Source organism: Acidiphilium sp. JA12-A1 (assembly GCF_000724705.2).
GTDB lineage: Bacteria > Pseudomonadota > Alphaproteobacteria > Acetobacterales > Acetobacteraceae > Acidiphilium > Acidiphilium multivorum.
The window spans coordinates 1-50,707 of record NZ_JFHO01000059.1; the positions used below are offsets into that span (position 1 = coordinate 1).

At 69.6% G+C, this 50,707-nt stretch carries 61 protein-coding genes, 1 tRNA gene, 1 other RNA gene and 1 pseudogene; 33 read left to right on the plus strand and 31 right to left on the minus strand.

From position 1 onward, the window contains the following. Nucleotides 1–439, minus strand: a 439-nt coding sequence (locus tag RT91_RS11260; RefSeq protein ID WP_240314271.1) for a DUF6444 domain-containing protein, incomplete at its 3' end; no start/stop codon positions are given. 86 nt (nucleotides 440–525) lie between these two features. Here RT91_RS11260 and RT91_RS11265 point away from each other — a divergent pair. After that, nucleotides 526–1,326 carry a response regulator transcription factor gene (locus RT91_RS11265; protein ID WP_035187364.1) on the plus strand — a complete coding sequence of 267 codons (801 nt, stop codon included), beginning with the start codon at nucleotides 526–528 and terminating at the stop codon, nucleotides 1,324–1,326. Nucleotides 1,327–1,341: 15 nt separating this feature from the next. Here RT91_RS11265 and RT91_RS11270 read toward each other — a convergent pair whose 3' ends face one another. Beyond that, nucleotides 1,342–2,043, minus strand: a complete 702-nt coding sequence (locus tag RT91_RS11270; protein WP_035187396.1) for a hypothetical protein — start codon at nucleotides 2,041–2,043, stop codon at nucleotides 1,342–1,344. A 388-nt stretch (nucleotides 2,044–2,431) separates the two neighbouring features. Between RT91_RS11270 and RT91_RS11275 the strand changes: the two genes are divergently transcribed. After that, nucleotides 2,432–3,199: a PEP-CTERM sorting domain-containing protein gene (locus RT91_RS11275; RefSeq protein WP_240314272.1), complete on the plus strand. Its 768-nt coding sequence runs from the start codon at nucleotides 2,432–2,434 to the stop codon at nucleotides 3,197–3,199. A 119-nt stretch (nucleotides 3,200–3,318) separates the two neighbouring features. Here the strand turns inward: RT91_RS11275 and RT91_RS11280 are convergent, their stop codons facing one another. The 5 genes from RT91_RS11280 to RT91_RS11300 all read right to left on the minus strand — a co-directional run bounded on the left by RT91_RS11280 (nucleotide 3,319) and on the right by RT91_RS11300 (nucleotide 7,654). Next, nucleotides 3,319–4,083 carry an SDR family NAD(P)-dependent oxidoreductase gene (locus RT91_RS11280; RefSeq protein ID WP_007422928.1) on the minus strand — a complete coding sequence of 255 codons (765 nt, stop codon included), beginning with the start codon at nucleotides 4,081–4,083 and terminating at the stop codon, nucleotides 3,319–3,321. 41 nt (nucleotides 4,084–4,124) lie between these two features. After that, nucleotides 4,125–5,192 (minus strand): alkene reductase, encoded by a 1,068-nt coding sequence (locus RT91_RS11285; protein ID WP_011942449.1) that lies wholly within the window; start codon nucleotides 5,190–5,192, stop codon nucleotides 4,125–4,127. 30 nt (nucleotides 5,193–5,222) lie between these two features. Next, nucleotides 5,223–5,570 carry a helix-turn-helix transcriptional regulator gene (locus RT91_RS11290; RefSeq protein ID WP_007422929.1) on the minus strand — a complete coding sequence of 116 codons (348 nt, stop codon included), beginning with the start codon at nucleotides 5,568–5,570 and terminating at the stop codon, nucleotides 5,223–5,225. Between the two features lie 102 nt (nucleotides 5,571–5,672). Then, nucleotides 5,673–6,992 (minus strand): citrate synthase, encoded by a 1,320-nt coding sequence (gene gltA, locus RT91_RS11295; RefSeq protein ID WP_007422930.1) that lies wholly within the window; start codon nucleotides 6,990–6,992, stop codon nucleotides 5,673–5,675. Between the two features lie 143 nt (nucleotides 6,993–7,135). Continuing rightward, entirely contained in the window at nucleotides 7,136–7,654 is a 519-nt protein-coding gene (locus tag RT91_RS11300; protein ID WP_011942448.1) for a histidine phosphatase family protein, read from the minus strand. Nucleotides 7,655–7,821: 167 nt separating this feature from the next. Between RT91_RS11300 and RT91_RS11305 the strand changes: the two genes are divergently transcribed. From RT91_RS11305 to RT91_RS11315, 3 genes are read left to right on the plus strand one after another with little or no spacing between them, the layout of a single operon-like run. Then, a complete protein-coding gene (locus tag RT91_RS11305; protein ID WP_035187368.1) occupies nucleotides 7,822–8,460 on the plus strand; it encodes a DUF6134 family protein in 639 nt (212 codons plus the stop codon). Continuing rightward, nucleotides 8,460–10,001, plus strand: a complete 1,542-nt coding sequence (locus RT91_RS11310) for a cryptochrome/photolyase family protein (RefSeq protein WP_035187369.1) — start codon at nucleotides 8,460–8,462, stop codon at nucleotides 9,999–10,001. The genes RT91_RS11305 and RT91_RS11310 overlap by 1 nt, the downstream gene beginning before the upstream one ends. Continuing rightward, complete coding sequence (locus tag RT91_RS11315; RefSeq protein ID WP_035187371.1) at nucleotides 9,998–10,795, plus strand: SDR family oxidoreductase; 798 nt, start codon at nucleotides 9,998–10,000, stop codon at nucleotides 10,793–10,795. Before RT91_RS11310 ends, RT91_RS11315 begins: the two co-directional genes overlap by 4 nt. Here RT91_RS11315 and dut read toward each other — a convergent pair. From dut to RT91_RS11330, 3 genes and pseudogenes are all read right to left on the minus strand, one after another. Then, entirely contained in the window at nucleotides 10,792–11,256 is a 465-nt protein-coding gene (gene dut / locus RT91_RS11320) for a dUTP diphosphatase (RefSeq protein ID WP_035187373.1), read from the minus strand. The genes RT91_RS11315 and dut overlap by 4 nt on opposite strands. Continuing rightward, a pseudogene (coaBC, locus tag RT91_RS11325) lies at nucleotides 11,253–12,462 on the minus strand (bifunctional phosphopantothenoylcysteine decarboxylase/phosphopantothenate--cysteine ligase CoaBC). Before coaBC ends, dut begins: the two are co-directional and overlap by 4 nt. Next, a complete protein-coding gene (locus RT91_RS11330; RefSeq protein ID WP_007422755.1) occupies nucleotides 12,450–13,199 on the minus strand; it encodes a class I SAM-dependent methyltransferase in 750 nt (249 codons plus the stop codon). The pseudogene coaBC and the gene RT91_RS11330 overlap by 13 nt, the downstream one beginning before the upstream one ends. A gap of 28 nt (nucleotides 13,200–13,227) precedes the next feature. Here RT91_RS11330 and mutM point away from each other — a divergent pair, with 28 nt between their 5' ends. Then, nucleotides 13,228–14,055 (plus strand): bifunctional DNA-formamidopyrimidine glycosylase/DNA-(apurinic or apyrimidinic site) lyase, encoded by an 828-nt coding sequence (mutM, locus tag RT91_RS11335; protein ID WP_011942443.1) that lies wholly within the window; start codon nucleotides 13,228–13,230, stop codon nucleotides 14,053–14,055. Nucleotides 14,056–14,083: 28 nt separating this feature from the next. Here the strand turns inward: mutM and RT91_RS11340 are convergent, their stop codons facing one another. The 6 genes from RT91_RS11340 to RT91_RS11365 form a co-directional block, all read right to left on the minus strand. Beyond that, the gene (locus RT91_RS11340) at nucleotides 14,084–14,701 is read right to left on the minus strand and encodes a phosphoribosylanthranilate isomerase (RefSeq protein ID WP_035187374.1); all 618 of its coding nucleotides are present in this window, start codon (nucleotides 14,699–14,701) and stop codon (nucleotides 14,084–14,086) included. After that, a complete protein-coding gene (gene pyrF / locus RT91_RS11345; protein WP_035187376.1) occupies nucleotides 14,701–15,405 on the minus strand; it encodes an orotidine-5'-phosphate decarboxylase in 705 nt (234 codons plus the stop codon). The genes RT91_RS11340 and pyrF overlap by 1 nt, the downstream gene beginning before the upstream one ends. A 1-nt stretch (nucleotide 15,406) precedes the next feature. After that, nucleotides 15,407–15,760: a lipopolysaccharide assembly protein LapA domain-containing protein gene (locus RT91_RS11350; protein WP_081479234.1), complete on the minus strand. Its 354-nt coding sequence runs from the start codon at nucleotides 15,758–15,760 to the stop codon at nucleotides 15,407–15,409. Further along, the gene (locus RT91_RS11355; RefSeq protein ID WP_007423782.1) at nucleotides 15,723–16,064 is read right to left on the minus strand and encodes an integration host factor subunit beta; all 342 of its coding nucleotides are present in this window, start codon (nucleotides 16,062–16,064) and stop codon (nucleotides 15,723–15,725) included. Before RT91_RS11355 ends, RT91_RS11350 begins: the two co-directional genes overlap by 38 nt. A gap of 95 nt (nucleotides 16,065–16,159) precedes the next feature. Continuing rightward, nucleotides 16,160–16,798, minus strand: a complete 639-nt coding sequence (locus tag RT91_RS11360; RefSeq protein WP_007423783.1) for a MarC family protein — start codon at nucleotides 16,796–16,798, stop codon at nucleotides 16,160–16,162. Continuing rightward, on the minus strand, nucleotides 16,792–17,217 hold the full coding sequence (locus RT91_RS11365; protein WP_240314273.1) for a lyase family protein: 426 nt from the start codon (nucleotides 17,215–17,217) through the stop codon (nucleotides 16,792–16,794). The genes RT91_RS11360 and RT91_RS11365 overlap by 7 nt, the downstream gene beginning before the upstream one ends. Before the next feature lie 253 nt (nucleotides 17,218–17,470). Here RT91_RS11365 and RT91_RS11370 point away from each other — a divergent pair, with 253 nt between their 5' ends. Then, nucleotides 17,471–18,865: a cytosine permease gene (locus tag RT91_RS11370; RefSeq protein ID WP_007422770.1), complete on the plus strand. Its 1,395-nt coding sequence runs from the start codon at nucleotides 17,471–17,473 to the stop codon at nucleotides 18,863–18,865. 294 nt (nucleotides 18,866–19,159) lie between these two features. On the opposite strand, the gene RT91_RS22175 is transcribed toward RT91_RS11370, so the two are convergent. Both RT91_RS22175 and RT91_RS11375 read right to left on the minus strand, forming a co-directional pair. Then, a complete protein-coding gene (locus tag RT91_RS22175; RefSeq protein ID WP_013640845.1) occupies nucleotides 19,160–19,300 on the minus strand; it encodes a hypothetical protein in 141 nt (46 codons plus the stop codon). A 345-nt stretch (nucleotides 19,301–19,645) separates the two neighbouring features. Further along, complete coding sequence (locus RT91_RS11375; protein ID WP_007422769.1) at nucleotides 19,646–20,059, minus strand: tetratricopeptide repeat protein; 414 nt, start codon at nucleotides 20,057–20,059, stop codon at nucleotides 19,646–19,648. 165 nt (nucleotides 20,060–20,224) lie between these two features. Between RT91_RS11375 and RT91_RS21980 the strand changes: the two genes are divergently transcribed. Continuing rightward, nucleotides 20,225–20,398 carry a hypothetical protein gene (locus RT91_RS21980; RefSeq protein WP_160321855.1) on the plus strand — a complete coding sequence of 58 codons (174 nt, stop codon included), beginning with the start codon at nucleotides 20,225–20,227 and terminating at the stop codon, nucleotides 20,396–20,398. Nucleotides 20,399–20,413: 15 nt separating this feature from the next. On the opposite strand, the gene RT91_RS11380 is transcribed toward RT91_RS21980, so the two are convergent. The 4 genes from RT91_RS11380 to RT91_RS11395 form a co-directional block, all read right to left on the minus strand. After that, nucleotides 20,414–20,842: a hypothetical protein gene (locus tag RT91_RS11380; protein ID WP_012040092.1), complete on the minus strand. Its 429-nt coding sequence runs from the start codon at nucleotides 20,840–20,842 to the stop codon at nucleotides 20,414–20,416. Between the two features lie 508 nt (nucleotides 20,843–21,350). Then, a complete protein-coding gene (locus tag RT91_RS11385) occupies nucleotides 21,351–21,788 on the minus strand; it encodes a hypothetical protein (protein WP_035187379.1) in 438 nt (145 codons plus the stop codon). Nucleotides 21,789–22,349: 561 nt separating this feature from the next. Further along, a complete protein-coding gene (locus RT91_RS11390) occupies nucleotides 22,350–23,099 on the minus strand; it encodes a PEP-CTERM sorting domain-containing protein (protein WP_035187402.1) in 750 nt (249 codons plus the stop codon). Nucleotides 23,100–23,541: 442 nt separating this feature from the next. Continuing rightward, nucleotides 23,542–23,617, minus strand: a tRNA-Ile gene (locus tag RT91_RS11395). 89 nt (nucleotides 23,618–23,706) lie between these two features. Here RT91_RS11395 and ppa point away from each other — a divergent pair. Further along, nucleotides 23,707–24,231 carry an inorganic diphosphatase gene (ppa, locus tag RT91_RS11400; RefSeq protein ID WP_007422764.1) on the plus strand — a complete coding sequence of 175 codons (525 nt, stop codon included), beginning with the start codon at nucleotides 23,707–23,709 and terminating at the stop codon, nucleotides 24,229–24,231. 49 nt (nucleotides 24,232–24,280) lie between these two features. Here the strand turns inward: ppa and RT91_RS11405 are convergent, their stop codons facing one another. Further along, on the minus strand, nucleotides 24,281–25,141 hold the full coding sequence (locus RT91_RS11405) for a nucleoside-diphosphate sugar epimerase (protein WP_035187381.1): 861 nt from the start codon (nucleotides 25,139–25,141) through the stop codon (nucleotides 24,281–24,283). Further along, nucleotides 25,138–25,794, minus strand: a complete 657-nt coding sequence (locus RT91_RS11410; RefSeq protein WP_012040095.1) for a DedA family protein — start codon at nucleotides 25,792–25,794, stop codon at nucleotides 25,138–25,140. Before RT91_RS11410 ends, RT91_RS11405 begins: the two co-directional genes overlap by 4 nt. Before the next feature lie 76 nt (nucleotides 25,795–25,870). Here RT91_RS11410 and RT91_RS11415 point away from each other — a divergent pair, with 76 nt between their 5' ends. The 6 genes from RT91_RS11415 to RT91_RS11435 all read left to right on the plus strand — a co-directional run bounded on the left by RT91_RS11415 (nucleotide 25,871) and on the right by RT91_RS11435 (nucleotide 28,936). Next, entirely contained in the window at nucleotides 25,871–26,065 is a 195-nt protein-coding gene (locus RT91_RS11415; protein WP_013640850.1) for a hypothetical protein, read from the plus strand. Nucleotide 26,066: 1 nt separating this feature from the next. After that, a complete protein-coding gene (locus RT91_RS11420) occupies nucleotides 26,067–26,387 on the plus strand; it encodes a cell division protein ZapA (protein ID WP_007423531.1) in 321 nt (106 codons plus the stop codon). 9 nt (nucleotides 26,388–26,396) lie between these two features. Then, a non-coding RNA gene (ssrS, locus tag RT91_RS20605) (6S RNA) lies at nucleotides 26,397–26,556 on the plus strand. Between the two features lie 23 nt (nucleotides 26,557–26,579). Further along, a complete protein-coding gene (locus RT91_RS11425; RefSeq protein ID WP_007423532.1) occupies nucleotides 26,580–27,137 on the plus strand; it encodes a 5-formyltetrahydrofolate cyclo-ligase in 558 nt (185 codons plus the stop codon). Nucleotides 27,138–27,158: 21 nt separating this feature from the next. Further along, nucleotides 27,159–28,304, plus strand: a complete 1,146-nt coding sequence (locus tag RT91_RS11430; protein WP_007423533.1) for an aminotransferase class I/II-fold pyridoxal phosphate-dependent enzyme — start codon at nucleotides 27,159–27,161, stop codon at nucleotides 28,302–28,304. Between the two features lie 29 nt (nucleotides 28,305–28,333). Beyond that, complete coding sequence (locus RT91_RS11435) at nucleotides 28,334–28,936, plus strand: hypothetical protein (RefSeq protein ID WP_152982827.1); 603 nt, start codon at nucleotides 28,334–28,336, stop codon at nucleotides 28,934–28,936. Between the two features lie 121 nt (nucleotides 28,937–29,057). On the opposite strand, the gene ftsY is transcribed toward RT91_RS11435, so the two are convergent. The 5 genes from ftsY to nth are packed head-to-tail and all read right to left on the minus strand — an operon-like array spanning nucleotide 29,058 to nucleotide 34,289. Beyond that, nucleotides 29,058–29,993, minus strand: coding sequence for a signal recognition particle-docking protein FtsY (gene ftsY / locus RT91_RS11440; RefSeq protein WP_035187383.1), 936 nt, complete (start codon nucleotides 29,991–29,993; stop codon nucleotides 29,058–29,060). Then, the gene (gene mtaB / locus RT91_RS11445) at nucleotides 29,993–31,228 is read right to left on the minus strand and encodes a tRNA (N(6)-L-threonylcarbamoyladenosine(37)-C(2))-methylthiotransferase MtaB (protein ID WP_007423537.1); all 1,236 of its coding nucleotides are present in this window, start codon (nucleotides 31,226–31,228) and stop codon (nucleotides 29,993–29,995) included. Before mtaB ends, ftsY begins: the two co-directional genes overlap by 1 nt. Next, nucleotides 31,225–32,058, minus strand: coding sequence for a diaminopimelate epimerase (gene dapF / locus RT91_RS11450; RefSeq protein ID WP_013640854.1), 834 nt, complete (start codon nucleotides 32,056–32,058; stop codon nucleotides 31,225–31,227). The genes mtaB and dapF overlap by 4 nt, the downstream gene beginning before the upstream one ends. Before the next feature lie 42 nt (nucleotides 32,059–32,100). Further along, entirely contained in the window at nucleotides 32,101–33,570 is a 1,470-nt protein-coding gene (locus RT91_RS11455; protein WP_012040100.1) for an APC family permease, read from the minus strand. Continuing rightward, a complete protein-coding gene (gene nth / locus RT91_RS11460) occupies nucleotides 33,567–34,289 on the minus strand; it encodes an endonuclease III (protein WP_012040101.1) in 723 nt (240 codons plus the stop codon). Before nth ends, RT91_RS11455 begins: the two co-directional genes overlap by 4 nt. A gap of 79 nt (nucleotides 34,290–34,368) precedes the next feature. Here nth and RT91_RS11465 point away from each other — a divergent pair, with 79 nt between their 5' ends. Beyond that, on the plus strand, nucleotides 34,369–34,887 hold the full coding sequence (locus RT91_RS11465; protein ID WP_231295282.1) for a DUF2244 domain-containing protein: 519 nt from the start codon (nucleotides 34,369–34,371) through the stop codon (nucleotides 34,885–34,887). Nucleotides 34,888–34,959: 72 nt separating this feature from the next. Continuing rightward, nucleotides 34,960–36,108: an MFS transporter gene (locus RT91_RS11470; RefSeq protein ID WP_035187385.1), complete on the plus strand. Its 1,149-nt coding sequence runs from the start codon at nucleotides 34,960–34,962 to the stop codon at nucleotides 36,106–36,108. Nucleotides 36,109–36,203: 95 nt separating this feature from the next. Here the strand turns inward: RT91_RS11470 and groL are convergent, their stop codons facing one another. Both groL and groES read right to left on the minus strand, forming a co-directional pair. Continuing rightward, entirely contained in the window at nucleotides 36,204–37,853 is a 1,650-nt protein-coding gene (gene groL / locus RT91_RS11475) for a chaperonin GroEL (protein WP_007423234.1), read from the minus strand. 44 nt (nucleotides 37,854–37,897) lie between these two features. After that, nucleotides 37,898–38,212 (minus strand): co-chaperone GroES, encoded by a 315-nt coding sequence (gene groES / locus RT91_RS11480; protein ID WP_007423235.1) that lies wholly within the window; start codon nucleotides 38,210–38,212, stop codon nucleotides 37,898–37,900. A gap of 286 nt (nucleotides 38,213–38,498) precedes the next feature. On the opposite strand from groES, the gene RT91_RS11485 reads away from it, so the two are divergent. From RT91_RS11485 to RT91_RS11555, 16 genes are all read left to right on the plus strand, one after another. Continuing rightward, nucleotides 38,499–38,756: an usg protein gene (locus tag RT91_RS11485; RefSeq protein ID WP_007423236.1), complete on the plus strand. Its 258-nt coding sequence runs from the start codon at nucleotides 38,499–38,501 to the stop codon at nucleotides 38,754–38,756. Nucleotides 38,757–38,875: 119 nt separating this feature from the next. After that, nucleotides 38,876–39,706: a hypothetical protein gene (locus tag RT91_RS11490; RefSeq protein WP_007423237.1), complete on the plus strand. Its 831-nt coding sequence runs from the start codon at nucleotides 38,876–38,878 to the stop codon at nucleotides 39,704–39,706. Nucleotides 39,707–39,827: 121 nt separating this feature from the next. Next, the gene (gene terL / locus RT91_RS11495) at nucleotides 39,828–41,216 is read left to right on the plus strand and encodes a phage terminase large subunit (RefSeq protein ID WP_240314274.1); all 1,389 of its coding nucleotides are present in this window, start codon (nucleotides 39,828–39,830) and stop codon (nucleotides 41,214–41,216) included. A 4-nt stretch (nucleotides 41,217–41,220) separates the two neighbouring features. Then, nucleotides 41,221–42,633: a phage portal protein gene (locus tag RT91_RS11500; protein ID WP_035187388.1), complete on the plus strand. Its 1,413-nt coding sequence runs from the start codon at nucleotides 41,221–41,223 to the stop codon at nucleotides 42,631–42,633. Next, nucleotides 42,630–43,055: a hypothetical protein gene (locus RT91_RS11505; RefSeq protein ID WP_007423132.1), complete on the plus strand. Its 426-nt coding sequence runs from the start codon at nucleotides 42,630–42,632 to the stop codon at nucleotides 43,053–43,055. Before RT91_RS11500 ends, RT91_RS11505 begins: the two co-directional genes overlap by 4 nt. A 99-nt stretch (nucleotides 43,056–43,154) precedes the next feature. Then, nucleotides 43,155–44,477, plus strand: coding sequence for a DUF4043 family protein (locus RT91_RS11510; RefSeq protein ID WP_035187390.1), 1,323 nt, complete (start codon nucleotides 43,155–43,157; stop codon nucleotides 44,475–44,477). Nucleotides 44,478–44,490: 13 nt separating this feature from the next. After that, complete coding sequence (locus tag RT91_RS11515) at nucleotides 44,491–44,799, plus strand: hypothetical protein (protein WP_007423130.1); 309 nt, start codon at nucleotides 44,491–44,493, stop codon at nucleotides 44,797–44,799. 1 nt (nucleotide 44,800) lies between these two features. Continuing rightward, entirely contained in the window at nucleotides 44,801–45,208 is a 408-nt protein-coding gene (locus RT91_RS11520; RefSeq protein ID WP_012040108.1) for a hypothetical protein, read from the plus strand. A gap of 7 nt (nucleotides 45,209–45,215) precedes the next feature. Beyond that, a complete protein-coding gene (locus RT91_RS11525) occupies nucleotides 45,216–45,860 on the plus strand; it encodes a hypothetical protein (RefSeq protein ID WP_012040109.1) in 645 nt (214 codons plus the stop codon). Next, complete coding sequence (locus RT91_RS11530) at nucleotides 45,860–46,705, plus strand: hypothetical protein (protein WP_035187392.1); 846 nt, start codon at nucleotides 45,860–45,862, stop codon at nucleotides 46,703–46,705. Before RT91_RS11525 ends, RT91_RS11530 begins: the two co-directional genes overlap by 1 nt. 10 nt (nucleotides 46,706–46,715) lie before the next feature. After that, the gene (locus RT91_RS22180; protein WP_013640860.1) at nucleotides 46,716–46,853 is read left to right on the plus strand and encodes a hypothetical protein; all 138 of its coding nucleotides are present in this window, start codon (nucleotides 46,716–46,718) and stop codon (nucleotides 46,851–46,853) included. Nucleotides 46,854–46,856: 3 nt separating this feature from the next. Next, complete coding sequence (locus RT91_RS11535; RefSeq protein WP_007421564.1) at nucleotides 46,857–48,413, plus strand: tail protein; 1,557 nt, start codon at nucleotides 46,857–46,859, stop codon at nucleotides 48,411–48,413. Nucleotides 48,414–48,421: 8 nt separating this feature from the next. Beyond that, a complete protein-coding gene (locus RT91_RS11540) occupies nucleotides 48,422–48,850 on the plus strand; it encodes a hypothetical protein (protein WP_007421565.1) in 429 nt (142 codons plus the stop codon). Then, on the plus strand, nucleotides 48,847–49,152 hold the full coding sequence (locus tag RT91_RS11545) for a hypothetical protein (RefSeq protein ID WP_007421566.1): 306 nt from the start codon (nucleotides 48,847–48,849) through the stop codon (nucleotides 49,150–49,152). The genes RT91_RS11540 and RT91_RS11545 overlap by 4 nt, the downstream gene beginning before the upstream one ends. 151 nt (nucleotides 49,153–49,303) lie before the next feature. Further along, entirely contained in the window at nucleotides 49,304–50,089 is a 786-nt protein-coding gene (locus RT91_RS11550; protein ID WP_240314275.1) for a hypothetical protein, read from the plus strand. 16 nt (nucleotides 50,090–50,105) lie between these two features. Next, the coding region (locus tag RT91_RS11555) for a hypothetical protein (RefSeq protein ID WP_035187394.1) at nucleotides 50,106–50,707 on the plus strand (602 nt) is incomplete at its 3' end.

Here is a 50,707-nt window from a genome sequence, read left to right on the forward strand (position 1 = left end):
GCCGGGTGACGACCGGCTTGATCGGCGGCAGATCGATCTTGTCGTAGCGCTGCGCGAGGCGCTGATCCGCGTCAGTCAGCCCGGCACGGCAGTGCTGGCAATGCGCCGCCTTCGCGATCACCGTCTGATCGGGGTTCTCGGCAAGCAAGCGACCGCCACCCTCACGGCCGAGACTGCCTTTGCGGGGCCCCTTGCGCGGACTTTTCTCGGGCCGGTTTGGCTTCTGCCCGCGCGATGGCGGCAGGCTCGAATTGTCCGGCCGCTTCGGCGGTTCGTTTAGCCGCGCCTCCAACTCCGCAATCCGGCGTTCCGCATCCGAAAGCCGGATTGCCAGTTCCGCGTTCCTGCGCTCGGATGATTGCAACGCGTCCCATAGCGCGCGGATCAGCGCGTCTTTCTCAGCGTGCGATAGGAGAGACAGGTCAGGAAGCTCGTTCACGCCTCCCGTCGAATCGTATCCGCCGTGGTCACGTCAATTCACAATCGATTCAACTTATCGACGGACCAGGATGAGCAGATACCGAAATGCAGCAGAATAATACCGAAAAAGGGTCGGTCGCGACGCCGTTCGTGCCCTTTCTGGCGCGATCGCTGGAGCGTCCGCGCCTCCCTTATTCATCGCCCGTCCGCGCCGCCGCGGTCGAGGCGGCGGTGCCGGGGCGCACCCGGATCGGCCTCGTCGATTCCTCGCGGCTGACGCGCGAATGCCTTGCCAGCGCCCTCGTCGCCCAGGGCGCCGATTTCGCGGTCCGCAGCTTCGTCACCGCCGAGGACTGCATCGATGCGGCCGGCGAGGGGTTCGATCTCCTGCTCTGCCACGCGCATGAGGACGGGCCGGCGGCGAAGGCCGTCCTCGCCGACATCGCCGCCCTGCGCGAGGCCTTTCCCGGCCTGCCGATCGTCGTCCTGCACGATGCCGCCGAGACGCCCGACACCGGCTTCGTCCGCCTCCTGTTCCAGGAAGGCGCGCAGGGCTTCGTCCCGACCCGCATGGTCGGCATTCCGCTCGCCGTCGCCGCCATCCGCTTCGTCCAGGCGGGCGGCCGGTTCGCCCCGGTCGATCTCCTGCTCGACGACCGTCCGCCGCCCCCCTCCGGCTTCGCGCCGGGCGACGATTTCCTGACGCCGCGCCAGAAGCTCGTCTTCGCCCATCTGCGCCAGGGCAAGGCGAACAAGATCATCGCCTACGAGCTGGGCGTCAGCGAAAGCACGGTGAAGGTCCACATCAAGAACATCATGCGCAAGATCGGCGCCACCAACCGCACCCAGGCGGTCTACAAGGCGCAGTCTGCGCTGCTGCGCGCCTTCGCGCCGGATGCGGGCTGAGGCCGCGCGTCCGGTTCAGTCGGGCAGGTCGAGATCGCCCTCGACGATCCTGGTCCCGCCGCAGACGAAGCCGCCGCTCGCGGTCACCGAGGGCGTGCCGGGCGCGTAGCTGGCCTGGCCCGCCCCATAGGGCGTCCGGTTGGCGATGGTCGGCGGCGCCGGCGAAAATCCGGCCTCGCACTGGCGCGACAGCGCGGTAATCGACAGGCCGCTCGCCGTCACGAAGGCGGGGCTGAACGCGTAGCCGTCGCGGAACTCGGCGCCGCTCGCGCCGATGGCGCCGGAACTGTCCGTGTTCGCCATCATCACCGCGTAGATCGACGCGACCCCCATGCTGGTCTCAAGGATCATCCGCCCGTCGGTGTCCGGGGCGACGCTGAGCGGCCCGGATGGCCCCGTGATCCCGCCGGTCCCGCAGGCATAGATCGGCGCCGTCCACTGCCCCGCGGCACCCGGCCCCGCGGCCGGCGCCTGGCAGAACGCCTTGCCGATCCCGCTCGACTGCATCGTCACCGCGACCGGGGGGATGCTGAGGTCGATCGTGTTGCCGGTCATGCCGGTCAGCTCGGCCAGCGCCCAGAGTGTCGCGAGAACGATGGCGGATGCCGCCGGAATGCCCAGCGAATTCGGCGAATTCCGCAGCTTGCGGCCCACCTGCACGACAACCAGCTGTCCCAGCGCCCGCCATGACAGGATCGTCGGATCGCCAATGCTCACGCGGTCACCGGAGTGTATGATTTCCGAGGCCATTGCCGAAATTTAACACTGGATTTACCTCGGGAACAACCAAAAACTTCGTGACATCGCCGGCGCCACCCGCATTGCGTGCAGGATGTTGCGGCGTCACATGATGTCCGGCGGCCAACTGCCTGACGGGCATGGCTTCCGCCGCCCGCATCCGCGACGCGACGGCGACGGACCGCGCCGGATGGACCAGGGGATGAACCGGAAACCGCGCAAGACGCTCACGAACGCGTGAAATCTGCGTGTCGGAAAATTTTACACACCACCCCGTTCATGCCGACGGTTCGCTGATAAACAATTGAAAAATAATGATAATATTTTCTGGCATCGTTTTTGCTTAAGTCGTTGCCAGAGAGCTAGCATGCAATTCCGAGAGAGGGCTATCGTCATGAATTTGAAGTCCCGGCTTTTCCCAGCGGTGCGAACCGCCGCGATCGCCCTGGCCGGCCTGATCGCCACCGCCACCGCCGCCCAGGCCGGCGCGATCGCGAACCCGATCAGCCAGCTCAGCGCGACCTATTATTCAGTGCCGAACGGTATCGCCGATTTTGGCAATGACCCCATCAAGGCCATACCGAACGACGTCAAGTCCACCCTTGGCCCTGACGGTCTGCCGGTCAACAACGCCAACTACCAGAACGTGAATGGCGCCGGCGAACTGCAATGGTGGCAGAGCCAGTACGAGACCGGCACCGGAACCGTCACGTTGCCGATCAATAACCCTTCCAATTACTTCCCGCCGAACGGCACCGGCCTCAATGATTCGACGCACTTCCTGACCGCGATCTTCCGTGGGACGTTCACGATCGCCAGCGCCGAGAAGCTCAGCTTCACCATGGCGGCCGATGACGATGCCTACCTGTTCATCGACAACAAGCTCGTCGCCGATATCGGCGGCATCCAGGCGCTGTCTCCGCTGAACTACTCATCGGCCATGCTGGGAGCCGGTATGCATACGCTCACCCTCTTCTATGCCGACCGGCATACCGTCCAGGCAGGCCTGACGCTCGCCTTGAACACCCAGGGCGTCACGATCACCGCCGTGCCGGAACCCGGCTCGCTCGCCCTTCTCGGCACCGGCCTGCTCGGCATCGGCCTGGTGGCGCGCCGCCGTCGCCGCCGCGGCTGAACCGCCCGCCGCACGACCGCGTCATGCCTCGCGGCGCCTCCGGGCGGCGCGAGGCTCCTGTTCGACCCGCATCCCGCCCGGCGCGAGACGCTCTGTCCGGTCCGGTCCCCCGGATCGGATCAGAGCATCTGCCCGCCATCGACGACGATGTTCTGCCCCGTCACCCAGCGCGCCGCCGGCGAGCCGAGGAACATCGCCACCTCGGCGATTTCCTCCGCGGTGCCGAACCGCCCGAACGGAATCGAGGCGAGGGTCGCCTCGTAGAGTTTCGGATTGGTCTCCTTGCGCTGCTCCCACAGCCCGCCGGGAAACGCGATCGAGCCGGGCGAGATCGCATTCACCCGGATCCGCTTCGGCGCCAGCGTCGCCGCCTGCGACATCGTGTAGTTGATCACCGCGGCCTTCACCGCCGCGTAGGGCAGGCTGCGGGTCGAGGCGCGCAGGCCGGAAATCGAGGCGATGTTGACGATCGCGGCCCCCTCGGCGGCCTCCAGGAAGGGCAGGGCGGCATGGCTCGCCCGCACCACCGCCATCACGTCCACCCCGATCGAGGCGGCCCATCCCGCCTCGTCATCGGTCATCCCGAAGCCCGAGGCATTGTTCACGAGAATGTCGATGCCGCCCAGCGAAGCGGCCGCCTCCGGCACGAAACGGGCGATCTGTTCCGCCTCGGCAAGGTCGCAGGGGGCGGCGAACACGCGCCCGCCATGCCCGGCGATCTCGCGCCGCGCCACCTCCAGCGCTTCGGCGCCGCGCGCGCAGATCGCGACCGCGGCCCCCTCGGCGGCAAACCCCATCGCGATGGCGAGGCCGATTCCCCGGCTGCCGCCCATCACCACGACCTTCCTGCCCGCAAACCGCATCGCCCGCTCCTCGCCCTTCATGTTGTGGCAGGGCCGGGGCAAACGCGCCCCGGCCCGCCGGTTCAGGCCGCCTTCTGCTTCGCGGCCGTCGGATAGTCGGTATAGCCCTCGGCGCCGCCCTGGTAGAAGGTCGACATGTCGGGCGGGTTCAGCGCCAGCCCGTCGCGGAACCGCTCCACCAGGTCCGGGTTCGCGATATAGAGCTGCCCGAACGCCACCGCGTCCACCTCGCCCGCCTCGATCGCCGCCTCGGCGGTCTCGCGGGTGAACTTCTCGTTGGCGATATACACGCCGCCGAACGCCGCCTTCAGCTGCGGCCCGATCCAGTCCGCCGCCTTGTGCTCGCGCGCCGCGATGAAGGCGATCTTCCGCTTGCCGAGTTCGGTGGCGACATGGGTGAACAGCGCCAGCTTGTCGGAATCGCCCATCGTGTGCGCATCGCCGCGCGGGGCGAGATGCACGCCCACCCGGTCGGCCCCCCAGACGCCGATGGCCGCGTCCGTCACCTCCAGCAGCAGCCGCGCGCGGTTCGCGATCGAACCGCCATACTGGTCGGTCCGCTTGTTGGTCGAATCCTGCAGGAACTGGTCGAGCAGGTAGCCGTTCGCGCCATGGATCTCGACGCCGTCGAACCCGGCCGCCTTGGCGTTCCGCGCCGCGGCCCGGTAGGCCTCGATCACGCCCGGAATCTCCTCGGTCTCCAGCGCGCGCGGCGTCACGAAGGGCCGCTCCGGCCGCACCAGGCTCACATGCCCGCCGGCCGCGATCGCGCTCGGCGCCACCGGCAGTTCGCCGTTGAGGAAGATCGGGTCGGAAATCCGCCCGACATGCCAGAGCTGGGCGAGGATGATGCCGCCCTCGCGATGCACCGCCTCGGTGACGATGCGCCAGCCCGCCACCTGCTCCTCGGACCACAGGCCCGGCGTCGCGGCATAGCCGACGCCCATCGGCGTCACCGAGGTCGCCTCGGAGAGGATCATCCCGGCGCCGGCGCGCTGGGCGTAATACTGCGCCATCAGCGCGTTGGGCAGGCGCGCCTCGCCGGCCCGCGCGCGGGTCAGCGGCGCCATGACGATGCGGTTGCGCAGGGTGAAGGCGCCGGCCCGCAGGGGTTCGAACAGTTTCGACATTGATCAGCCTTTCCGGTTGATGCTGCGAATTCAGGGAGTGGGTTCGGGCCGATCGAGGGATTTCGCGAGTCCCCTGATCAGCGCGTCGATCGCGCCGTCATTGCGCCGGTAGAACACGAAGGTTCCGACCCGCCTGGTCTCGACCAGCCCCGCCGCGTGAAGGGCGGCGAGATGGGCCGAGATGCTCGATTGCGACAGCGGGCAGCTCCGCTCGATCGCCCCCGCGCACACGCCGAAGGAGAGCGGGTGCTCCTGCCCGGCGAAATGCCGTTCGGGTTCGGCGAGCTTGGCGAGAATCGCGCGCCGCACCGGATGCACCAGGGCCTTCAGCCCCTCGTCCAGATCCGGTGCGTGGTCATGATCGGCATCGATCGTCATGCGACGATAGATGGATCGGGTTCACCCGATATGAAGATCGGGGATTTGCGAACTTGCGCAGGGCAGGGATGCGCGCCGGCAGCCCGGCGCGCATCGCGGGCATCAGCCCCGCTGGTCGATCGAGACGTAGTCGCGCCGCGGCGCCCCGGTATAGAGCTGGCGCGGCCGGCCGATCCGCTGCGACGGGTCGGCGATCATTTCCATCCACTGGCTGATCCAGCCGGTGGTGCGCGCCAGGGCGAAGAGCGGGGTGAACATCGTGGTCGGGAAGCCCATCGCCTTGAGGATGATGCCCGAATAGAAATCGACGTTCGGATACAGCTTGCGCGAGACGAAATAATCGTCGTCCAGCGCGATCTTTTCAAGCTCCATCGCCAGTTCCAGCAGCGGCTCGTGCTTGATGCCGAGCTCGCCCAGCACCTCGTGGCAGGTCTGCTGCATGATCTTCGCGCGCGGGTCGAAGTTCTTGTACACCCGGTGGCCGAAGCCCATCAGCTTGGTGTGGCTGTTCTTGTCCTTCACCTCGGCGATGAAGGCCGGGATGTTGTCCTTGTGCCCGATCTCGCCGAGCATCTTCAGCACCGCCTCGTTGGCGCCGCCATGCGCCGGCCCCCAGAGCGCGGCGATGCCGGCGGCGATGCAGGCGAAGGGGTTGGCCCCGGTCGAGCCGGCGAGCCGCACGGTCGAGGTCGAGGCGTTCTGCTCGTGATCGGCGTGCAGGATCAGGATGCGGTCCATCGCCCGCTCCAGGATCGGGTTCTTCCGGTACGGCTCCGGCGGCACCGCGTTGATCATGTAGAGGAAGTTCTCCGCATAGGAGAGATCGTTGCGCGGATACATGAAGGGCTGGCCGGTGGAGTATTTGTGGGCCCAGGCGGTGATGGTCGGGATCTTGGCGATCAGCCGGAACGCGCTGATCTCGCGCTCCCGCGCGTCGTTCACGTTCACGCTTTCCGGATAGAAGGCCGAGAGCGCGCCGACCACGCCGCACAGCACCGCCATCGGGTGGGCGTCGCGCCGGAACCCGTCGAAGAAGCGGCGCACCTGCTCGTGCAGCATCGTGTGCATGGTCACGCCGCGGTTGAACGACTCGAACTCCGCGGCCGTCGGCAGCTCGCCGTAGAGCAACAGGTGCGCGACCTCGAGAAAGGTCGATTTCTCGGCGAGCTGGTCGATCGGGTAGCCGCGATACAGCAGCACCCCTTCATCGCCGTCGATATAGGTGATCTTGCTCTCGCAGGAGGCGGTCTCGCCATAGCCGGGGTCGAAGGTGAAGATCCCGGTCTGCGCCTGGAGCTTGCGGATATCGGCGACCTGCGGGCCGAGCGTGCCGTTCAGGAGCGGGAGTTCGGCCGTCTTGTTGCTGCCGGGTATCGTGAGCGTCGCGTGCGTCGCGCGCGCGCCTTCGGTCGTGCTGCTCATGGTCAAGATTCCTCTAATGTCCGGTCGAACCGTCCTGATCCGCGCCCTGGTCGGGGGCTGAGACTAATCGGTCTGAGTTCCCATTCTGTAAATCCTTCCGGGACAATCGCGCAACCTTCGCGCCTGCAACATGACACTCATGTTCAGCCGGGAGGAGGCGGATCGATCACCCGCTGCAGCCGCGCGCCGGCCGGCCGCAGGTCCCGCCAGGGGGTGAGAACGAGGAATTCCGCCGCCCGCATGGTCGGGAATCCCTCCTCCAGCCGCGCATGCGCCGCGTCGCGCGCCTGCGCGCCCGAGGCCAGCATCAGCGCCAGCTCGTGCAGCCCCGGATTATGGCCGACCAGCATCACGCTCAGCATCGTCTCGCGCAGCTCGCGCAGGATTTCCAGCAGCCGCGCCGCCGGCGCCATGTAGAGCGTCTCCATCACCTCGATGTTCGGCGTCCGGTCCTCCCAGAACGCCACGCCCTCCAGCGTCTCGCGCGTCCGCCGCGCCGAGGAGACCAGCACCACGTCCGGCTCGATCGCGAGGCCGCGCAGCCGGTTGCGCATCCGCCGCGCCGCCTCGCGCCCGGCCGGGCTGAGCGCGCGATCGTGATCGGCCTGGTCGTCGCGGGCCCGTTCGGCCTTGGCGTGGCGCATGAGAATGAGCTGGTGCATGAATCTCTTTCGCGGCAGGGGTTGGCGGGGGCGTTTATGCGCGGCTCCGCCCTCGCGATCCAGAGCGCGTGCCCTATTTATTGCATCGGAGCGTTGCGCGGCCGGCGTCGCGGCATCCATTCGCCGCCCGTTGCCCGTAACCGCAGGGAAACCGTGAAGGAGGAACGATGACCGACGCCCCCATCGGCCGTCGCGGCGTCCTCGCCGCGGCGGCAGCCCTGGCGTTGCCCGTCCCGCGGGACGACCGCCTGGCATTCGACATCTACCGCAACGGCAGCCATGTCGGCCGGCAGAGCCTGCGCTTCATCCGCGCGGGCGACCATCTCCGGGTGGAGAACCACGCCGCCCTCAAGGTCGGGCTGATCGGCATCCCGCTCTTCACCTACCGCGCCCATATCGTCGAGCACTGGCAGAACGGGGCCTTCCGCGCCGCGACCAGCGAGATCGACGACAACGGCCGCAAGATCCGCCTCAGCGTCGAGCGGACGGCGTCCGGCGTCGTCATCTCCGGCAACCGCATCGCCCGCTACACCGCCCCGCGCGACGCCCTGCCGCTCACCTACTGGAACAAGGCGATGCTGAACGGCCCGATGATCAACATGCAGACCGGCCATACCGACCGGCCGACCATCACCCGCCAGGGCTGGTTCCGCCTGCCCGCCATGCCCTCCGGCACCGTCACCGCGGCGCGCTACCAGCTCACCGGCCCGATCCGTCTCGCGGTCTTCTACAACCAGGCCGACACCTGGTCCGGCCTCGACTTCCATCACGAGGGTCACGTCACCTACCGCCCGATCCTCGGCTGATGCCCGGACATCTGCGCGTCATCCTGGGCGACCAGCTCTCGCCCGCCATCGCCGCCCTCGCGGGCCTCGACCCCGGCGCCGATACGGTGCTGATGGCCGAGGTGATGGGCGAGTGCACCTATGTCCCCCACCATCCGCAGAAGATCGCGCTCGTCCTCGCGGCGATGCGCCACTTCGCCAGGGCCCTGCGCGCCCGCGGCGTCGCGGTCCGCTACGTCGCGCTCGACGATCCGGCCAATACCGGCACGCTCGCCGGCGAGGTCGCCCGCGCCTGCGCCGCGCTGAAGCCGGACGCCATCATCGCCACCGAACCCGGCGAATACCGGGTGCTCGAGGCCATGCGCGGCTGGGCCGAGCAGACCGGCATCCCCTGCGAGATCCGCGACGACACGCGCTTCCTCTGCTCCCGCGCCGATTTCGCCGCCTGGGCCGGATCGAAAAAGCAGCTCCGTATGGAGTTCTTCTACCGCGAGATGCGCCGCCGTCACCGCATCCTGATGGAGGGCGACGACCCGGTCGGCGGCAAATGGAACTACGACCCCGAGAACCGCAAATCCCTGCCCGCCGGGCTCGCGCCCCCCGAAGCGAAGCGCTTCCCGCCCACGGCCGAAACCCGCGAGGTGCTCGCCCTCGTCGCCGCCCGCTTCGCCGATCATTACGGCAGCCTCGATGGGTTCGACTGGCCGGTCACCGCGCGCGATGCCGAGGCGGGCTTCGCCGATTTCCTCGCCCACCGTCTCCCCGGCTTCGGCGACTGGCAGGACGCGATGGCGGCGGACCGGGATTTCATGTTCCACTCGCTGGTCTCCGTCCCGCTCAATCTCGGCCTGCTCGACCCGCTCGATCTCTGCCGCCGCGCCGAGGCCGAATACGAGGCCGGCCGCGCCCCGCTCAACGCCGTGGAGGGCTTCATCCGCCAGATCCTCGGCTGGCGCGAATTCATCCGCGGCATCTACTGGCGGCACATGCCCGGCTACGCGACGCTGAACGCCCTCGGCGCCGACCTTCCGCTGCCGGATTTCTACTGGACCGGCGCCACCGACATGCGCTGCATGGCCCAGGCGATCGGGCAGACGCTGCGCCGCGCCTACGCCCATCACATCCAGCGCCTGATGGTCACCGGCAATTTCGCCCTCCTCGCCGGCATCGCGCCGGATGCGGTCGACCGCTGGTATCTCGCCGTCTACGCCGATGCCTATGAATGGGTGGAAATGCCCAACACCCGCGGCATGGCGCTGCACGCCGATGGCGGCATCGTCGGCTCGAAACCCTATGCCGCCTCCGGCGCCTATATCGCCCGCATGAGCGATTACTGCGCCGGCTGCCATTACGACGTGAAGGACGCGACCGGCCCGCGCGCCTGCCCCTTCAACGCGCTCTACTGGGATTTCATCGCCCGCCACGCGGATCGCTTCGCCGCCAATCCGCGCATGGCGATGCCGGTGCGAACGTGGCACAAGATGGCGGAGCCGAAGCGCCGCGCCCTGCGCGACCGCGCCGCCGAGCTGCGCCGCCGCCTGCAACACGGAGACAGAATATGAAACCCGTCACCAGCGCCGACGGCATCGTCTGGATCACCGGCGCCTCCAGCGGCATCGGCCGCGCCCTGGCCGAGGCGCATGTGGCGCAGGGCTGGCGCGTCGCCATCACCGCCCGGCGCGAGGCCGAGCTTCGCGCCCTCGCCGAAACCCATCCGAGCCGCATCATCGTCGCGCCGGCCGACGTGACCGATCCCGACTCGGTGCGCGAGGCGGTGAACACCATCACCCGCGACGGCCCGATCGCCCGCGCCATCCTCAACGCCGGCACCTATGAGCGCGACACCGCCGAAACCTTCACCGCCGATCGCCTGCGCCGCCAGGTCGAGCTGAACCTGCTCGGCACCGCGCGCGGGCTCGAACTGGTGATGCCGGCGATGATCGCCCGCAAGCGCGGCCAGATCGCGCTGATGTCCTCGCTCGCCGGCCTCGCCGGCCTGCCCGGCTCGGTCTCCTATTCGGCGACCAAGGCGGCGCTGATCGCCACCGCCGAAGCCCTGAAATTCGACCTCGACCGCCACGGCGTCGCGATCTCGGCGATCTGCCCCGGTTTCGTGAAATCGCCGCTCACCGCGAACAACCGCTTCCCGATGCCCTTCCTGATGGAAACCGACGCCGCCGCCCGCGCCATCCTGCGCGGGCTCGATGCCGGGCGGTTCCTGATCGCCTTCCCCGAAGGCCTGGCCCGCCCGCTGCGCATCCTGCGCCTGCTGCCCCATGCCGCCTTCTTCCCGCTCGTCGCCCGCTTCACCGGGTCGCGCACGCCGGGCAGGGCGGAGCCGGACCTGGAGAGCTAGTTCCCCATCGGGAAATCGAGCCCGGTGCTGCCGAACCCGCCCGCCTCGCGCGCGGTCCGGTCGAGATCGTCGGTCTCCTGCCACACCAGCCGCGACACCGGTGCCAGCACCGCCTGGGCGATCCGCATCCCCCGCGTCACCTCGAACGCCTCGGTCCCGGCATTGAGCACGATCACCTGGATCTCGCCGCGATAATCGCTGTCGATCGTCCCCGGACTGTTCGGAATCACGATCCCATGCTTGAGCGCGAGGCCCGAGCGCGGGCGGACCTGCAACTCGAAATCCGGCGGCAGCGCGATGGCGAGCCCGGTCGGCACCAGCGCCCGCGCCCCCGGCGCGATCGCCACAGGCGCATCGACCGCCGCCAGCAGGTCGAGCCCCGCCGATCCGGCGGTGGCATAGTCGGGCAGGGGCAGGCCGGCGCCATGCGCCAGCCGCTTCACGGCAACTGCAATCGTCATTGGAAAATCCCTGAAATCCTCTCCGCCAGCCGGTCGGCCACCGCGTCCTTCCCGGCGCGCGGCCAGGGCTCGGCGCCCGCTTCGGTGATCAGCACGACCTCGTTCTCGGCGCCACCCATGATGCCGGTTCCCGCGCCGACATCGTTGGCCACGATCCAGTCGCACCCCTTGCGCGCCCGCTTCGCCGTCGCCTGCGCGACAAGGTCGCCCGTCTCCGCCGCGAACCCGACGACAAGGCGCGGCCGCCGTCCCTCAAGCCGCGAGACTTCCGCGAGAATGTCGGGGTTTTCCACCAGCGCCAGCGCCGGCGGCGCGCCGGTCTTCTTGATCTTCCGCCCCTGCGCCTCGACCCGCCAGTCCGCGACGGCGGCGCAGAACACCGCGGCATCGGCGGGCAGGGCGGCAAGCACCGCCGCGCGCATCTCCAGCGCGGTTTCGACCCGCACCACCGCCACGCCGGCCGGATCGGCCAGCGCCACCGGCCCCGAGACCAGCGTCACCCGCGCCCCGCGCCGCGCCAGCGCCGCGGCGATCGCGTGGCCCTGCCTGCCCGAACTGCGATTGGCGATGTAGCGCACCGGGTCGATCGGCTCATGCGTCGGCCCGCTGGTCACCACCACATGCCGCCCGGCCAGCGTCCGCTCGCCATCGAGCCGCGCGACGATCGCCTCCAGAATCGCCGCCGGTTCCGCCCAGCCGCCCCGGCCCGAACTCGCCGCAGGCCATCGGCCCCTCCTCGGGCCCGACCACCGAAACCCCGCGCCGAAGCAGCGTCTCCAGGTTCGCCACCGTCGCCGGATGCGTCCACATCCGTACGTTCATCGCCGGTGCGACCAGCACCTCCTTGTCGGTCGCGAGCAGCAGCGTGGTCGCCAGGTCATCCGCCATCCCCGCCGCCATCTTCGCCAGCAGATCCGCCGAGGCCGGCGCCACCACCACGAGATCCGCGCTGCGCGAGAGCTGGATATGCCCCATCTCGCTCTCGCCGGTCAGCGAGAACAGGTCGGTATGCACCCGGTCCTCGCACAGCGCCTGCACCGAAAGCGGGGTGACGAATTTCTCTCCCCCGGCGGTGATCACCGCGCGCACCGCGCCGCCCTCCTTGCGGATCAGCCGGATCAGCTCCAGCGCCTTGTAGGCCGCGATCCCCCCGCCAATGACGAGCAGCACCCGCCGCCCGGCGAGGCGTGCGCTCACAGCCGCCATCCCGAATGGATCGCCGCGATCCCGCCGCTCAGGTTCCGGTATGAAACCCGCTCGAATCCCGCCCGCCGCATCATCCCCGCCAGCGTCTCCTGGTCGGGGAACATGCGGATGCTCTCGGCGAGATACTGATAGCTCTCGCGGTCCTGCGCGACCCGCGCGCCGATCGCCGGCAGCGCCACGAACGACCACTTTTCGTAAAGCGGCTGCGCCGCCGCCACCTGCAAGCGCGAGAACTCCAGGCAGAAGAACCGCCCGCCCGGCTTCAGCACCCGCCGCGCCTCGGCCAGCACCCGGTCCTTGTCGGTGCAGTTGCGCAGCCCGAACGCGATCGACACCCGATCGACGCACGAATCCCGCAGCGGCAGCGCCTCGGCATCCGCCACCGCGAAGCCGATCCCCTCGATCCGCGCCTGCTCCTCCGCCCGTCCGCGGCCGACGCGCAGCATCGCCTCGTTGATGTCGGTCATCAGCACCGGCCCGCCGCCGGCGGCGAGCCAGCGCAGCGAAATATCCCCGGTCCCGCCCGCGAGGTCGAGCAGCGTGCGGTGCGGCCGCGGGTCCATCATCGCGACGAATTCCCGCTTCCACAGCCGGTGCACGCCGAGCGACATCAGGTCGTTCATGATGTCGTAGCGCCCGGCGACGCTGTCGAACACCTCCCGCACCTTGTGCCGCTTCTCGTCGCGCGGCACGGTGGAAAACCCGAAATCGACGGTCTCGCTGCTGGTATCGGCCATGGGCTCAGGCTATAGCCGCAAACGCACCATGCCGGAACTCCCCGAAGTCGAAACCGTGATGCGCGGCCTCGCCGCCAAGCTCGAAGGCCGCCGCCTCGCCCGCGTCGTCCTCGCCCGGCCCGACCTGCGCTGGCCGATCCCCGAGGGCTTCGTGCAGTTCCTCTCCGGCGCCCGCGTCGAGGGGTTCCGCCGCCGCGGCAAATACATGTTCATGCGGCTCGACCGCGCGCTGTCGGTGCTGATCCATCTCGGCATGTCCGGCCGGATGACGATCGATTCCGCCCCGCTGCCGCACCAGCACCTGACCCTCGAAACCGACGACGGCGCCGTGATCGGCTTCGTCGATCCCCGCCGCTTCGGCGCGCTCGATCTCGTCGCGACCGCGGCGGAGGACTCCCACCGCCTGATCGCCGGCCTCGGCCCCGAACCGCTCGACGATGCCTTTTCGCCCGCCACTCTTGCGTCCGCCCTCGAAGGCAAGAAAACCCCGATCAAGGCGGCGCTGCTCGACCAGTCGGTCGTCGCCGGCCTCGGCAACATCTATGTCAGCGAGGCGCTGTTCCGCGCCGGCATCCTCCCGCACCGCCTCGCCGGCACGATCGGGCGGGGCAGGGCAGGGCGCCTGGTGCCGGCGATCAAGGCCACGCTCACGGACGCCATCGCCGCCGGCGGCTCCTCGCTGCGCGACTATGTCCAGCCCTCCGGCGAACTCGGCTATTTCCAGCACGCCTGGAAAGTCTACGACCGCGCCGGCCAGCCCTGCGAACGCTGCCCCGGCCCGGCCGCCTGCGCCGGCATCAGCCGCACCGTCCAGTCCGGCCGCGCCACCTATTTCTGCGCCCGCACCCAGAAATAGCCCGCGCCGGGCAACCGCCGGCCCGGCCTCAGGCCGCGTGCGCCGCCGCGACGAAGTCCCGGATCAGCGGAACCGATTTCTCCCCCGGCGCGCTCTCCACCCCGGAGGACACATCCACCGCCGCCGCCCCGCTCGCGCGCACCGCCGCGGCCACGTTCGCCGGCGTCAGCCCGCCCGCCAGCAGCCACGGGGCGGGGGCCTGCCAGCCCTGCATCACCGCCCAGTCGAACGCGGTCGCATTGCCGCCCGGCCGGTCCGCGCCCCGCGGCGGCTTCGATTCGATCAGGAACCCGTCCAGCCCCTCATCGTCGCGCGGCAGATCGGCGGCGGAAGCAACCCCCACCGCCCGCCACACTTTCGCGCCGAACCGCGCCCGCATCGCCCGGCAGGCTTCCGCGCCGGCATAGATCTGCAGAAATTCGAGGTCCTGCACCTTCAGCACCGCCTCGATCGCCGCCGGTTCGGGGTCGACGAACAGCCCCACCCTCGGCACCCGCGCATCCGCGCCGATCGCCTTCAGCGCCTCGGTGGTGAGAAAGCGCGGCGAGCGCGGAAAGAACACGAACCCGACCCAGTCCGCCCCGGCGTCCGTCGCCGCCAGCCAGGTCTCCCGCGTCCGCAGCCCGCAGATCTTCGCCCGCGCCATCAGCCGATCGACGCCGCGATGGAAGCCGCCGCCGCCGCCGGGTCCGCCGCCGTGGTGATCGGCCGGCCGACCACGATATAGCTCGCCCCCGCCGCGATCGCCGCCTCCGGCGTCGCCACCCGCGCCTGATCGCCATGATCGGCGCCCGCGGGCCGGATTCCCGGCACCACCAGCACCGGGGCGGCGCCGAACGCGTCGCGCAGCACCGAAATCTCGTTGGCGCTGCACACCAGCCCGTCCGCCCCGGCGGCGAGCGCCAGCTTCGCCAGCCGCAGCACCTGCTGGCGCGGTCCGCCAGCCACCCCGGTCTCCGCCAGCGCGCCGGCCGAAAGGCTGGTCAGCACCGTCACCGCCAGCAGCACCGGCCGCGCCGCGCCCGCCGCCTCGGCCGCTTCCCGCGCCGCCGCGATCATGGCGCTGCCGCCCGCCGCGTGCACCGTCAGCATCGCCGGCCGCAACGGCAGCAGCGCGCGCACCGCCCCGGCCACCGTGTTCGGAATGTCGTGCAGCTTGAGATCGAGAAACACGTCGTGCCCGGCGGCGGCTTCCAGCAGCGCCGGCCCGTTGGCGCAGAACGCCTCCAGCCCCAGCTTCACCAGCCCGCAATGCGGCCCCACCGCGCCCGCCAGCCGCCGCGCCTCATCGAGCGAAGGCGTGTCGATCGCGGCGATCAGCCGCCGTGCGCCATGTCGTGCCGCGCCCATCTCAGACGGCCGGCGGCAGGCTGATCGTCTCGTCCGCCGGCGCTTGCGGTGCCGGCGGCTGCGCCCGCAGCGCCGCGAGCTGCCGCTCGGCCCGCTTCGCCCGCCGCTGCGCCCGCAGCCGGTGCGGCACATGGATCAGCATGCCCAGCAGCATGCCCAGCCCGAAGGCGATCAGCACGATCGCGCCGAGCACCGCCGAGCCCAGCGTGCCGAACGGAAAGAACGAAACCGCCACCGGCGCGCGGTTCGACAGGAGAAAAATCACCAGCGCCAGAATCACCAGCGCCCCGAAAATGAGCCGGACGGTCTTCAGTGGTCTACTCCTCGTCGTCCTCGTCGTCGTCCCCGGCGCCATCGGCCCCGCCGTCGAGCGGTTTCATGCCCGCATTGACCATCTCGCGCAATTCGCGCCCGGCGCGGAAGAAGGGCACGGTCTTCTCGTCCACCTTCACCGTCTCGCCGGTCCTGGGGTTGCGCCCCGCCCGCGCCTGGCGCTGCTTCACCGAGAACGCGCCGAAGCCGCGCAATTCCACCCGCCCGCCCGCGGCGAGGGTGGCGGTCATCTCGTCGAACATCGCGGTGACGATCCGCTCCACATCCGCCAGCGTCAGGTGGGGATGGTCAGCCGCCAGCGCCGCGATCAGTTCAGATCTTGTCATGAGCCCGCCTCCCGTTTGCGTTACGGTGCCAGACGCGCCCGGTCCGGTCAATCCGCGCCTTGCCTAGAATGTTGAAAACGGCGGAAATTTCCGCCTCAGCCGAGATGCAGCGCGGCCTGCGTGCCCTCGATGATGAACTGCGCCGCCAGCGCCGCGACCAGGATGCCCAGCACCCGCCCGACCACGCTGGCCCCGGTCGCCCCCATCAGCCGCGCGAGCCGCCGCGCGCCCAGCATCGAAACCAGGGTCGCCGCGATCATCGCCGCCAGCGCCAGCGCGTTGGCGAGCACCGCCCCCGGCTGCCCGCCCGCCTTGGCGTGCAGCAGCACCATCGTGGTCATCCCGCCCGGCCCGGCGATCAGCGGAATCGCCAGCGGAAACACGCTGATATCCTCGGTCGACTCGCTCGCCGCACTGCGCTCCTCGCTGCTCGCCCGCAGCTCGCCCTTCGCCGTCACCATGTCCTTGGCCGAGAGGAACAGCAGCGCCCCGCCGGCGATCTGCAAGGCCGGAATCCCGATCCCGAGCAGCCGCAGCAGCTTTTCCCCCGCGAGGCCGAACACCAGCAGCACGAGGAAGCTGATCGCCGAGGCCCGCTTGGCGATCGTCCGCCGCTTCGCCGCGTCGTCATGCGTGGTGAGCGCCGCGAAGATGATCGCGGTGCCGACCGGATCGATGATGACGAACAGCGCCACCGCGGCATAGAGGAAATCGGCGATGAACGCGTTCAGCACCGCCCCGCCTCCGCCGCGTCGAGATCGGCCTCGAGGAGGAGAAACCCGTCGCGGAGCTGGAGGATGAGGCCAGTGTCGACGATGTCCTGCGTGGTGCCGCCGCGATGGATGGCGGCGGCGTGCGCCGGCACCGCGGCGCGCAGCCAGGCGACGAGGGGGACGACGATGGTGCCGGCCCGCGCGCCGGCTTCGGCGAGGGCGGCGGGATCGGGCTTTTCTCCGGCGCAGGCGGTCTCGATGGCGGTGGCGGCTTCGGCGGCGATGAGGCCGGCGGCGGCGCCCGCGCGGGCGAGGGCGGCCTCGGCGCGGAGCATCGCCGCGATGCCGGCGCGGGCGGAGAAGAGGCGGCGCATCGAGGCGGTGGCGGCCATGATCTCCGCGGGCGCGAGGGTCGGCTCGTCCTCTGGCGGTCCGCTCACGGCGCGGCTCCGGCGGCGGGCATGGTGGCGCGGCGCGCGCCGGCGGGTCGGGTCATCGCGTCTCCAGGGCGGGCGGGCCGCCGGGCAACCGGTGGGCGGGCCCATATGGCGCGGATTCGGCGCGCCGCGCCAGTGGAAAAGTGCCGCGCGGCGGCGTGGGAGCGGTCCCATGGCGCGAAACAGGGCTGGACAAATTGTATAGACAATTGTTTGCTGGCGGCGACCACAAGAACATCGCAAGGGGGAGCAAGACGTGACCAGCGAGACCGTTCCGGGCGCCATCGAGCGCCGCGCCATCGACCCGATACCCGAATCAGAGCGGCATGGCCGGCCGGCCGCGCTGTTCACGCTGTGGTTCTCGGCGAACATGCAGATGACCACGGTGGCGACCGGGCTGGTGGCGACCGCGCTGGGGCTCGGCCTCGGCTCGGGGCTGCTGGCGATCGTGCTCGGCAATGTCGTCGGCGGGCTGTTCATGGCCTATCACGCCGCGCAGGGGCCGAAGCTCGGCATTCCGCAGATGATCCAGTCGCGCGCGCAGTTCGGCGTGGCCGGGGCGAACCTGCCGGTGGCGCTGGTGATCGTGCTCTATGTCGGGTTCTTCACCCTCAGCGCGATCCTCGGCGGCGAGGCGGCGGCGGCGCTGTTCGGCGTGTCGAAGGCGGCGGGGGTGGTGATCGTCGACGCGCTGGCCTTCGTGCTGCTGGCGTTCGGCTACGACCAGATCCACCGCTACGAGCGCTATGTGGCGCTGGTGTTCCTGCTCGTGTTCGGCGCCGTCACCATCGCGCTGCTCTCGCGCTACCACGCGATGCCGGCGGCGCCGGCGAAGGCGGCCTCGCCGGCGATGGTGGTGCTGGGGATCTCGATCTTCGCGACCTGGCAGATCACCTACGCGCCCTATGTCGCCGACTATTCGCGCTACCTGCCGGCCGATACCTCGTTCCTGCGCAGTTCGGCGCATACCTATCTCGGCTCGGTGCTGGCCTCGATCTGGATGATGAGCCTCGGGCTGCTGGCCGGGCTGGTGGCGAACAAGGCGGCGAACGCCGACACCACGCTGTTCTTCGCCGGGCTGCTCGGGCCGGGGCTGCGCTGGCTGATGCTCGTGGTCATCATGCTCGGGATCGTTGGCGCCAATGTGCTGAACCTGTACGGCGCCGCGATGTCCACCGGCACGATCCTGACCGCCGGCGGCGACACGACGCTGGCGCGGGCGGTGCTGGCCCGGGGCAGCGCGCTGCGGATCGGCGTCGGCGCCGCGATCGCGGTGATCGGCACGGCGCTCGCGGTTCTCGCGAGCGGCAGCTTCGTCGACGGGATGACCAATTTCCTGCTGCTGCTGCTCTACGTTTTCGTGCCGTGGACGGCGATCAACCTGACGGATTTCTACCTGGTGCGGCAGGGAAGCTACGATATCGGCGCGATCTATGACCCCGCCGGCATCTACCGGCGGATCAACTGGTCGACCATGGCGATCTATGCCGTCGGCATTCTCGTCGAGATCCCGTTCATGAACGCCGAGCTTTACGAGGGGCCGATCGCCCGCGCGCTGGGCGGCGCCGATATCAGCTGGCTGGTCGGGCTGGCGGTGTCCGGCGCGCTGTATTTCGCGGTGAACCGGGCGGGGCGGGGTGCGGCGGCGTGAGCGGGGCCGGGAGGTTGCGCATACAAGCCGGGAGGCGCTCCGGAAGGGCTGGAACATCCTTCCGTATAGGGGATCAAAATCACGTAAAAACGAATATCGACAGGTCAGTTCGTCTCACGTAACAGGAGGTCGTCTCGCACCTCTGGACAAGGTGCGGGGCATCTCGCGCGTCGGCCCCGGAGAGATCCGGGGTCGCTTGCTTTGGAGCCGGTGCCCGGATGGGCAGCACCGCCCTCACCTGCCGGCACCGACCGCCCGGGCGCGGCGGCGGACCCGGCCGGGTCCGATGATGCTTCAGAGGAGGAAGGGTGCCGAGACGGCCAGCGCGGCGATGACGATCACCGCCGCGGCGCGCAACGGGTGATCGTAAAGCGCGACGCTCTTGGCGCACACGCACTCGAACCAGTTGCCAGGACGCGACCGCGGGGACGCCATTGCCGTTGCTGCCTTTCGTTTGGGGACTGCCCAGGGTGAGACGCCGTGGGAGTCGGACGCCATACGCGTATGGCCATATCGGTTTCGCGGGCACCCCGGGAGAACGCATGGCCGGTATCGAATTTGTAATCCCGCCGTCGGGATTTCGACATCTGCTCAAAGGGGTGATCGCCTTCGGTCGAAGGCGGCTTGCGGCGTGAAACGTCGTGACAAGAGTCCGCAACATTGCGGCGATCCGGGCGCGCTATGCCACGGGCGGTCGCGTCGTTGCGGTATTCGGGGCGCTTCGCCCCCGGACGCGGCAAGGCGCCGCGAGGGGGCGTGCGAGGGATGCGAAAGGCGGGTTCAGGGGTTCTGCGGCGGGCGGGGCTGCGACCGCAGATAGGCTTCCAGCGCGGCGAGGTTCTGCCGCGCGGTTTCGTTGCCCTGCGCGGCGGCCTGGCGATAGAGCTCGATCGCGCGCCGCGTGTCCTGCGGGACGCCCTGGCCGGTCTGGTACATCATGGCGAGGTTGTTCTGGGCGACGGGATCGCCGCGCCGTGCCGCGAAGGCGAACCAGTGGGCGGCCATCGCATCGTCCCGCGGGACGCCCTGGCCGTTTTCGTAGAGCGAGCCGAGATAGGTCGCGGCGGCGACATTGCCGTTCCGCGCCGCCTGTTCGAGCTGGCTGACCGGCTGCGCCTGGGCGGCCTGCCAGGCGCCAAGCGTTGCGACAAACACGATCGCCGCGGCGGCGCCGCGTATCCGGTGTGCTGTCATCGTTCTTTCCTCCGCGAGCTGGTTGCACGTGAGCCCAGCGGATATCGGTCCGGCGGGCGGCCGGTTCAACAACGGGTGCGGCGGGACGAAGGCGACCCCTTGGCGGGGCGGGGGATTCGGCGGTATCCCGATGGCACGAAAGCGATCGCTTGATCCGAGCGGCACATGGATATGGGAAACATCTTCATCCGGCTGAATGCGCTCCTGTTTCACCCCTGGATGCTGGGATTCTTGCTGCTCGGGTTCACCGGCCTGTCGGTCTGGTGTCTCGACTGGCTCATTTTCAGGCGGCGGCTGCAGGCGCGCCTCTCCGATCGCGACGACGAGGCCGGGCCCTGACCCGGACGGGGCGGATCACCACCCGGCGGCCTTGGCCATCCGGTCGAGCTCGTCCAGCCGGCTGGTGGTGATCAGGGCGGCGCATTGCGTGTCGGGCGCGGAGGCGGCCTTGAGGCGCGTCACGATCTGGGTGTCGGTGAACATGGAGAGTTCGGTGCCCTGCCGGCCGCTGTCCTCGGGCCAGAGGGTGCGGGCCGCATCGGCGGCGTCATAGGCGATCTGCTCTTCAACCAGAGATTGCCAGCGGACGGAGCGGAGATGGCAGCGGACAGCGACGACCGCCCACCACTCCATGTCGAGGAGCGGGGTGGTCTCGGTGAGGAACGTCGTCTCGCGGCGATGCGAAACGACGGGAATCGGCGGCAGGCGGGAGGCTGGCTTGATCATCGGCCCCGGTAAGGAAAGCGCGAATGCCCCCGCCACGAGAAGCGCTCGAACGCTCATGTGCCCATCCAGATAATACGAAGAGAGGCGTCTTTTTTGACTAAGGTTAATTATTTATACACTTTATGATAACGTAATATACTGAAGAAATCAATTGCTCCATAGGATGAAACTATTAATCAAAAGCAATATCGCGAACGGACGTCATGCGCGATGACTTGCGGCCGCCGGGAAAAAAGTGGCAGCCGGGCTTTGGAGGAGAACCGGCTGCCAACGGAAAGTGGGAGCATAAGCACGTGTGTCGTGCCGAGCGCCTTGTGCGTGCGGGCCGGGAGAGGGTCAACCGGGGGTGGGCGCCGGGAGCGCCCACGTTGCGGTGAGCGTGTTCACAAGATCGAAAGACGCGGCCAGGCGGGCGGCGAGCCGGAGGCCCGGCCGAGACATTATGAAACGTGGGCGTTACGCGCGAGCGACGAAGATCGGCCATGATGCGAGGCATGCATTTGGACCTCCTTGCGCACCGGCCCCGGAGCCCTCATCCGGGGCCGTTTTTCGGCCGGGGCGCGGATCACCATCCGCCCGCCTTGGCGATGTGATCGAGCTCCCCGAGCTTGCCGGTGGACAGGAGGGCGGCGCATTGAAGCCGCGAGGCGAATTCGGCCTCGCGGCGAGCCTCGGCCTGCGCGGCGGTGAAGATCGACAGCGCCTGTTCCTGGCGCTTCCCGTCGCCCGGCCAAAGGAGTTTTGCCGCGTCCGTGGATTCATGGGCGATGCGTTCCTCGATGGCGGCCTGCCATCGCGCGGTGCGGAACCGGCAGCGCAGCGCCTCGACCGCCCACCATTCGAGGTCCAGAAGCGGCTGCGTTCCCTTCAGGAACGCGATCTCGCGGCGGTTGGGGCGGGCGACGATCATGGGCGGCGGATGGCAGGCCTGCCCCGTGCCGCCCAGCAGTCCCGGCATGGCGGCCAGCGCCGCGCCCGCCACGAAGACGGCGCGATGCAGCATGCGCCCCTCCCAGAATTATGAAACCAGCTGCTTTTTTGCCTTCAGGTAATTATTTTGAAAGCGAACGATAATCTCGTTGGATCAAAGATCAACTATTCAAAAAGCTTATATTCTTAAGGTTTCATTCTACCCTTGCGGGAATCCCGCCGCGCCCGCCGGCGTCGCCCCGGGCGAATGAGCGGGCAGGGTCGTTGCGGGGTGGGCGGACCAGGGGAGGATCGAGGCCGCTGGTGCGCCGCGCCGGCAAGCCGGGTAGGGACGCGACGTTGCGCGAGGCCTGCTCTACGTGGCCCGGCACCTCGCCACTGGCCGGGCTTCGCCCGCGTCGTGGGTGCGGCACTTCTACGCCAAGACGCGGTTCTACGTGATGTGCTGGCGGGCGGGCTATAGGGTGGTCACGGTTCGGCGGTTGGCGCGGGAGGCCGCCGCACAAAACTGAGACAATAGGAAAAGCCTCCGTTACACGAGGCCGCTTAAAAGCCAGTGCCGGACTTTCCTTTCAATGTCCGCTTTGAACTCCAGTTGCAGTTGGCCCCGGAGACATCCGGGGCCTTTTTGTAATCAGGCACGCCGGCGCTTGCGGCGCGCGACGAGGCCGAGGCCGAGAAGGCCGGTGCCCAAGAGGACGAGCGAGCCGGGCTCTGGAACGGTCGCCGTTATGGTCGAGAGCAACACGTTGTTCTTCGTTGCAACCACATCGAGATAGTCCCACGTGCCGATCACGTTGGTTAACGCGCCCGTATAGGTGCCGCCGGCACTCAGAAGTGTTGCGCCGATCATATTGCCGTACGTGTTTGTGCCATAGACCGCCCATTGATCGCCACCCGGCAAGCTGCCCATCGAGAAGCCGAGATTGAGCGAATTCAGGGGTGGGCTTGAAAGGCCGGATATATCAACCTGCACGAAGCTGTTGATCACGTTAGCACTGATCTCGCCCTGACCCGTTGGATCGTTAGTCAGGCCGATACCCTGCTCACCGGGCTGAACTCCGGTGGTCGTCGGATACTGGCCGTTCTTTTGATACAGATGCAGTGTTGGTCCCGACTTTGAATTCGTGGGACCAAACGGCGTCAGTGTAACAGTCTGTGCCGGATTTAGGGCAGGCGTGCTGCTGAAGGTGACAGACTGGGTGCCTGATGTGCCATCGATTATGGCGCCACCTGTGCCGCCAGTAATGACACTGTTTTTGCCACTATGGTTGTAGAAGACCCAGCTCACGACGTCGGCCTGCGCCGCGCCTGTTCCGGCGAGGCTGACGGCACTGAGCGCAGCGGCGCCGAAAATGACCGATCTTAGATAATGTGGTCTCATGAATTCCTCCTGTATGTGCCGGATTATGCCGGCTAAGGCATCCTGGAGGCTCAATTCGTTGGGAATATCACCATCCAAACTAAGTGCAGCAAAAATGATGCCAAAATAAAAAATTTAATCTTATCAGGACGATAAGCATTAATTTTTCAAAATGATGTAAAAAATCCTGACAATTCTTGGGGCGTTTATTCTCGAACGAGACATTCAAAAAGCCAGCCGAACAATCGCAAGGGAGGCTAGCGACACAGCATTTTGGCCAAGTGCCGGCGCGCTGGTGGGCGTCCGCCACGAACTGGCGATGCTGTGCGAACCGGAACGCAGGGGACAGCGGTAGCCTGACATTTTCGTAAAATTTTGCGGCGTGCAAGCACGCAGTATCTTGCCCGAAAATCGAGATAGGTCCGAAACCGGTTCTAAAATCCATATAAAATATTGATTTAATTGGTGCGCCGGGCAGGACTCGAACCCGCAACCAAACCGTTATGAGCGGTCCGCTCTAACCGTTGAGCTACCGGCGCACGCCGCCTGTATGGGGCCGGGGCGCGGCGATTGGCAATATCCGCCCATGCCGCTAGAAGGCGCGCGACATCATTCAGGAGGTTCCGCCATGGACGTTTCCAAGATCCCGGCCGGCAAGGCGCCGCCGTCCGACATTCATGTGGTGATCGAGATTCCGCAGGGCTCGGCGGTGAAATACGAGGTCGACAAGGAGAGCGGGGCGGTGATGGTGGACCGCTTCCTGTTCACCCCGATGGCCTATCCGGCGGCCTACGGGTTCATTCCCAACACCCTCGCCGACGATGGCGACCCGGCGGACGCGCTGGTGCTGGTGCCGGCGGCGGTGGTGCCGGGGGCGGTGATCCGGGCGCGGCCGATCGGCGTGCTGCGGATGGAGGACGAGGCGGGGCAGGACGAGAAGATCGTCTGCGTGCCGCATGACAAGATCCACCCGCAATTCTCCGGCGTCACCGAGGTCGACCAGCTGCCCGCGATCACGCGCGACGCGATCGAGCATTTCTTCACCCATTACAAGGACCTGGAGAAGGGCAAGTGGGTGAAGGTGACCGGCTGGGAAGGCCGCGAATCCGCCGAGGCGGCGATCAGCCAGAGCCTCGCCCGCGCCGCGAAGTAGTTTTGCTCCGGCTCCGGCCCGGTGAGGGCCGGCGCGGCTTTGGAGGCCGTCAGGCCCCGGTTTCCGCCGCGAGGATGGCTTCGAGCCCCTCGCGGTAGGAGGGAAAACGCCAGGGGCGGCGCAGCGCCGCCCTGGTGCCCTCGCTCCGCACGATGCGGTTTTCCGACCAGAAGGACAGCGCCATCGGCGACATTCCGCGCCGCGCCTCGTCGAAGGGGATCAGCGGCGGCGGGGCGATGCCGAGCAGGGATGCGGCATGGGCGATGACATCGGCGCTCGGGGCGGGTTCGTCATCGGCGAAGTTGAGGATGCGCACGCCGCCGGTGGCCGTGGCGATGGACGCGAGCGTGCCGCCGGCGATGTCGTCCACATGGATGCGGCTGAATTTTTGCCCCGGCCGGTCGATCCGGCGGGCGGTGCCGGCGCGCAGGTCGTCGAAGGCGGAGCGGCCGGGGCCGTAGATGCCGGCGAGGCGGATGACGTCGACGGCGCGGTGGTCGTTCGCCATCGCCGCCCAGTTCTGCTCCGCCTCGACGCGGCGGAGGGTGCGCGGCGAGCCGGGGGCGGGCGGCGTGGTTTCGTCGACGCTGCCGCCCTGGCGGTCGCCATAGACGCCGGTGGTGGAGAAATAGCCGATCCAGCGCAGCGCCGGGGCGGCGGCGATGGCATCGGCGCAGAGGGCGAGGAGCGGATCGCCGGCCTCGCCGGGGGCGGCGGTGACCAGCAGATGGGTCGCGTCCGGCAGCGCGGCGGCGGCCTCGGCGAAGGGGACGAGCGCCACACCCCCGGGCGCGGATCTGCCCGCCGGGTCGCGCGCGGTGGCGAGGACGGCGAAGCCCGCGTCGCGGGCGGCGGTGGCGACGGCGCGGCCGGTATAGCCGAGCCCGGCGATCAGCAATGTTGCGGTCATCTCTTGTGCGGAAGCTGGTCGGGGAGGGTGGCGCGGGCGGCGGCGGCGCGTTCGAGCCGCTCGCCGTGGCGGCGGGCGAGGACCACCATCGCCACGCCGACGGCGACGATGACGACCGCCGCGGCGGCGCCGAGCGGGCCGGCGAAGCGGTTGATCTGCTTGCCGAAGATGTAGGCGACGCCGCCATAGATGCCGGCCCAGATGAGGCAGGCGAGGGTCTGGAAGGCGATGAAGCGGCGCCACTCCATCACCGTGACGCCGGCGAGCAGCGCGGCGAGGGCGCGCATCACCGCGAAGAAACGGCCGAAGACGACGATCTTGCCGCCATGGTTCTCGAACAGCCAGTGGCCGGCGCGCAGCCGGCGCTCGGTCAGGCCGATATGGCGGCCATGGCGGAGCAGCACCGGGTAGCCGGCGTTGCGGCCGATCCAGTAGCCGGCGGCGCCGCCGACGATGGCACCCGCCGCGGCGGCGAGGATGAGGACCGAAATGTCGATCCGGTGGGTGGTGCCGGCATAGATCGCCGCGGAGACCAGGGCGGTTTCGCCGGGCAGCGGCAGGCCGAGGCTTTCCAGCATGATCAGCGCGGCCACCGCCAGGCTGCCATAGGCGGCGATCCAGGGAGCCAGGGCGTGGTTGAAGGCGGTGATCATCGGTCGGCTCGGGTTTCCAGCGCGGCTGCGGGTTAAGCGGCTTTCATTGTAACGCAAAATCCGCGATAAGCATCGCATGGCGGAGCAGGAAACCGAAATTCAGGCGATCGAGCGGCTCGAAGCGGCACTGGCGCGCATCGCCGCCCATGCGGCGCGGCCGGCCCCGCCGGGCGGAAGCGACGGGCGGGCCGAGGTCGCCGCGGCGCTCGACCGGATGATCGAGCAACTGCGGGCGGCGCTCGACGAGGCCGACCGGGTGGAGCAGGGCTGACATGGCGAACGTGAACATCCGCATCAACGGCTTCTCCTATTCGGTGAGCTGCGAGGACGGGCAGGAGCGGCACTTGCAGGCGATGGCCGCCGAGATCGACCGCCGGGTGAGCAGCATCAAGGCGATCGGCGAGCAGACCGGCGAGGCGCGGCTGCTGGTGCTGGCGGCACTTCTGCTGGCCGACGAGCTGCACGACCTGCGGGCCACCCACGAGGCGTTGCGGGCGGCGAAGCCCACCGGCGTTTCCCCCGAGCATGTCGCAAGGCTGCGGCGCGTCGCCGCGCGCGCGGAGGAGATTGCGGCGGACCTCGCGGAGTCCTAAGTTGCGGGGGCGAGGCTGCCCGGTGCGTCAGGCAAGCACATCCCCGGGGCCAGTAAGTATCTCCCAGGGAGCTGGCTCTGTCGGAACCGTGGTTCCGGTATTTCCGGCGCCCACCTGCTCACGCAGGCTCTGGGAGGATGTCAACGCCAACGGCCAGGGCGGCTTCGCACTTTTGCTCCTCTCCCCGACAGCATGACCGAGCTCGATCTCATCGCCCGCAAGGCGGCGGCGCGGCAGGCCGCCCTCGACCGGCGCGACGGGCTCGACCCGGCACTGGGCGCGCGCCTGGCCGCCGTGGTGCTGGAGCAGTGCCCGCCGCCCGCCGGCGCGGTGGTTTCGGGGTTCTGGCCGATCGGGGCGGAAATCGACATCCGGCCGCTGCTGGCCGAGCTGGAGGCGCGGGGGCATGCGATCGGCCTGCCGGTGACGCCGAGGCGCGGCCTGCCGCTCACCTTCCGGCGCTGGCGGCGCGGCGCGGCGCTGGTGCCGGGGCGGTTCGGCACCTCGCACCCCGAGGGCGAGGAGATCGTGCCCGATTTCGTGCTGGTGCCGCTGCTGGCCTTCGACCGGCGGGGCAACCGGCTTGGCTATGGCGCGGGGTATTACGACCGCACGCTGGCCGGCCTGCCCGATGCGTTCCGGCTGGGGTGCGCCTATGCATCGCAGGAGGTGGACGAGGTGCCGGTGGGACCGCAGGATGCGCGCCTTCATGCGGTGGCGACCGAACGCGGCGTGGTGCGCGCGGGCTGACGCCGCCTTTCAGGGTGGTCAATGGATATCATTCGGATTCCGCGATCGAAGATCGGCGATATCGGGCGGCTGGCCTTTGCCGACCCGGCGGTGGACAACCTGGCGTTCGGCGAGTCCGACCGGGCGCCGCCGGACGCGGCGCGGGCGGCGCTGATCCGCGCCGTCGAGGCCGGGGACACGCATTACGTGGACAGCCGGGGGCGGCTGTCGCTCCGCCTCGCGCTGGCGGATTATCTGAGCCGGGTGCACGCGAAACCGGTGGCAGAGACGCGGATCGCGGTGACCGCCTCGGGCATGGCGGCGATCGGCGTCGCATTCACCGCGATCTTGCGGCAGGGCGACAAGGTGGTGATCCACGAGCCGGAATGGCCGAACCTCGCCGGGGCGGCGCTGGCGCGGCGGGCCGAGGTGGTGCGGCTGCCGCTGGACGAGGACGGCGCGGGCGGATTCCGCCTCGATCTCGACCGGCTGGACGCGGCCCTCGACGGCGCGCGGGTGTTCTGCCTCAATTCGCCGAACAACCCGACCGGGTGGATGGCGAGCGACGCGGAGATCGTCGCCATCCTGGAGATCTGCCGGCGGCGGGGCGTGTGGCTGCTGTCGGACGAGGTGTATTCGCGGCTGAGTTTCGACGGGAGGGCGGCGGCGCCCTCGGCGCTGGACCATGCGGGGCCGGAGGATCGGGTGATCGTCGCCAATTCGGTGTCGAAGACCTGGGCGATGACGGGATTCCGCGTCGGCTGGCTGGTGCTGCCGGAGGGCGAGCGGGACGCGGTGGGCGAGCTGATCGAGGCGACGCATTCCGGCGTGGCGCCCTTCGCGCAGGAGGCGGCGCGGGCGGCGCTGGAGTGCGAGGACTATGTCGCCGGGTTCCGGGCGTTCTGCGCCGAGGGGCGGGCGATCGTCGGCGCCGGGCTCGCCGGGCTCAACCGCGTGCGCTACAGCGCGGCGCCGGCCGGGCTCTATGCCTTCGCGCGGATCGAGGGGGTGGCGGACAGCCTGGAACTGGCGCGGCACCTCGCCATCGCGCACAAGGTGGCGGTGGCGCCGGGGATCGCGTTCGGCGCGGCGGGCGAGGGGCATTTGCGGATCTGCTTCGCCCAGAGCCCGGAAAAGCTGGAGCGGGCGATGGCGAAATTGCGCGCGGGGCTGGCGGCGTTAACCTGATGTTTACCCGTTCACGTTATGTTCCAGAGATGATTTCGAACAGGAGATGGATCGGTCTGGTCGCGGCGGCCTGGATGCTGGCCGGCGGGGTGGCGGCGGCGCGGGGGGCTTCGCCGCTGCCCGATCCGGCGCTGACGCCGGGGGCGATCAACCCCGCGGTGCGCGAGGCGACGATCGGTGCCACGATCTGCCGGCGCGGCTGGACGCGGACGGTGCGGCCGCCGGTGTCCTATACCGAGCCGCTGAAGAAGGCGCAGATCCGGCGCTATGGCTATGCCGATGCGCGACCCTGGAAATACGAGGAGGATCACCTGATCCCGCTCGCGCTCGGCGGCTCGCCGACCAGCCCGGCCAATCTCTGGCCGGAGCCGCATCTCGGGCGGGGGCAGTGGGGGTCCTATGCGAAGGACCGGCTGGAGGCGCGCATGGCGCGGCTGGTCTGCGCGCACCGGCTGGGGCTGGACGAGGCGCGGCGGATGATCGCGCGGGACTGGATTTCTGCTTATCGGCGCTTCATCGGATCGCGGCCGGACAACGCGCCGTTGCATGGGCGCGGCGCGGGATATGACGGCGGATACCGGCCGTATGACCATTGGCACCACTGGCATCGCTGGCACCGCCGCGACTGGTGAGGCGGGGCGGCGCGAGCCGTCACGCTACGGCAGTTCGCCCTTTGGTTTCTGCAAATCGCCGCTGAAATTCAGCAATGCGCGGGTCGTCGGGTTTCGGGATGATCCGGGACGGCGCAAAAATTCAGGCGGGGCGGTCGGCGTCGGCGCCGGTGAGGGCGCGGGCGAATTCGGTGGCGTCGAAGGGGCGGAGATCGGCCGCCTGTTCGCCGACGCCGACGGCATGGATCGGCAGGGCGGCGGTTTCGGCCAGGGCGACGACGACGCCGGCGCGGGCCGAGCCGTCGAGCTTGGTGACGATCAGGCCGGTGAGATCGACCATCTCCTTGAAGGTGGCGACCTGGGCGATGGCGTTCTGGCCGGTGGTGGCGTCGAGCGTCAGCAGCACGGCGTGGGGGGCGGTTTCATCCTGCTTGCGGATGACGCGGATGATCTTGCGCAGCTCCTCCATCAGCGCGGCCTTGTTGTGCAGGCGGCCGGCGGTGTCGATCAGCACGATGTCGTGCCCGTCGCGCCGGGCGCGGGCGATGGCGTCGAAGGCGAGGCCGGCGGGGTCGGCGTTGGCGGGGCCGGTCATCACCGGCGCGCCGGTCCGCTCGCCCCAGACCTGGAGCTGTTCGACCGCGGCGGCGCGGAACGTGTCGCCGGCGACGAGCAGGGGTCTGGCGCCGGCCTCGGCATAGGACTGGGCGAGCTTGCCGATCGTGGTGGTCTTGCCGGTGCCGTTGACGCCGACCATCAGGATCACGAACGGGTTTTTGCTCCGGTCGATCGCGAGCGGCTGCGCGACGGGGGCGAGGATTTTCGCCACCTCCTCGGCCAGCGACGCGCGGATTTCGGGAGCGGAAACGTCCTGGCCGAAGCGGGTGCGGCGGAAGGCGCGGATGACGCGGGCGGCGGCGGCGGGGCCGAGATCGGCGGTGATGAGCAGGTCTTCGAGTTCTTCCAGCGCCGCGTCGTCGAGCTTGCGCTTGGTGAAGGTGTCGGTGATGCCGGCGGCGAGCTTCTGGGTGCTGCGGGTGAGGCCGGATTTGAGGCGCGAGAGAAAGCCGAGCGCCATCATTCTGCTCCTGCGGTCACGCCGGTGGCATCCGCGCCGGTAATCCTCGCCGTGACGAGCGCGCCCGGGGTGACGGGTGCGGAAAAGCGGATCGGCGCGAAGGTTTCGGTGTGGCCGGCGGTTTCGGTCTCGGCCAGGGCGGTGACGGTGGTGCCGGTCATGGCGCGGAAGCGGGCTTCGGCGCGGCGGGCGCCGGCCTCGCGCAGGCGGGCGGCGCGGGCGCGGCGCTCGGCCATCGGCAAAGCGGGGATGCGCGCGGCGGGCGTGCCCTTGCGGGCGGAGAAGGGGAAGACGTGGAGATAGTCGAGCCCGGCGTCGTCGACCAAAGCGAGGGTTTCGGCGAAATGCGCCTCGGTTTCGGTGGGGAAACCGGCGATGAGGTCGGCGCCGAGGGCGATGTCGGGGCGGAGCGCGCGGGCGCGGGCGGCGGCCTCGATGACGTGGTGGCGGAGATGGCGGCGCTTCATGCGCTTGAGGATGAGGTCGGATCCGGCCTGCACCGAGAGATGCAGATGCGGCATCAGGCGGGGCTCGGATTCGAGCAGGCGCCAGAGATCGTCGTCGATCTCGGCGGGGTCGATCGAGGAGAGGCGCAGGCGCGGCAGGTCCGGCACGGCGGCGAGCAGGCGGCGGCACAGCTGGCCGAGTTTCGGCGCGCCGGGCAGGTCGGCGCCGTAGGAGGTGAGGTCGACGCCGGTGAGCACCACCTCGTTGTAGCCATTGGCGACGAGGGTGCGGACCTGCTCGACCACGGCGCCGAGCGGGATCGAGCGCGAGGGGCCGCGGCCATAGGGGATGATGCAGAAGGTGCAGCGGTGATCGCAGCCCTGCTGCACCTCGATGAAGGCGCGCGCGCGGGTGCCGAAGCCCTCGATCAGGTGGGCGGCGGTCTGGCGGAGCTGCATGATGTCGGCGACGAGGACCGGCGCTTCCGACCGCCAGGCTTCGGGCGTGAGCTTCTCGGCGTTGCCGAGGACGCGGGCGACACCCTCGATGCTCGACCAGGCGGCCGGGTCGATCTGGGCGGCGCAGCCGGTGACGATGATTTTCGCGGCGGGGTCGGCGCGGTGGGCGCGGCGTATGGCCTGGCGGGCCTGGCGCTCGGCCTCGGCGGTGACGGCGCAGGTGTTGACGATGACGGCGTCGCCGAGCCCGGCGGCCTCGGCATGGCCGCGCATCACCTCGCTCTCGAAGGCGTTGAGGCGGCAGCCGAAGGTGAGGATGTCGAGGCTCATGGCGCGAGCATGGCCGCGTCCAGCTCGCCCTCGAAGACCAGGGCGACGGGGCCTTCCATCAGCACGTGGCCGTCATCGCGCCAGGTGAGGGTGAGGGTGCCGCCGTCCATCTCGATCTCGGCGCGGCGGGCGGCGAGGCCGCGGCGATGGGCGTTGACCAGGGCGGCGCAGGCGCCGGAACCGCAGGCGAGGGTGAGGCCGGCGCCGCGTTCCCAGACGCGCAGGCGGATGCGGTCCGGCGCGTCGATCCGGGCGAAGCCGATATTGGCGCGCTCGGGGAAGAGGCGGGCGTGTTCGAGCTTCGGGCCGATCGTCTCGATCTGCAGGTGGGTCAGGTCGTCGACGAAGAAGGTGGCGTGGGGGTTGCCCATCGAGCAGGCGGCGGGGTTCTGCACCGGGCCGAGGGCGAGGCGGAGCGAGAGCGTGTCCGCCGGTTCGGCCAGGGGAATGTCTTCCCAGCCGAGTTTCGGCGCGCCCATGTCGACCTCGACCAGGGTGGGGCCCTTGATTTCGGCGGGCAGCAGGCCGGCATTGGTGCGGATGGCGAGGCGGCGGGCGCCGGTTTCGCCAGCGAGCAGGGCCGCGACGCAGCGCGTGGCGTTGCCGCAGGCGCCGGATTCCGAGCCGTCCGCGTTCAGGATGCGCATGAAGGCGGCGGCGCCGTCGTCCGGCTCGATCAGGATGATCTGGTCGCAGCCGACGCCGCGGTGACGGTCGGCGATGCGGGCGGCGGCGGCGGGGGCGAGGTCAAGCGGGTGCGCGCGGGCATCGAGAACGACGAAATCGTTCCCGGCGCCGTGCATTTTCAGAAAGGGTCGGGCCGCTGCCATGCGGTTCGTATATGGCGTCGCGGCGCGGCGCGGAAGGGGGCGCTATTCGAGGGGGAGCGTTGCGGTGACGGCGGCGAGGCCGGGGGCGACGCGGCGGGCGCGGAGATAGAGCGCCGTGCCGATCAGCGCCATCACCGCGCCCTGGAACAGCGGCTGGACGTAGAAGGGCGCGTGGGGCAGCACCAGCACCGAGCGGATCAGCGCGATGGTGACGACGATGGAGAGCAGGGCGACGGGCACGACCATGACGCCGCGGCGGAAGGGCTCGGACCAGCCATGGCTGGCATGGCGCGGGTTGTAGCGCAGGTTGAGCGCGGCGCAGGCGACGGCGAGCCAGACCAGCAGGATGGTGACCGAGCGGGCGACGATGCCGAAGGCCCAGCCGATATAGGTCGCCTGCACGAGGAAGAGCGAGGCGAGCACGACGGTGAGGGTGAGGGCGGCGACCGGGGCGCGGCGGCGCGAGGTTTCGGCGAAGCGGGCGGGGATCAGCCCGTCCTCGGCCCAGGCGAAGAGCATGCGCGAGGTGACGACCATCTGCGGCGCGAGCGTCTTGCCGACGATGAGCGCGATCACGAGGTCGAGCGCCGCGGCGAGCGGGCGCGGGGCGGCGAGGCCGATGATGCCGGGGGCGGTGACGAGGGAGGCGTGCTTGTGGCGGATGAGGTCCAGCGCCGCCCACCAGGGCACGGCGTGCAGCAGTGCTGCGGCGACCAGCGAGAACAGCACGACCGAGGTGAGCCAGGCGATGACGATGCCGCGCGGCATCACGGTTTCGGCGTGTTCGGTCTCGCCCGACAGGGCGGGCGCGCCGGACAGCCCGCCATAGGCGAAGATGAACAGGGTGCAGACGGCGAGGAAGGCGTGCGCGTCGAAGGGCGGGGCGGCGGCGGGGCGGGCGAAGGCGATGCCGGTGCGCGCCGCGGCGGTGTGCAGCAGGGCGGCGGGGTCGGCGGCGAAGCCGATGACGCCGACGGCGAGGGCGGTGACCACGACGAGCGCGAGCAGGATGACGACGAGGCGGCCGTAATCGCGGATGCCGGCGACATGGATGCCGTAGATGATCCAGAGTGCGGCGAGGCCGAGGGCGAGATGGCCGGGCTTCGAGAGCAGCAGGTGGCCGGCGGCGAAGCCGGCATTGACCATCGCGTTGCCGAGGAAATTGCCGAAGGCGAAGGCGATGAAGCCCATCGCCGCGGTGATGCTGGCCCACCAGACGAAATGCAGGATGAAGCCGAGCGGCAGGTTGAGGGCGCGCACCGTCCAGACATAGGACGAGCCGGCGCGCGGCATGGCGCGGGAGAACCGGGCGTAGAGGAAGACCTTCAGGAAGATGACGAGGCCGGTCGCGAACATCGCCAGCGGCACCAGCGCGCCGATGCCGGGATAGACGCCGAGGCTCTGGGGGACGACGAAATTGATTCCGGCGCCGTATTCCTGGGTGACGGCCGAGGCGACGACGGCGGCGAGGCCGAGGGTCTTCGCGAGGCGGAAGCCGGAGGACGCGCTCATGCCCGGCGGCCCCTCGCGGGTGCCGCGGGTTTGGGGGTGAAGACGCACCATTGCGCGCCGGGGCAGCGCCAGCATTCGGGCTGGCGGGCCTTGCAGACATAGCGCCCGTGCAGGATCAGCCAGTGATGGGCGCGGCGCAGCAGGTCGGGCGGGATGCGCCTGACCAGGCCGTCCTCCACCTCGCGCACGGTCTTGCCGGGGGCGAGGCCGGTGCGGTTGGCGAGGCGGAAGATGTGGGTGTCCACCGCCATGGTGGGCTGGCCGAAGATTTCGTTGAGCACGACATTCGCGGTCTTGCGGCCGACGCCGGGCAGGGCCTCGAGCGCCTCGCGCTCGGCGGGGACCGCGCCGCCATGCCGCTCGACGAGGAGCTCGGCGAGGGCGGCGACGTTCCTCGCCTTGGACTGCCAGAGGCCGATCGAGCGGATATGCGGGCCGATGCCCTCGGCGCCGAGGGCCGCCATCGCCGCCGGGGTGGGGGCGGCGGCGAACAGGCCGGGGGTCGCCTTGTTCACCGCGGCGTCGGTCGTCTGCGCGGAAAGGACGACGGCGACGAGCAGCGAGAACGGGTCGGCGTAGTGGAGCTCGGTGCGCGGCTCGGGGTTGCCGGCCGAGATGGCTTCGAGGAAGGGGCGGATATCCGCCGTTTTCATCCTGCGCACGCGGGCCTGCGGGACGGTGGGGCGGCGCTTGGGGGGCGGTTCGGTGGCGGTCGGCATCCGCGATTTGTGCGGGGCGGGGGGGATTTTGGCAAGCATCCATGCTTGCGGAATGCGCATTCGATGCGAAGATAACGTCATGGCGGAAGCGTTGGGTATGGCCGGACAGGGACGGCCGATTTTCCAGGCGGTGCTGACGCCGCACCGGAGCATGAGCCGGCGCGGCATGTTCGTCGTGTTCGGGGTGATGGCGACCGGCTCGTTGCTGGTGACCAGCCTGATGTGGCGGCTGGGCGCGATGCCGGTGATCGGGTTCAACGGGGCCGATCTCATCCTCGCCGTCACGCTCTACGGGATGAACATGCGCGGGGCGAAGGCGTCCGAGGTGATCGTGCTGACCGACGAGGCGCTGACCATCACCCGCACCACGCCGGGCGGGCGCAGGAGCGAGGTGCGGCTGGAGGCGGGGTGGCTGCGCGTCGATGTCGAGGAACAGGCGGGGACCAATCCGATCGTCTCGGTGGCGAACCGGGAGGCGCGGCAGATCGTCGGCATGGCGCTGGGGGATGCGGAGCGGCGGGATTTCGCCGATGCGCTGAAGGCGGCGATCCACCGGATGCGCTCGCCGCGCTTCGACAATCCGCAGACACGGGGCTGAGTTCCGCCGGCGGGCGTTGCCGCCGGCGCCGGCGGCGTGTTCACTGCCGTTCCCTTTTCGCGGAATTCCGGCATGAAACTTCCCCTGCTCGCGCTCATCGTCGCGAGCTTCGCCATCGGCACGAGCGAGTTCGTCATCGTCGGGCTGGTGCCCGATCTCGCGCGCGATTTCTCGGTCTCGATCCCGCGCGCGGGATTCCTGGTCAGCGCCTATGCGCTGGGGGTGAGCTTCGGCTCGCCGTTCCTCGCGGTGTTGGTCGGGCGGTGGCCGCGCAGGGCGGCGCTGCTCGGGCTGATGGGCGTGTTCGTGCTGGGCAACACGCTCTGCGCGCTGGCGCCGGGCTATGACACGATGCTGGCTGCGCGGGTGGTCACCTCGCTGTCGCACGGGGCGTTCTTCGGGATCGGCTCGGTCGTCGCGGCGGAGCTGGCGCCGCGGGAGAAGCGGGCGCGGGCGGTGGCGCTGGTGTTTCTCGGCCTCACGCTCGCCAATGTGCTCGGCGTGCCGGCGGGCACCATCCTCGGCCAGGCGGCGGGATGGCGGGCGACCTTCTGGGTGGTGGCGGCGATCGGCCTCGTCGCGATGGCGGCGATCGCGCTGCTGCTGCCGCGCGACCTGCGGGCGGGATCGGCCAGGCTGCTCAACGAGGTGCGGATTCTCGGACGGTCGCAGGTGCTGCTCGCCATGCTGATGGCGGTGCTGAGCTCGGCGAGCCTGTTCAGCGTGTTCACCTATATCGCGCCGATGCTCGAACGGGTGGGCGGGCTGTCGCCGCACTGGGTGAGCGTGGCGCTGCTGGTGTTCGGCGCCGGGCTGACGGCGGGCGGGCTGCTCGGCGGGCGGCTCGCGGACCGGCATGCGGCGCGCACCATCGTCGCGACGCTGTTGGCGATCGCCGTGCTGCTGGTGGCGCTGCGGGCGGCGCTGCCGTTCGGCCTGTTGGCCGTGCTGGTGATGGCGGGCTGGGGGATGGCGGTGTTCACCCTGGTCTCGCCGTTGCAGACGCGGGTGATCGACCATGCGCGGGATGCGCCGAACCTTGCCTCGACGATCAACCAGGGGGCGTTCAATCTCGGCAATGCCGGCGGGGCGTGGCTGGGCGGGGCGGCGCTGGGCGCCGGGATCGGCTATCGGAGCCTGCCGCTGCTGGGCGCTGCGCTCGCGCTGGCGGGGCTGGCGGTGGCGGCCTGGGCGTTCGGGCTGGAGCGGCGGCGGGGCTGAACGGCGGCGCGGCGCAACAGGCGGGGCTCAAGAGAAAAGCCGTGGGGTTACCCCCACGGCTTTCCGGTATCCCGGCCTGAGCCTGGAGCAGCGGATCAGAAATCCATGCCGCCCATGCCGCCCATGCCGCCCATTCCGGCGTCGCCACCGGCGGGGGCCTTCTTTTCCGGACGCTCGGCGACCATCGCTTCGGTCGTGATGAGCAGACCGGCGACCGAGGCGGCGTCCTGCAGCGCGGTGCGGACGACCTTGGTCGGGTCGATGATGCCGGCCTTGACCATGTCCTTGAACTCGCCGGACTGGGCATCGAAGCCGAAGCTGTAGTCGTCGTTGTCGAGCACCTTGCCGGAGATCACGGCGCCGTCTTCGCCGGCGTTCTCGGCGATCTGGCGCATCGGCGCGAGCACCGCCTTGCGGATGATGTCGATGCCGAAGCGCTGGTCGTCGTTATCGGCCTTGAGCTTGTTGATCGCGAGCGAGGCGCGGGCGAGGGCCACGCCGCCACCCGGGACGATGCCTTCCTCGACGGCGGCGCGGGTCGCGTGCAGCGCGTCGTCCACGCGGTCCTTGCGCTCCTTCACCTCGGTCTCCGAGGCGCCGCCGACGCGGATGACGGCAACGCCGCCGGCCAGCTTCGCCAGGCGCTCCTGCAGCTTCTCGCGGTCGTAGTCCGAGGTGGTCTCCTCGATCTGCGCGCGGATCTGGTTGCAGCGGCCGGTGATGTCGGCCTTCTTGCCGGCACCTTCGACGATCGTGGTGTTTTCCTTCTCGATCAGCACCTTCTTCGCGCGGCCGAGCATGTTCAGCGTCACGGTCTCGAGCTTGATGCCGAGATCTTCGCTGATGACCTGGCCGCCGGTGAGGATCGCGATGTCTTCCAGCATGGCCTTGCGGCGGTCACCGAAGCCGGGCGCCTTGACGGCGGCGATCTTGAGGCCGCCACGCAGCTTGTTGACGACCAGGGTGGCCAGCGCCTCGCCCTCGACGTCCTCGGCGATGATCAGCAGCGGCTTGCCGGACTGGACGATGCTTTCGAGCAGCGGCAGCATCGGCTGCAGGCCGGAGAGCTTCTTCTCGTGGATCAGGATGTACGGATTGTCGAGATCCGCGACCATCTTCTCCGGGTTGGTGATGAAGTAGGGCGAGACGTAGCCGCGGTCGAACTGCATGCCCTCGACGACGTCAAGCTCGGTCTGGATGCCCTTGGCTTCCTCGACCGTGATGACGCCCTCGTTGCCGACCTTCTGCATCGCCTCGGAGATCATCTTGCCGATCTCGGCCTCGCCGTTGGCGGAGATGGTGCCGACCTGGGCGGTTTCGCTCGGGGTCGTGATCTTCTTGGTGCGCTTCTTCAGCTCGTCGACGATGGCGTTGACCGCCTTGTCGATGCCGCGCTTCAGGTCCATCGGGTTCATGCCGGCGGCAACCGCCTTCGCACCCTCGCGGACGATCGCCTGGGCGAGGACGGTCGCGGTGGTGGTGCCGTCACCGGCGAGGTCGTTGGTCTTCGAGGCCACTTCGCGCACCATCTGCGCGCCCATGTTCTCGAACTTGTCGGCGAGTTCGATTTCCTTCGCGACCGTCACGCCGTCCTTGGTGATGCGGGGCGAACCGAAGCTCTTCTCGATGACGACGTTGCGGCCCTTCGGGCCGAGGGTGACCTTCACCGCGTTGGCGAGCAGGTCGACACCGCGGATGAGGCGTTCGCGGGCGTCGGCCGAGAAGCGGACGTCTTTAGCAGCCATGTGTAACTTCCTTTATGCGATATCGGAGGGGAAACCGGGGGTGATCAGGCGGCCTTCTTCTTCGAAGCCGTACCCTCGATGATGCCCATGATGTCGGATTCCTTCATGATCAGCAGCTCTTCGCCGTCGATCTTGACCTCGGTGCCCGACCACTTGCCGAACAGGATGCGGTCGCCGGCCTTGACGTCGAGCGCGACGACGGCGCCGGCCTCGTTGCGGGCACCCGGGCCAACGGCGATGACCTCGCCTTCCATCGGCTTTTCCTTGGCGGTGTCGGGGATGATGATGCCGCCGGCGGTCTTCTCCTCGGCGTTCAGCCGGCGAACGACCACGCGGTCGTGCAGGGGACGGAATTTCATGTGGCTCGCTCCTGACTTCAGAAGTCTGTTGCAACAGTGACGGGCTCAGCAGCGCCGGCCCTCTCGATAGGCACCGGATGCTTGCTAGCACTCTCACCGGGAGAGTGCCAAAGGGATAGTGTTGTGGGCAACCGATGTCAAGTCCGGCAGCAATTGCCCGAGGTGAGTGCTAAAGTGTTGATAAGAAAGATTTTTCTTGCCAACCCCCGGGGGTGTCATGGCATCGTCATGGTCAGGAGGAGCGGACTCGCACGGCCCGCCGATGACAGTGCGACGGAGACAGATCATGACACTGAGCCGACAGCTCGAGGGATACCGGCTGACGACCGCCGAGATTCTCTACCATCTGCCCGACCATCCGGGCGTTCTGCAGAGTTTCGTGTGGCAGGACCTCGATATCGCGCCGCGCTACCCGGTGCTGCACCGGTTCCTCGATTTCTGGAGCCGGCAGATCGAGGGCAAGCTGCATTCGGTGCGGGTGGGCACGGCCGCGCTGATCACGCCAGGGGAGATGCGCAGCCCGCACATGTTCCAGCTTCACTGACCCGCGCGGCCATGGCGTGGCGGATGGGTGACATGTGTGGAATTCGCGCCGGCATCTCAAAGTTAAGCGGACGTTCAGGTTTTCTTGCGATAAATTGTGTTACGCAAGATTGATCTGGAATGGCGGCTGTGACGAGGAATATCCTTTGTGCGCTCGGACTGGCTCTCGCGCTGGCGCGGCTCGCGCCGTGCGCGCGGGCGCAGGGCGTGAACCCGGCGATTGCCGCGGCCGAGACCCGGGTTTCGCTCGGCATCACGGCGACGGGCTACAGCTATCACGAAGGGTTCGACAACACCTCCGACCAGGAGAGCGGCGTGCTGCCGGGGTTCAGCCTCGGCGCCTCGCGGCTCGGCCCGGCCTTGGGCCTGCCGGACGTCTATACCGGCGTGGTCTACGATTTCTCGGGCGGCGCGCTGGGATATCAGGGCTACCTGCAGGGAACGTCGCAGGGGCTCGTGCCATACGACCAGTCCGAAGCGGCGCGGTTCAACCATGTCGAGGTCCAGCTCGGCGTTGCCGTGCCGCTGAGCCACGCGGTCAGCGTGCTGCCCTTCATTGCCGCCGGCTATCAGAGCTGGTCGCGCAATATCGGCGGTAGCGGCGGCTATGGCAGTTTCTATCACGCGGCGCTGGCCGGGTTCGGCGCGAAGCTCGATTATGCGGCGACGGGGCGGCTCGTCCTCTCCGCCTCGGCGGAGGGACTGGCAGTGGTGGGCGGCGGCGTTTCGGCGCCGGCGCTCGGATTCTCCGGCAGCTTCGGCACCAGCGGCGAGGAGGCCGTGCGGCTCGGCGCCGACTGGCGGCTCGACAATGTCTGGCACGTCTTCGCCGGGCTGGAGATGCGGCATTTCAACTATGCCGGATCGAAACCGTCCAACGGATTCTATGAGCCGACGAGCAGCACTTTCGCCGCGCGCGGCGAGATGGGTGTCGCGTTCGGCTTCCCCTGAGCCGAGGGTGGAGCCTTCGGGGGAAAGAAAAAATCTAACATAGCGTTTTTTCGGCTTTCCCACCCGCCCCGTTTTGGGCTATCCCTCCGGTCATGATGAGGTTCTGTGCGCGGCGCGGTGCATGATGTGCTGCGACGGGACCAGAGGGGGGGCGGTTCGGCCCCGCGATTTCCGCCGGTTCGCCGCCGCGGTGCTGGAGGCGCAGGGCTTGCGGCCGGCGCGGCACCAGCTCGCGATGATCGACGCGCTGGAGCGCGTGGCGGCCGGCCAGGTCGACCGGCTGATGGTGCAGATGCCGCCGGGGGCGGCGAAATCGACCTATGCCTCGGTGCTGTTTCCGGCGTTCTGGTTCACCCGCCATCCGGCGGGCGAGGTGATCGCGGCGAGCCATACGGCCTCGCTCGCCGAATATTTCGGCCGCCGGTTGCGCGCGCTGATCGCCGAGGCGGGCGAGGATTTCGGCCTGCTTCTCGACGCCGGCAACCGGGCGGCGGGGCGGTTTTCGTTGCAGGGGGGTGGCCAGTATTTCGCCGCCGGGGTGCGCGGGCCGATCACCGGACGGCGGGCGGATCTGATCCTGATCGACGATCCGGTGAAATCCTGGGCCGAGGCGGACAGCCGGGCGGCGCGGGACGCGCTGCATGACTGGTATCGCGCCGAACTGCTCTCGCGGCTGAAGCCGGGCGGGCGCGTCGTGCTGGTGATGACGCGCTGGCATGAGGACGATCTCGCCGGGCGGCTGATGGCCCGGGAGAGCGGCTGGACGGTGCTGCGGCTGCCAGCACTCGCCGAGGCGGACGACCCGCTCGGACGGGCGCCGGGCGAGGCGCTCTGGCCCGAATGGGAGGATGCGCGGGCGATCGCCCGGCGGCGGGCGACGGTGGGCGAGCGCGTGTTCGCCGCGCTCTACCAGCAGCGGCCGATGCGCGATGGCGGGACGCTGTTCGAACTCGACAGGCTCGGCTTCGTCGACGCGCCGCCGGCGGTGGTGCGCACCGTGCGCGCCTGGGACCTGGCGGCGACGGCGGCATCGGCCGGGCGGAATCCGGACTGGACCGTGGGGTTGAAGCTCGGGCTGACCGCCGATGGCACGCATGTCGTGCTCGACGTGGTGCGGGTGCGGGCGGGGCCGGCGGCGGTCGAGGCCTTGCTGCGGGCGACCGCCGAGGCGGACGGGCGGGGCACCGCGATCGCGCTGCCGCAGGACCCGGGACAGGCCGGCGTCGCGCAGGTCGCGCATCTGCGGCGGGTGCTGGACGGGTTCACGGTGATCGCCAGTCCGGAATCGGGATCGAAACAGACGCGGGCGATGCCGGCCGCGGCGCGGATCGGCGCCGGCGGGACGCGCGTGGTGCGCGCCGGCTGGACCGACGCGTTTCTCGCCGAGCTGCGGGCCTTTCCCGATGGCGAGAAGGACGACCAGGTCGACGCGCTGGCGCGCGCCGAGGCGACGCTCGGCCAGGCGCCGGTGGCGGCGCGGATGGTGAATTTTTCTCTGATGGGGCGCTGAATTCATGTTCGAGACGATCTGCCAGACGATCCCGGCCGATCCGCACCTCGCGCCGCGGGCGCGGCGGCTGGAGATCTATCGCCGGGTGCTGGACGGGACGATCTATGACGCGCTGCCCTATGCGTTCCAGGAGGAGCGCAACGGGGCGGGCGAATATGTGCCGCTGCGGGCGCGGCGGCCTTCGGTGCGCTACGGGCTGTGCCGGATCGTGGTGGAGGATTCGGTTTCGCTGCTGTTCAGCGCGGGGCATTTCCCCGCCGTCGAATGCGCGGAGCCGGAGATCGAGACGCTGCTGGCCGACCTCCTCGGCGAATGCCGGCTCAACGAGGTGATGATCGACGCGGCGCTGCGCGGATCGGTCGGCTCGGTGGCGATCCTGCTCCGGGTGCTGAAGGGGCGGTTCTTCTGTTCGGTGATGGAGACGCAATACCTGACGCCGCAATGGCGGGAGGATGCGCCGGACACGCTGGAGCAGGTGACCGAGCTCTACAAGGTGCGGGGCGCGGAACTGATCGGCCAGGGCTATCAGGGGATCGATCCCGGCCAGACCTACTGGTTCCAGCGGCGCTGGGATGCGCAGGCGGAGACCTGGTTCGAGCCGGTGCCGGTGGGCGAAGGGCTGCCGGCCGCGCCGGATCGGGCGCGGAGCGTGCGGCATGACCTCGGCTTCGTGCCGATCGTGTGGATCCGCAACCTGCCGGGCGGCGAGGGCGCCGATGGCGCCTGTACCTTTCGCGCGGCGATCGAGACATCGATCGAGATCGATTACCAGCTGTCGCAGGTGGGGCGCGGGCTGAAATATGCCTCCGATCCGACGCTGCTGATCAAGGAGCCGGCGACGACCGACCGCGAGATGGTCAAGGGCGCGGGGAATGCGCTGATCGTCTCGGAAAAGGGCGATGCCAAGCTGCTGGAGATTGGCGGCACCGCCTCGGCCGCGGTGATCGACTACGTGCGGACGCTGCGCGAGTTCGCGCTGGAGAGCGTGCATGGCAACCGCGCCAGCGCCGACCGGCTGGCGGCGCCGCAATCGGGCCGGGCGCTGGAGCTGATGAACCAGGGGTTGATCTGGCTCGCCGACAATCTGCGGATTGCCTATGGCGAGGGCGGGTTGCTGCCGCTGCTGCGGATGGCGCTGCGGGCGGCGGCGCGGTTCGACGTGAAGGTGATGGGCCGGACGGTGCCGCGGGTCGATCCCGACCTGCGGCTGAGCCTGCGCTGGCCGCGCTGGTATGCCGCCTCGGCCGATGACCGGCTGAAGGAGGCGCAGGCGATCGCGACGCTGGTCAATGCGGGCCAGCTCTCGCGCGAGACGGCGGTGAAGAGTCTCGCCGCCAGTCATGTGATCGGGGATGCGGCGGCGGAACTCGCGCGCATCGCCGACGAGGGGGACCAACTGGAACGGAACGGGGCATGAGCGACGAATTCGCGGAGCACGAGGGGCTGCCGGACGAGCCGCAGGCGGCGCCTGAGGACTGGCAGGCCAGGGCGATGGCGGCCGAGCAGGCGATGGAGGCGCTGCGGCGCGAACACGCCGAGCGGCTGCGGCGGGCCGAACTCAGGATCGAGGCGGTCAGGGCCGGCATGATCGATCTTGACGGGCTGAGACTGATCGACCCGGCGGCGATGACGCCGGCCGAGGACGGCACGGCGCCGGACGCGGCGGCGCTGATGGCGCAGCTGAAGCGGGACAAGCCCTGGCTGTTCGGCGCGCCGTCATCGTCATCCACGGCGTCGGTGCCGCGCGCGGAGCCGCCGCGGGCGCGCCATGCGACCGAGCTGAGCGAGGCCGAGTGGCGCGCGGCGCGTGCCGAACTGCTTCGGCGCGCCGGGGGCTGAGCCGGCCGCCGGCCGCTTTCAACAAATTAACGCGTTGTCAGACAACCGCGCTCCGCTCGCCGGGGCGCGGCGAATTGCGTCATCCAGAAGGAACACGACATGGGTATTTCGAATTTTCCCGCCTCGCTGCAGCCGATCATCCAGCAGGGCTTCCTCGAGCGCGAATTCGAGCAGGCGCTGCGCTCGCGGCTCGGCTACCGGATGGTGGCGGATCGCGAGAGCTTCGCCGTCGGCATCGGCGAGACGCTGACCAAGACCCGCGCCGGGCTGAAGCCATCGGTCACCACGCCGCTGGCCGCCGCGACCAACACCAATCTCGATAACGGGCTGACGCCGCAGGGCTGGGGTGTCGAGCAGTATACCGTGACGCTGAATTTCTACGCGGCGACGCAGGACCTGAACATGGTGACCAGCCGCGTCGGCATCGCCTCGCAGTTCCTGCAGAATGCCGCGACCAATGGCGAGCAGGCGGCGCGCAGCCTTGACGAGCTGGCGCGCAACGCGCTGTTCGCCCCCTATTTCGGCGGCAACACACGCGTGAGCGCCACGCTGGCGAGCGCGGCGCCGAGCATCGAGGTTGATGATATTCGCGGTTTCACCACCGTTTTCGTCAACGGCCTGCAGACGGCGGTTTCGGCCAGCTATCCGCTGACGGTAACGGTGGGTTCGAATACGTATCTGCTCATTGGCGTGACGCCGGATGTCAACAACGCATCGTCGGCGCCGGGCGGGATTTCGGGAACCCTGACCTTTTCCAACGACGTCAGCGTGTCTGACGGCACCGCCGGCAATGCGGTGCGCGCCGCGACGGCGAGTGCCATCGTCCGGCCGCAGGGGGCCGGGACGACCAGCGCGCTGCAGGCGACCGACACGCTGACCATGTCCGCCCTGCTCGATGCGGTGGCGACGCTGCGGCAGAACGCGGTGCCGGAAATCGACGGTGTCTACAACTGCTATCTCGATCCGGTCTCGGCCCGGCAGCTCTTCGCCGATCCGGATTTCCGGCAGCTGTTCCAGGGCGCGACGTCGAGCAACGCGGTGTTCCGCCAGGGCATGGTCAACGACTTCCTCGGCCTGCGCTTCATCACCACCACCGAGGCCTATGTGCAGTCGCATCCCACACTGGCGGGGCTGTACATCCGCCGGCCGATCGTCTGCGGCAAGGGCGCGCTGATCGAGGCGGATTTCGCCGGCATCGGCGCGGACGACGTCGCGCCGAAGGATGCGCTGGTGCACATCATCGACGGTGTCGCCATGGTCACGCGCGAGCCGATCGACCGGCTGCAGCAGATCATCGCCCAGTCCTGGTACTGGATCGGCGGGTTCTGCGCGCCGTCCGACACCACGACGACGCCGAACACCATCCCGACCGCGACCAATTCCAACTTCAAGCGCGCGGTGATGATCGAGCATATCGGCTGAGGAGGGGGCGAACATGTCAATCGGGTCCTCGCTTCCCTTCAGGCCATCGGGCACCGCGTCCGTCGCCGCCTCGACCAGCGCGGCCTCGACCGCGCTTTCCGGCGGCGGGTCGAGCCTGCTCGTCTACAACGCCGCGGCGTCCGTCGCGTTCGTGCGGCTGGGCACCGCGGGGATGAGCCCGGCGAGTGCGGCGGATACGCCGGTGCCGCCGGGCGGGCGCATGCTGATCGATTCCGGGCGGCTGGTGAGCGAGGCGAGCGCCGTGCTCGCCTCGGGCGCCGGCACGGTCTATTTCACCCGCGGCGACGGCTCGGTCTACTGACATGTCGGGCAGTGTTTCGAGCGCGCCCGGCACGCTGAGCGAGGCGCAGAAGGTCGATGTGCGGCGGTTCTGCGGCTATCCGGCCTATGGCGCCGGGGCGGCGGGATTCCAGTCCTGGCGGTTCTTCCAGGCCTACGGCACGCTCGAATACCGGATGAACAACCTGGCGGCGGAAGAGGTGGCGGTGGTGGTGAACTACCTTGCCACCCTCGCCGCGCTGGAGGTCGCGATTCCGGAGGCGAGCGGCAATCTCGATACCGAGGCGGCGGCCGGCTGGCAGCACAACGCCAACGAGGTGCGCGACCGTGCCGCCCTGTTCGACCAGTGGCGGCGGCGACTGTGCGGGTTTCTCGGCCTGCCGCCGGGGCCGGCGCTCGGCCCCTCGGATGGCATCACCCTGATCGTTTGAGGTCTTCATGGATGGAACGCGGCTGGCGGACCGGATCGCCTTCGGCGGCGGCATGGCCGCGCGCAAGGCGGGCGTGATCTGCGACGCCTACCGGCCGCGCGACGGGGCGTGCCCGATCGTCGCGGCGAACCGGCTGGTGCGGCTGGGCGTGCTGGTGTTGCCGGTCTCGGGCTCGGTGCGCGGGCCGGCGCCGCTCGGCCTGCCCTATCGGCAACTCGTGCTGGACCAGGCCTATGTGCGCGGCGGGGATTATGTCGCCGGGCCGGCGGGGACGTTTCTCGTGGTGAACAACGAGCCGCCGGCGCCGGTGCTGGGGGCGCGCTGCAACGAGACGCTGTCGATCTGGCGGCCGGCGGCGCAGGCGGTGCCGGGGATCAATCCCTATGGGGCGATTCTCGGCGCCGGGGCGCGCGGCGTGCTGGCGGGATTTCCGGCGGCGCTGCTGCCGGCGCGGGGCGGGACCCATGCCGAGGCCGGGCTGCCGGACGACACGCGCGCGCCGGGCTACATCGCCGCGGTGGCGGCGGTGGAGGGGCTGGCGCCGGACGTGGCGGATGTGGTGCGCGATGCGCGCGGGCGGCAGTTCGTGATCGACCAGGCGGAGCTGTTCGGCGGGATCTGGCGGCTCGCGCTTTCGGCGAGCATCGTCTGATGGCGGGGCAGCAGGATGTCGAGAACGCGATCGTCTCGCTGATCGCGACGGCTTCCTATCCGGCGGGAACGGCGGCGGCATCGGCGATCGCCGGGCCGGACGGGATGGTGACGTGCCGGGTCTATCGCGGCATGCCGAACGCGCCGGCGCTGGAGGCGGATCTCGCGCGGGGCGTGATGCACGCCACCGTGTTCGCCGAGCCGGGCGGTGTGCGCAACGTGACGCGCTATCCGCGCGAATGGATCGAGGTGGCGCCGGTGCCGGCGACGCTGTCGGTCAGCGTCGCGGGAATGGCGGCGACGTTCGCGGGGCAATGCGCGGCCGGGCAGCTCGCCGGCATCGCCGTCGATGGCGCGATCTTTCCCTATGCCGTGCAGGCCCGCGACACGCCGGCGAGTGTGGCGAGCAATCTCGCCGCCCTGCTGCGCGCGGCGGGGTGGCTGGTGAATTACGCGGGGACGACGCTGAGCGTGCCGGCGGCGCACGGGCTGATCGCCCGCGTCGTGGCCGGGGGCGTCGCGCTGCGGGAGATCAAGCGCCAGGTGCAGCCGTTCCGGATTTCGCTGTGGTGCCCGGACCCGCTGACGCGGGACGCGGCGACGGCGGTGATCGACCCCGCGCTGGCGGCGCCGCAGTTCATCGGCCTCGCCGATGGCGCGGCGGCGCGGCTGCGCTTTGTGGGCACCGAGACCACGGACAGGTCGATCGATGCCGGGCTGTACCGGCGGGACCTCATTTACGACGCGGAATATCCGACCACCGAGGCGATGACGACGCCGGCCATGCTGTTCGGGGTCGGCGGGATCGCGGCGGACGGTGCGTTCATCGCCGGCATGACCGGCTGAAGGAGAGACGATGAAGATCAAACTGGTGGTGGTGAAGCCGTTCGAGGGCTTCAGGCGGGGCGACACGATTACCGACGCGGCGAAGATCGACGCCGTGCTGGCGTCCGCCCAGGCCGGGTCGGTCGTGCGGGTTGTGGCGGAGGGCTGAGGCATGCCGATATCGCAGGCAGGCGCGCTGAACACGACGGCGCTGATCGTTCCCGACCTCTATGTGCAGATCGTGCCGCCGCAGACGCTGCTGCTCAACGGCGTGCCGACCGATGTGCTCGGCGTGGTCGGCTCGGCATCGTGGGGGCCGGTGGGCGAGCCGATGATCGTCGGCTCGATGGGCGACTATGCCGCATCCTTCGGGCCGGTGATGGCGCGGCAATACGACATGGGCACGGCGGTGGCCGTGGCGGTGCAGCAGGGGGCGTCGAATTTCCGCTGCGTGCGGGTGAGCGACGGCACCGATGCCGCGGCCTCGGTTTCCATTCTCGGCGCGCTGACGCTGACGGCGCTCCATACCGGATCGCTCGGCAACGCGATCACGGTGACGGTTTCGGCCGGGTCGGCGGCGAACAGCTGGCGGCTGACCGTGGCGCTGCCGGGGCGCACGCCGGAGGTGTTCGACAACATCGCCGGCACCGGAGCCGCGTTCTGGCAGGCGGCGGCGAATGCGGTGAATGCGGGGACGGGGCCGCTGCGCGGCGCCTCCGAGCTGGTGGTGGCGAGTGCCGGCACGTTGTCGACCCCGCCGGTGACGGGGGTCTATCCGTTCGCGGCCGGCACGCCGGGCAGCGACGGCGCCGGCGGGCTGACCGCCGCCTCGCTCGTGGGCCAGGACACGCTGCCGCGGAGCGGGATGTATGCGCTGCGCGGGCAGGGCTGCGGGATCGCGGTGCTGGCCGATCTCGACGATCCGACGCAGTGGAGCCCGACCGTCGCCTTCGGCCTCGAGGAAGGCTGCTACATGATCCTGGCCGGGCCGCCGGGCGACACGATCGCCAATGCGGTGTCGGCGAAGCGGACGGCGGGGATCGATTCCTATGCTGCCAAGGTGATGTTCGGCGACTGGATCTGGTGGTACGACCAGGCGAACGGGATGACCCGGCTGGTGTCGCCGCAGGGTTTCGTGGCCGGGCGGCTCGCCAATCTCTCGCCGGAACAGAGCTCGCTGAACAAGCCGCTCTATGGCGTCGTCGGCAGCCAGAAATCGGGGCGCGCCGCATCGGGCACCACCAGCACCTATTCGTCGGCCGATCTGTCGGCGCTGATGTCGGCCGGGATCGACGTGATCGCCAATCCGCAGCCGGGCGGGGCATTCTGGGGCGTGCGCGGCGGGTTCAACGCCTCGTCCGACAGCGCCACCAACGGCGACAACTACACCCGCATGACCAACTACATCGCCGCCACCCTGTCGGCGGGGATGGGGCAGTACGTCGGCCAGCTGGTGAACGAGACGCTGTTCCGCCGCATCCGCGGCACGCTGCTGGCCTTCCTGAACACGATGCTCGGCCAGGGCATGCTCGGCACCACCAACGGGGCGCTGCCCTTCGCCGTGGTGTGCGATGCCTCGAACAATCCGCCTTCGCGCACCGGGCTTGGCTATGTGCAGGCCGATGTGCAGGTGCAGTACCAGGCGATCAACGAGCGGTTCATCGTCAATGTCGAGGGCGGGCAGACCGTGCAGGTCAGCCAGCAGACCCTGCCCCAGGGCACGGTGTGAGGTAGCAGATGCCATATAACACGTTTACCGTTGGCAATGATTGCCAGCTCGTCGTCATGGGGCCGTTCGGCCGGGTCGATCTTGCCCATGTGACCGGATTCGAGGTGAGCCAGGTGACGCAGAGCGTGCGCGTCGACCGGCTCGACGGGGTGCAGCTCGGCGCCGAACTGCCGAGGGGATGGCAGGGAAGTTTCCTGCTCGACCGCGGCACCTCGGCGGCCGACGATTTCATGGCGCAGATCGAGCAGGCCTATCTGTCGGGGCAGGCGATTCCGCCGGGAACGCTCTATCAATATGTGAATGAAACTGACGGATCGACCTCGACCTACCAGTTCGATGGGGTCGTGTTCAAGCTCAGCTCGGCGGGCGTGTATCGCGGCGACATGCCGGTGGCGCAGAAGCTCGACTTCTTCGCCTCGACGCGCAGGCGCGTATGAGCGGCGGCGCGGTGGAGGACGCGCGCGGGCGGGTGCTCGCGCTGCGGCCGCTGACGATGCTCGACCGGCTGCGCCTGTTCAAGGCGCTTGGGCCGGAGCTGTCGATGAACGAGGCGTATCTTGGCGTCGCCTCGCTGGCGGCGTCGGTCAGCGCGATCGATGGCGTGCCGCTGCCGTTTCCGGCGAGCGAGGCGGCGGTGGAAAACGCCGTCGAGCGGCTCGGCGAGGCGGGCATCGAGGCGGCGGCGGCGGCGTTGCAGCCGGAGGATGCCGATACGGTGAAGGCGCTCGCGGGAAACTGAGCCGGCACCCCGCGCTGATCGACTGTCTCTACCTGGTCGGGCGCGGGGTGCCGTTCGAGGTGGCCTTCACGCTCGGCGAGGCGGAGCGGATCGCGTTCGTCGTCGCGTGCGGGGAGCTGGACGGGCTGACATTCGACTGGAAGGCGATGGCGTGGGTGCAGGTGTGAGATGGCGCGACGGTGCGGGGGCGCGGTTCGCCGGGTTGGCGCGGGGCGGGTTCGGGCGGATCGCGCCCCGCCGGCTGCGCTTGGGGGCGCGGAGAATGCGGCGGGCGGTGACGTCCGCCATGCAGGCGGCAGCGGTGGCGTTTCCGACCAGCCGCCGCGACGGCGGGGCGGTGTGGGCACGGCCCGGTGGATGGCAACATGCCGCGCGGTTTCCGACGGATCGCGCGCGGCATCCATGGCATCCGCGGCATTATGCTTCGTTCCGCCCCGGCCTGTGGGCTGCGGCTGTGACGGGGCGGCGCGTGGCGCACGGCTTCGGGCCGGAGATTCGGCGGGCGGGCGCGCATCTGCCGGCGCATCGGGTGCCGGCGGCACGATCGAGGCGGGCGGTGGCGCGGGACGTGCCGCTGATCCACACCGCCCTGCGCGCCGGGGCTCCGGCGATGGCGGCTTCGCGCCGCGTGGTGGCCCCGCATGTGGCGTCAGGTCGCTCCGGACCGCATGCCTGGAATGGGGCTCATGTTTCATCCGCATTGTCGGCGCGACCGGTGGCGCCGGTCGTGCCGGGGCGGGCGGTCGGTGCGGAGGCAACGGGGCTGGCGGCGGCGGCGGTGCGGCCGGAGACGCGGTTCGCGGCGCCGGAGCGGATGGATCTCGGCCGCTGGCTCGGCGGGTTGTTCGGCGACGAGGCGCGGCGGCCGCCTTCGGGCGTGACCGGATACGACACGCGCATGTCGCCGGTGTTCCCGGGCCGCAAGCCGGGATTCTGAAAGCGGGAGGCGGAAGATGGCGGCGATCATGGTGACGCTGGGCGGCGTTGCCTTCCGGGATTTCGAGGTGCCGCAGGCGATCGAGTTCGGCGGCTGCCAGCGGCTGGCGGTGCATGAGCTGCCGGGCGGCGGCCGCGTGATCGACACGCTCGGCGCGGCGGCGGGGATCATCCGTTTCGCGGGCACTTTCTCCGGCCCCGATGCCGAGGCGCGGGCGCAACTGCTCGATGTGGCGCGGGCGGCGGGGGCGACCCTGCCGCTAGCCTGGAGCGGCTTCGCCTTTGAGGTGGTGATCGCGGATTTCGTCGCGGTTTACGAGAAACCCTGGTGGATTCCGTTCTCGATCGAGCTGGTCGAGGCGCAGAACCTGGTGACGGCGGTGCCGGACGCGCTGGCGCAGGCGGGGCTTGATCTCGTCAGCGCCGGTGGCCTGGCCGGGCTGGTGGGACTTTCGCTCGGCTCCGTAACGGTGACGGCGCCCGGGAGCATTGCCGCGGCGCAGGGGGTTGTGGGCGGCGCGCTGAGCGCGGCGGAGAACGGGCTGGCGGCGGCGCAGGGCGCGTTCGGCGCGAGCGCCGGCGCCTCGGCGGCGACGCGGGCGCTGCAGGCGATGGGCAC

Bases quoted from the DNA above. Each gene is read 5' to 3' on its own strand.
- RT91_RS11265 (WP_035187364.1), top strand. From the start codon at position 526: ATGCAGCAGAATAATACCGAAAAAGGGTCGGTCGCGACGCCGTTCGTG.
- RT91_RS11275 (WP_240314272.1), top strand. From the start codon at position 2,432: ATGCAATTCCGAGAGAGGGCTATCGTCATGAATTTGAAGTCCCGGCTT.
- RT91_RS11280 (WP_007422928.1), bottom strand. From the start codon at position 4,083: ATGAAGGGCGAGGAGCGGGCGATGCGGTTTGCGGGCAGGAAGGTCGTG.
- RT91_RS11285 (WP_011942449.1), bottom strand. From the start codon at position 5,192: ATGTCGAAACTGTTCGAACCCCTGCGGGCCGGCGCCTTCACCCTGCGC.
- RT91_RS11290 (WP_007422929.1), bottom strand. From the start codon at position 5,570: ATGACGATCGATGCCGATCATGACCACGCACCGGATCTGGACGAGGGG.
- gltA (WP_007422930.1), bottom strand. From the start codon at position 6,992: ATGAGCAGCACGACCGAAGGCGCGCGCGCGACGCACGCGACGCTCACG.
- RT91_RS11300 (WP_011942448.1), bottom strand. From the start codon at position 7,654: ATGCACCAGCTCATTCTCATGCGCCACGCCAAGGCCGAACGGGCCCGC.
- RT91_RS11305 (WP_035187368.1), top strand. From the start codon at position 7,822: ATGACCGACGCCCCCATCGGCCGTCGCGGCGTCCTCGCCGCGGCGGCA.
- RT91_RS11310 (WP_035187369.1), top strand. From the start codon at position 8,460: ATGCCCGGACATCTGCGCGTCATCCTGGGCGACCAGCTCTCGCCCGCC.
- RT91_RS11315 (WP_035187371.1), top strand. From the start codon at position 9,998: ATGAAACCCGTCACCAGCGCCGACGGCATCGTCTGGATCACCGGCGCC.
- dut (WP_035187373.1), bottom strand. From the start codon at position 11,256: ATGACGATTGCAGTTGCCGTGAAGCGGCTGGCGCATGGCGCCGGCCTG.
- RT91_RS11330 (WP_007422755.1), bottom strand. From the start codon at position 13,199: ATGGCCGATACCAGCAGCGAGACCGTCGATTTCGGGTTTTCCACCGTG.
- mutM (WP_011942443.1), top strand. From the start codon at position 13,228: ATGCCGGAACTCCCCGAAGTCGAAACCGTGATGCGCGGCCTCGCCGCC.
- RT91_RS11340 (WP_035187374.1), bottom strand. From the start codon at position 14,701: ATGGCGCGGGCGAAGATCTGCGGGCTGCGGACGCGGGAGACCTGGCTG.
- pyrF (WP_035187376.1), bottom strand. From the start codon at position 15,405: ATGGGCGCGGCACGACATGGCGCACGGCGGCTGATCGCCGCGATCGAC.
- RT91_RS11350 (WP_081479234.1), bottom strand. From the start codon at position 15,760: ATGGCGCCGGGGACGACGACGAGGACGACGAGGAGTAGACCACTGAAG.
- RT91_RS11355 (WP_007423782.1), bottom strand. From the start codon at position 16,064: ATGACAAGATCTGAACTGATCGCGGCGCTGGCGGCTGACCATCCCCAC.
- RT91_RS22175 (WP_013640845.1), bottom strand. From the start codon at position 19,300: ATGGCGTCCCCGCGGTCGCGTCCTGGCAACTGGTTCGAGTGCGTGTGC.
- RT91_RS11375 (WP_007422769.1), bottom strand. From the start codon at position 20,059: ATGACAGCACACCGGATACGCGGCGCCGCCGCGGCGATCGTGTTTGTC.
- RT91_RS21980 (WP_160321855.1), top strand. From the start codon at position 20,225: ATGGATATGGGAAACATCTTCATCCGGCTGAATGCGCTCCTGTTTCAC.
- RT91_RS11380 (WP_012040092.1), bottom strand. From the start codon at position 20,842: ATGAGCGTTCGAGCGCTTCTCGTGGCGGGGGCATTCGCGCTTTCCTTA.
- RT91_RS11385 (WP_035187379.1), bottom strand. From the start codon at position 21,788: ATGCTGCATCGCGCCGTCTTCGTGGCGGGCGCGGCGCTGGCCGCCATG.
- RT91_RS11390 (WP_035187402.1), bottom strand. From the start codon at position 23,099: ATGAGACCACATTATCTAAGATCGGTCATTTTCGGCGCCGCTGCGCTC.
- ppa (WP_007422764.1), top strand. From the start codon at position 23,707: ATGGACGTTTCCAAGATCCCGGCCGGCAAGGCGCCGCCGTCCGACATT.
- RT91_RS11405 (WP_035187381.1), bottom strand. From the start codon at position 25,141: ATGACCGCAACATTGCTGATCGCCGGGCTCGGCTATACCGGCCGCGCC.
- RT91_RS11410 (WP_012040095.1), bottom strand. From the start codon at position 25,794: ATGATCACCGCCTTCAACCACGCCCTGGCTCCCTGGATCGCCGCCTAT.
- RT91_RS11415 (WP_013640850.1), top strand. From the start codon at position 25,871: ATGGCGGAGCAGGAAACCGAAATTCAGGCGATCGAGCGGCTCGAAGCG.
- RT91_RS11420 (WP_007423531.1), top strand. From the start codon at position 26,067: ATGGCGAACGTGAACATCCGCATCAACGGCTTCTCCTATTCGGTGAGC.
- RT91_RS11425 (WP_007423532.1), top strand. From the start codon at position 26,580: ATGACCGAGCTCGATCTCATCGCCCGCAAGGCGGCGGCGCGGCAGGCC.
- RT91_RS11430 (WP_007423533.1), top strand. From the start codon at position 27,159: ATGGATATCATTCGGATTCCGCGATCGAAGATCGGCGATATCGGGCGG.
- RT91_RS11435 (WP_152982827.1), top strand. From the start codon at position 28,334: ATGATTTCGAACAGGAGATGGATCGGTCTGGTCGCGGCGGCCTGGATG.
- ftsY (WP_035187383.1), bottom strand. From the start codon at position 29,993: ATGGCGCTCGGCTTTCTCTCGCGCCTCAAATCCGGCCTCACCCGCAGC.
- mtaB (WP_007423537.1), bottom strand. From the start codon at position 31,228: ATGAGCCTCGACATCCTCACCTTCGGCTGCCGCCTCAACGCCTTCGAG.
- dapF (WP_013640854.1), bottom strand. From the start codon at position 32,058: ATGGCAGCGGCCCGACCCTTTCTGAAAATGCACGGCGCCGGGAACGAT.
- RT91_RS11455 (WP_012040100.1), bottom strand. From the start codon at position 33,570: ATGAGCGCGTCCTCCGGCTTCCGCCTCGCGAAGACCCTCGGCCTCGCC.
- nth (WP_012040101.1), bottom strand. From the start codon at position 34,289: ATGCCGACCGCCACCGAACCGCCCCCCAAGCGCCGCCCCACCGTCCCG.
- RT91_RS11465 (WP_231295282.1), top strand. From the start codon at position 34,369: ATGGCGGAAGCGTTGGGTATGGCCGGACAGGGACGGCCGATTTTCCAG.
- RT91_RS11470 (WP_035187385.1), top strand. From the start codon at position 34,960: ATGAAACTTCCCCTGCTCGCGCTCATCGTCGCGAGCTTCGCCATCGGC.
- groL (WP_007423234.1), bottom strand. From the start codon at position 37,853: ATGGCTGCTAAAGACGTCCGCTTCTCGGCCGACGCCCGCGAACGCCTC.
- groES (WP_007423235.1), bottom strand. From the start codon at position 38,212: ATGAAATTCCGTCCCCTGCACGACCGCGTGGTCGTTCGCCGGCTGAAC.
- RT91_RS11485 (WP_007423236.1), top strand. From the start codon at position 38,499: ATGACACTGAGCCGACAGCTCGAGGGATACCGGCTGACGACCGCCGAG.
- RT91_RS11490 (WP_007423237.1), top strand. From the start codon at position 38,876: ATGGCGGCTGTGACGAGGAATATCCTTTGTGCGCTCGGACTGGCTCTC.
- terL (WP_240314274.1), top strand. From the start codon at position 39,828: ATGATGTGCTGCGACGGGACCAGAGGGGGGGCGGTTCGGCCCCGCGAT.
- RT91_RS11500 (WP_035187388.1), top strand. From the start codon at position 41,221: ATGTTCGAGACGATCTGCCAGACGATCCCGGCCGATCCGCACCTCGCG.
- RT91_RS11505 (WP_007423132.1), top strand. From the start codon at position 42,630: ATGAGCGACGAATTCGCGGAGCACGAGGGGCTGCCGGACGAGCCGCAG.
- RT91_RS11510 (WP_035187390.1), top strand. From the start codon at position 43,155: ATGGGTATTTCGAATTTTCCCGCCTCGCTGCAGCCGATCATCCAGCAG.
- RT91_RS11515 (WP_007423130.1), top strand. From the start codon at position 44,491: ATGTCAATCGGGTCCTCGCTTCCCTTCAGGCCATCGGGCACCGCGTCC.
- RT91_RS11520 (WP_012040108.1), top strand. From the start codon at position 44,801: ATGTCGGGCAGTGTTTCGAGCGCGCCCGGCACGCTGAGCGAGGCGCAG.
- RT91_RS11525 (WP_012040109.1), top strand. From the start codon at position 45,216: ATGGATGGAACGCGGCTGGCGGACCGGATCGCCTTCGGCGGCGGCATG.
- RT91_RS11530 (WP_035187392.1), top strand. From the start codon at position 45,860: ATGGCGGGGCAGCAGGATGTCGAGAACGCGATCGTCTCGCTGATCGCG.
- RT91_RS22180 (WP_013640860.1), top strand. From the start codon at position 46,716: ATGAAGATCAAACTGGTGGTGGTGAAGCCGTTCGAGGGCTTCAGGCGG.
- RT91_RS11535 (WP_007421564.1), top strand. From the start codon at position 46,857: ATGCCGATATCGCAGGCAGGCGCGCTGAACACGACGGCGCTGATCGTT.
- RT91_RS11540 (WP_007421565.1), top strand. From the start codon at position 48,422: ATGCCATATAACACGTTTACCGTTGGCAATGATTGCCAGCTCGTCGTC.
- RT91_RS11545 (WP_007421566.1), top strand. From the start codon at position 48,847: ATGAGCGGCGGCGCGGTGGAGGACGCGCGCGGGCGGGTGCTCGCGCTG.